The organism is Nostoc sp., assembly GCF_036916655.1.
GTDB lineage: Bacteria > Cyanobacteriota > Cyanobacteriia > Cyanobacteriales > Nostocaceae > Nostoc.
Genome location: NZ_JBALFY010000095.1, coordinates 1 through 41,015, shown reverse-complemented (window position 1 = coordinate 41,015; position 41,015 = coordinate 1). Strand labels below are relative to the sequence as shown.

At 40.8% G+C, this 41,015-nt stretch carries 34 protein-coding genes; 18 read left to right on the top strand and 16 right to left on the bottom strand.

Translation table 11 applies throughout. From position 1 onward, the window contains the following. Positions 1 to 947: 947 nt before the first annotated feature. On the bottom strand, positions 948 to 1,241 hold the full coding sequence (locus V7L31_RS25915) for a hypothetical protein (RefSeq protein ID WP_334698927.1): 294 nt from the start codon (positions 1,239 to 1,241) through the stop codon (positions 948 to 950). 299 nt (positions 1,242 to 1,540) lie between these two features. Here V7L31_RS25915 and rpaB point away from each other — a divergent pair, with 299 nt between their 5' ends. Further along, complete coding sequence (gene rpaB, locus V7L31_RS25910; protein WP_334698926.1) at positions 1,541 to 2,311, top strand: response regulator transcription factor RpaB; 771 nt, start codon at positions 1,541 to 1,543, stop codon at positions 2,309 to 2,311. A gap of 235 nt (positions 2,312 to 2,546) precedes the next feature. On the opposite strand, the gene V7L31_RS25905 is transcribed toward rpaB, so the two are convergent. The 6 genes from V7L31_RS25905 to V7L31_RS25880 form a co-directional block, all read right to left on the bottom strand. Beyond that, the gene (locus tag V7L31_RS25905; protein WP_334698925.1) at positions 2,547 to 3,215 is read right to left on the bottom strand and encodes a hypothetical protein; all 669 of its coding nucleotides are present in this window, start codon (positions 3,213 to 3,215) and stop codon (positions 2,547 to 2,549) included. 79 nt (positions 3,216 to 3,294) lie between these two features. Next, the gene (locus V7L31_RS25900) at positions 3,295 to 4,419 is read right to left on the bottom strand and encodes an alkene reductase (RefSeq protein WP_334698924.1); all 1,125 of its coding nucleotides are present in this window, start codon (positions 4,417 to 4,419) and stop codon (positions 3,295 to 3,297) included. Positions 4,420 to 4,548: 129 nt separating this feature from the next. Then, on the bottom strand, positions 4,549 to 5,592 hold the full coding sequence (locus V7L31_RS25895) for a FecCD family ABC transporter permease (RefSeq protein ID WP_442944494.1): 1,044 nt from the start codon (positions 5,590 to 5,592) through the stop codon (positions 4,549 to 4,551). A 221-nt stretch (positions 5,593 to 5,813) separates the two neighbouring features. Next, a complete protein-coding gene (locus tag V7L31_RS25890) occupies positions 5,814 to 6,866 on the bottom strand; it encodes a FecCD family ABC transporter permease (RefSeq protein ID WP_334698923.1) in 1,053 nt (350 codons plus the stop codon). 39 nt (positions 6,867 to 6,905) lie between these two features. After that, positions 6,906 to 7,889: an iron-siderophore ABC transporter substrate-binding protein gene (locus V7L31_RS25885; RefSeq protein ID WP_334698922.1), complete on the bottom strand. Its 984-nt coding sequence runs from the start codon at positions 7,887 to 7,889 to the stop codon at positions 6,906 to 6,908. A gap of 24 nt (positions 7,890 to 7,913) precedes the next feature. Continuing rightward, positions 7,914 to 10,574 (bottom strand): TonB-dependent siderophore receptor, encoded by a 2,661-nt coding sequence (locus V7L31_RS25880; protein ID WP_334698921.1) that lies wholly within the window; start codon positions 10,572 to 10,574, stop codon positions 7,914 to 7,916. Positions 10,575 to 10,625: 51 nt separating this feature from the next. On the opposite strand from V7L31_RS25880, the gene V7L31_RS25875 reads away from it, so the two are divergent. After that, positions 10,626 to 10,763, top strand: a complete 138-nt coding sequence (locus V7L31_RS25875; RefSeq protein ID WP_334698920.1) for a hypothetical protein — start codon at positions 10,626 to 10,628, stop codon at positions 10,761 to 10,763. Positions 10,764 to 10,834: 71 nt separating this feature from the next. Here the strand turns inward: V7L31_RS25875 and V7L31_RS25870 are convergent, their stop codons facing one another. Both V7L31_RS25870 and V7L31_RS25865 read right to left on the bottom strand, forming a co-directional pair. After that, positions 10,835 to 12,484, bottom strand: coding sequence for a TonB family protein (locus V7L31_RS25870; RefSeq protein ID WP_334698919.1), 1,650 nt, complete (start codon positions 12,482 to 12,484; stop codon positions 10,835 to 10,837). Between the two features lie 248 nt (positions 12,485 to 12,732). After that, complete coding sequence (locus tag V7L31_RS25865) at positions 12,733 to 13,542, bottom strand: ABC transporter ATP-binding protein (RefSeq protein ID WP_334698918.1); 810 nt, start codon at positions 13,540 to 13,542, stop codon at positions 12,733 to 12,735. Between the two features lie 497 nt (positions 13,543 to 14,039). On the opposite strand from V7L31_RS25865, the gene V7L31_RS25860 reads away from it, so the two are divergent. The 4 genes from V7L31_RS25860 (at position 14,040) to V7L31_RS25845 (ending at position 18,756) form a co-directional block, all read left to right on the top strand. Further along, positions 14,040 to 14,687 (top strand): AMIN domain-containing protein, encoded by a 648-nt coding sequence (locus V7L31_RS25860; protein WP_334698917.1) that lies wholly within the window; start codon positions 14,040 to 14,042, stop codon positions 14,685 to 14,687. 175 nt (positions 14,688 to 14,862) lie between these two features. Then, positions 14,863 to 15,207: a hypothetical protein gene (locus tag V7L31_RS25855; RefSeq protein WP_334698916.1), complete on the top strand. Its 345-nt coding sequence runs from the start codon at positions 14,863 to 14,865 to the stop codon at positions 15,205 to 15,207. Then, positions 15,161 to 17,368 carry a TonB-dependent siderophore receptor gene (locus V7L31_RS25850; protein WP_334698915.1) on the top strand — a complete coding sequence of 736 codons (2,208 nt, stop codon included), beginning with the start codon at positions 15,161 to 15,163 and terminating at the stop codon, positions 17,366 to 17,368. The genes V7L31_RS25855 and V7L31_RS25850 overlap by 47 nt, the downstream gene beginning before the upstream one ends. Before the next feature lie 551 nt (positions 17,369 to 17,919). Beyond that, entirely contained in the window at positions 17,920 to 18,756 is an 837-nt protein-coding gene (locus V7L31_RS25845) for an iron-siderophore ABC transporter substrate-binding protein (protein ID WP_334698914.1), read from the top strand. Positions 18,757 to 18,802: 46 nt separating this feature from the next. On the opposite strand, the gene V7L31_RS25840 is transcribed toward V7L31_RS25845, so the two are convergent. Together V7L31_RS25840 and V7L31_RS25835 are read right to left on the bottom strand one after the other, a co-directional pair. After that, entirely contained in the window at positions 18,803 to 19,834 is a 1,032-nt protein-coding gene (locus tag V7L31_RS25840) for an iron-siderophore ABC transporter substrate-binding protein (RefSeq protein ID WP_334698913.1), read from the bottom strand. Then, a complete protein-coding gene (locus V7L31_RS25835; RefSeq protein ID WP_334698912.1) occupies positions 19,822 to 22,497 on the bottom strand; it encodes a TonB-dependent siderophore receptor in 2,676 nt (891 codons plus the stop codon). The genes V7L31_RS25840 and V7L31_RS25835 overlap by 13 nt, the downstream gene beginning before the upstream one ends. A 330-nt stretch (positions 22,498 to 22,827) precedes the next feature. Here V7L31_RS25835 and V7L31_RS25830 point away from each other — a divergent pair, with 330 nt between their 5' ends. The 5 genes from V7L31_RS25830 to V7L31_RS25810 all read left to right on the top strand — a co-directional run bounded on the left by V7L31_RS25830 (position 22,828) and on the right by V7L31_RS25810 (position 28,418). Next, the gene (locus V7L31_RS25830; RefSeq protein ID WP_334698911.1) at positions 22,828 to 23,658 is read left to right on the top strand and encodes a phytanoyl-CoA dioxygenase family protein; all 831 of its coding nucleotides are present in this window, start codon (positions 22,828 to 22,830) and stop codon (positions 23,656 to 23,658) included. Positions 23,659 to 24,312: 654 nt separating this feature from the next. Then, complete coding sequence (locus tag V7L31_RS25825; protein ID WP_334698910.1) at positions 24,313 to 26,406, top strand: TonB-dependent siderophore receptor; 2,094 nt, start codon at positions 24,313 to 24,315, stop codon at positions 26,404 to 26,406. Next, positions 26,309 to 26,974, top strand: coding sequence for a TonB-dependent siderophore receptor (locus V7L31_RS25820; RefSeq protein ID WP_334698909.1), 666 nt, complete (start codon positions 26,309 to 26,311; stop codon positions 26,972 to 26,974). Before V7L31_RS25825 ends, V7L31_RS25820 begins: the two co-directional genes overlap by 98 nt. A gap of 47 nt (positions 26,975 to 27,021) precedes the next feature. Next, on the top strand, positions 27,022 to 27,690 hold the full coding sequence (locus V7L31_RS25815; protein ID WP_334698908.1) for a 2OG-Fe(II) oxygenase: 669 nt from the start codon (positions 27,022 to 27,024) through the stop codon (positions 27,688 to 27,690). A 32-nt stretch (positions 27,691 to 27,722) separates the two neighbouring features. Beyond that, on the top strand, positions 27,723 to 28,418 hold the full coding sequence (locus V7L31_RS25810; RefSeq protein WP_334698907.1) for a 2OG-Fe(II) oxygenase family protein: 696 nt from the start codon (positions 27,723 to 27,725) through the stop codon (positions 28,416 to 28,418). 1 nt (position 28,419) lies between these two features. On the opposite strand, the gene V7L31_RS25805 is transcribed toward V7L31_RS25810, so the two are convergent. From V7L31_RS25805 to V7L31_RS25795, 3 genes are read right to left on the bottom strand one after another with little or no spacing between them, the layout of a single operon-like run. Next, positions 28,420 to 29,436, bottom strand: coding sequence for an ABC transporter substrate-binding protein (locus tag V7L31_RS25805; protein ID WP_334698906.1), 1,017 nt, complete (start codon positions 29,434 to 29,436; stop codon positions 28,420 to 28,422). Beyond that, positions 29,433 to 30,473: a FecCD family ABC transporter permease gene (locus V7L31_RS25800; RefSeq protein ID WP_442944492.1), complete on the bottom strand. Its 1,041-nt coding sequence runs from the start codon at positions 30,471 to 30,473 to the stop codon at positions 29,433 to 29,435. The genes V7L31_RS25805 and V7L31_RS25800 overlap by 4 nt, the downstream gene beginning before the upstream one ends. Then, the gene (locus V7L31_RS25795; RefSeq protein ID WP_334698904.1) at positions 30,470 to 31,489 is read right to left on the bottom strand and encodes a FecCD family ABC transporter permease; all 1,020 of its coding nucleotides are present in this window, start codon (positions 31,487 to 31,489) and stop codon (positions 30,470 to 30,472) included. Before V7L31_RS25795 ends, V7L31_RS25800 begins: the two co-directional genes overlap by 4 nt. A 686-nt stretch (positions 31,490 to 32,175) precedes the next feature. Here V7L31_RS25795 and V7L31_RS25790 point away from each other — a divergent pair. Continuing rightward, a complete protein-coding gene (locus V7L31_RS25790) occupies positions 32,176 to 32,565 on the top strand; it encodes an iron uptake porin (protein WP_334698903.1) in 390 nt (129 codons plus the stop codon). Positions 32,566 to 33,114: 549 nt separating this feature from the next. Next, positions 33,115 to 33,324 carry a TOBE domain-containing protein gene (locus tag V7L31_RS25785; protein WP_174709892.1) on the top strand — a complete coding sequence of 70 codons (210 nt, stop codon included), beginning with the start codon at positions 33,115 to 33,117 and terminating at the stop codon, positions 33,322 to 33,324. A gap of 144 nt (positions 33,325 to 33,468) precedes the next feature. Here V7L31_RS25785 and V7L31_RS25780 read toward each other — a convergent pair whose 3' ends face one another. Continuing rightward, on the bottom strand, positions 33,469 to 33,675 hold the full coding sequence (locus tag V7L31_RS25780; RefSeq protein ID WP_442944491.1) for a substrate-binding domain-containing protein: 207 nt from the start codon (positions 33,673 to 33,675) through the stop codon (positions 33,469 to 33,471). A gap of 301 nt (positions 33,676 to 33,976) precedes the next feature. Here V7L31_RS25780 and V7L31_RS25775 point away from each other — a divergent pair, with 301 nt between their 5' ends. The 5 genes from V7L31_RS25775 (at position 33,977) to V7L31_RS25755 (ending at position 40,360) form a co-directional block, all read left to right on the top strand. After that, entirely contained in the window at positions 33,977 to 34,735 is a 759-nt protein-coding gene (locus tag V7L31_RS25775) for a HesA/MoeB/ThiF family protein (RefSeq protein ID WP_334698902.1), read from the top strand. A 400-nt stretch (positions 34,736 to 35,135) separates the two neighbouring features. Beyond that, complete coding sequence (locus tag V7L31_RS25770; protein ID WP_334698901.1) at positions 35,136 to 35,792, top strand: helix-turn-helix transcriptional regulator; 657 nt, start codon at positions 35,136 to 35,138, stop codon at positions 35,790 to 35,792. A 206-nt stretch (positions 35,793 to 35,998) separates the two neighbouring features. Then, a complete protein-coding gene (locus V7L31_RS25765) occupies positions 35,999 to 38,638 on the top strand; it encodes a TonB-dependent siderophore receptor (protein WP_334698900.1) in 2,640 nt (879 codons plus the stop codon). Beyond that, positions 38,638 to 39,672: an iron-siderophore ABC transporter substrate-binding protein gene (locus tag V7L31_RS25760; protein WP_334698899.1), complete on the top strand. Its 1,035-nt coding sequence runs from the start codon at positions 38,638 to 38,640 to the stop codon at positions 39,670 to 39,672. Before V7L31_RS25765 ends, V7L31_RS25760 begins: the two co-directional genes overlap by 1 nt. Before the next feature lie 28 nt (positions 39,673 to 39,700). After that, a complete protein-coding gene (locus V7L31_RS25755; protein ID WP_334698898.1) occupies positions 39,701 to 40,360 on the top strand; it encodes a hypothetical protein in 660 nt (219 codons plus the stop codon). A 219-nt stretch (positions 40,361 to 40,579) separates the two neighbouring features. Here V7L31_RS25755 and V7L31_RS25750 read toward each other — a convergent pair whose 3' ends face one another. Continuing rightward, on the bottom strand, positions 40,580 to 40,789 hold the full coding sequence (locus V7L31_RS25750) for a TOBE domain-containing protein (RefSeq protein WP_334698897.1): 210 nt from the start codon (positions 40,787 to 40,789) through the stop codon (positions 40,580 to 40,582). Positions 40,790 to 41,015: the final 226 nt, after the last annotated feature.

The following is a 41,015-nucleotide window of genomic DNA, read 5'->3' as shown; positions in this document are numbered from 1 at the left end:
GGGCTTAAGTTTGGGGCTTAGAACCATAATTTGTCCTTTTGGCGATTGGAAGCATAAGCCGTCCTTTTCTGCCAAGTTATCGTTCCAGTGACAGCAAATTTCTTCTGCCATAAAACTAATACAGTTGTCACTGTAAGGATAAGATGAGCAACTTTGAAAGCATAAGTTGAGCAATTACGTAGCCCAAAGCCTTTATACTACGTCGGAAATTATTTATCGAAAACAGGTTTTGAAACCATAACATGAGCAAAGGTTTTATTTTGTTACCCTAACGTGAGCAAATATATTCATGCCCAGCATTAAAACTTTGGTTCGGTATAGCTGCTATGAAAACCGAAATCGAGCAACAGAGCTACTTTCTGTTTGAGTTCACTACCTCTACTTTTGTAAGCATAAGATGAGCGACCTGTTTTGAAACCATAAAGTGAGCAAATTGCTCATCTTATGCTTTCAGTGACAACAGTTTTAAGTGACAGCAACCCAAAATAAGAAACCCTTATCTTTTATCCGATATAATCTACGATTAATACCACTTCCCTTGAGACACAACACTTCCACCAACATGCGATCGCGGAGGGTGCATGTTGGCAACGGAATAGGAACTATTGCGCTGCCGATAAATTTTGGTTATCCCTGGTATCGCCTATAATGCGTAAGTCAAGCAATATACAGGTTTGAAGTGCTAACTTCCAGTTATAGTTAGCCGTAACTTATTATAGGCACAATTCAACTATAGCTTTGACTGAGTGCAAAGATAGTTTACAAAAATTGCTCAGGCGGTTGCATATTATCGTTTTAATGAAGTATTGAGGTATTGCTGCACAAGTATGCCTTCGGGAAAACTTTTCTCCCTGATCAGGTGCCTGTCCCTCAATCTCTAAGATTCGGATCATGGATAATTGCAACCGCCTCGACGCAGAACCGTCTGGGAATACAAATTGCCTGCTTTAATTACAAAAATCATCAACGCGGATATCCCGCCAGACATCAGACACTTGCCAGCCGGAATTGCCCACCGATTGTACTGGAGGATTGTCAAGCAATGGAATATAGTCAGGAACTCTAGGCTCTGAAATCGCTACTGGTTTCTCCTCAACCTCAACCACAGGGGCTGGAGAATTGACAGTATTAGCTTGAAGTTGTTGGTCTTCAGCCTCCTCGATTAGCTTCATCTGTCTCAGGGTAAGCTTGTCGGATTTTTTGATGATCTTCTTAATATCTGTATCATTAGAAGTTTTCATTGGCTGTTCCCTTGAAGGCATTGGCTTAAAATTTGGATGGGTAAATTTGGGAGAAGTTAGGTATAAATAATTTGCACAGAATTAATAAGATACACCAAATTCATGGAAAATACGAGTCTCTTGCTGAAGAATTTACCAATTGAGTACAAATTTCTTTTTAGTGCAGATGCCCCAGCATAATCTGTTGCACAGATCCAAGTATTAAGCGTAGGCGTAGCTCGCCGCAGGCATCGCTTCTTTCCTCATGACTGTGGGTCAATATTGTTTTGCGTTTTTGACTCCTAATAAGCAGATAATGAATGGTTGAGAGTTCTCGCTCATTAGGAACAGCGTTGAGAAACTTACCAGGTGATAAAGGCACAATCCTAGTAGTTGATGACGAAGCTAGCATCCGCCGGATTTTACAGACGCGTCTAGAAATGATTGGCTACAGCGTAGTTACAGCTAGTGATGGTGAAGAAGCTTTGTCAGCTTTTCGCCTATTGACCCCTGATTTAATAGTTCTGGATGTAATGATGCCAAAACTAGATGGTTATGGTGTCTGCCAAGAATTACGGAAACAATCAGACGTACCAATTATCATGCTCACAGCTTTGGCAGATGTAGCAGATCGGATCACTGGGCTGGAATTAGGGGCTGATGATTATATGGCAAAACCTTTCTCTCCCAAGGAATTAGAGTCAAGAATTCGCTCGTTGTTGCGACGAAGAAACGATAGAACAACTACTGCTGCTATTTCTAATTTGGGAGTAATGGTTGTAGACAATCTCAAAATTGATACCAATAAACGACAAGTCTACAAAGCTGGTGAGCGGATTCTATTAACAGGTGTAGAGTACAGCTTACTAGAGTTATTGATGAGCTATCCAGGCAAATCTTTTACCCGTGGAGAAATATTGCAGCAAGTGTGGGGTTATAGTGCAGAACAACATGCAGATACTCGTGTGGTGGATGTGCATATCTCACGTTTGCGCTCGAAGTTAGAAGATGATCCGGAAAATCCAGAATATATACTCACAGCAAGAGGAAGTGGTTATTTTTTTCAACGAATTGCTCAACTAGAGCATTAATAGTAGTACTTTCCACCTGGGTGAGTGTTTGGGGAATGTCAAAGGATATTGATGTCAATTACTTGTGTGGTCATCTCTTTTGGGCTAGCAAGTCACCAATGACCATGAAAATTGCAAATCCCTCGAAGCGTGGGCGCTTTGAGGGATTTTTGGGTATTGGGTGTTAGGGAGCGAAATTATCCATCAGAATATACGGAAGCGATTGCTAAAAAATCCCCAATAAAACCGTGATTTTTCAGTAAATGATTTGCCAAGCTTTCACTGTTTCCTTACCAATTTCGCTATCAACTGTTTGGCCACCTTCTAACATTAGTCGTATATTTAAATTCTTATATGGAGCATTTTTCAATGCCACAGCTAACTTATTATTAATTGCAAATGTGTTGTTTGTTCCTTCTAATTGATAAACCTGTTCTCCTACTTTGAGCAAGAATTTGGTAACTTTCTTTGTTGTTAGAAGTTGAAGATAGTCAGGGCGAGGATAAGTTAGTCCGGCACTGTAAAAATGCCTGTGAAAGTCGAAATGTCCGTTATACAGAAAACCGATGTTGTCGAAAGACCCTGCTAGCCCAGAATTGACTGTAACAAGCACTCGCACGTCTTTATGAGTCCACAAGCTAATAATTTGCTTTGACCCCTGATTATATAAATAGCCACCTAAATAATTGCGGTCAAAGACTGCAAGAAATCCCCCTTCAAAAGGATCGCTGACTCTTACAGGTTTTGACCAAGGTACGTCCATATCAGGGGATAGTCCTGCTGATTTGACTATTGGATAATTAATTGATGCCAGCGCGAGGTAAAATTCTTGATGAAGTGAGAAAGCGGCACAAATTTTAGGCAAGAAGACGACCAAGCTAGTACTTAACAGAAAAATTGGAATCGTCTGTGATATCTTATTCATAAGTCAGCGGGTATGCTCTTTAAAGGTAATGGTGGGATACCCGTAAATTAATTATCGCTTGTTTTTGAGTAGTTTTTGCTCAGTCATTCGTAATTGGAGTCAAAAATGGATAGTCTGTGTACCCTTTCTCTCTAGTACCTCCTAATGTCGTAGGATCAACCTGATTTAGTGGTGCATTCAATAGGAACCGCCGTGGCAAATCTGGATTGGCGATAAATAACTTGCCAAATGAAACTAAATCTGCTTGTTGACTTGTTAACACAGCATTAGCTCGTTCTTGATTATAACCACCGTTAACAATTAATGTGCCACGAAAGCGATCGCGGATATAACTGGTTGGCACAGTAGTATGTTCGCGTCCAAAATCTGCCATTTCCTCAGTTAAATGCAGATAAGCTAAACTTATGTCACTGAGTGCAGTGGCGACATAGCCAAATGTTTCCAGAGGATTAGAATCATGCATATCACAAAGTGTGGCATTAGGAGAAAGCCTTACTCCTACACGATTTCTCCCCCAGACACCAACCATAGCATTCATCACCTCTAACAGTAAACGAGCGCGATTCTCAATTGAACCACCATATCTGTCAGTGCGCTGATTGCTGCCAGAACGAAGAAACTGGTCTAGTAAATAGCCATGTGCGCCGTGAACCTCAACTCCATCAAAACCAGCACTAAGAGCGTTTTCTGCTGCTTGACGAAACTGTTCGACTATATCAGGAATTTCAGAAGTATCTATTGCGCGGGGAGTGACATAAAGTTTGGGGCCAGAAGGAGTCATTGCATTGCCTGTAGGAGCGATCGCAGAAGGGGCAACAGGTAATGCACCGTTTGGTTGCAAGTCAGGGTGAGAAATACGTCCTGAATGTCGTAGTTGCAGGAAAATTCTTCCACCTTGTTCATGCACAGCATCGGTTACTAACTTCCAACCAGCCACCTGTTGAGGGGAATGAATGCCTGGTGAGTTAGGATAGTTAGTTTCACCCGATGGGGAAACTTGGGTTGCTTCTGCAATAATTAGTCCAGCACTGGCACGTTGGGCGTAATAGATAGCGTTGAGTGGAACAGGTGCATTGCCCACACCTGCACGACCACGACCGCAGGGAGCCATAATCATGCGGTTAGGTAGTTCCAGCTCGCCAAGATTGTAAGGAGAGAATAAATTGATATCAACAGGTGTAAAAGTATTTTGGTTATCGATCATAGAGTAGTAATTACACAATTTTTCCGTTTTAATTGGTGTTGTCTTTTGTGACTAGAATTGGCAGTATTTCTGGTTCATTTGTCGTTTAATGATTAGGAAATCTATTGCTATTCATTTTTAGATAAAATTTCACTGCTGTTTACGGTTCATCCGCCGACGCACGAGGTAAAGTAAAAAGGGTGTTCCTAACAACGACATAATTATACCGACTGGTATTTCTTGGGGTCGGAGTAGAGAGCGTGCGCCCAAGTCAGCCCAGACTAGCATAGAGGCTCCCAGTAGGGCAGAAAACGGCAAAACAGTGCGATAATCTAAGCCAACAATTCCTCTACTTATGTGTGGCATAACCAGTCCAATAAAACCAATTGGGCCAGCTAATGCAACTGAACTACCTGCAAGTATGACTATAGTGATTGTGATTATGACTTTGACTCTAGCAGTTTGTTGACCCAAGCTTTGAGCGATCGCTTCGCCTAAACTGAGTACGTTGAGTTGTCTGCCTAAAGCAAAAGCGGTCAAAAGCCCGACTATCATCCAAGGCATTACCGTCAAAAATAAATTGAAGTCTCGACCTGCTAGAGAACCAGCTAGCCAAAAACGAATTTCTTCTAAGGCTCGGTCACTGAGAATGAGTACGCCTGCGGTAATTGAGGACAGCATAGCAGTCAGAGCAGCTCCAGCTACGGTAATGTTGAGCGGGGTCGCACCACCAGGCCCTAAAGAACCAAGAAAGTAGACTGTAAGTGCGGCCACTAAAGCTCCAAACAAGGCGACAAAGGTAATTAAGGTTGAGGACGATATACCGAAGCCAAATATAACTATGACTACAGCCAAAGCAGCACCAGATTCAATACCTAAAATCCCTGGCTCGGCTAAGGGGTTTTGGGTTAATCCTTGCATGAGCGCTCCAGCTACAGCTAGACTTGCACCCACCATAGTCGCAGTCAGCAGTCGTGGTAGCCGCATTGTCAAAATAATCAGGTGTTGTGTAGAGCCGTCGAATGTTGTGAAGGCTGTAAGAATACTGCTGAAAGGGATATCTGCGGCCCCATAAATTAAACTAGCGAATGTGCCTAGCAAAAGTACAAGCAATGCCAACGCCATACAAAGCTTCCGATTAGAACGCCATCGGAATCTTTGTTTTGGGGGTAGTCTTTGAGTGGGACTGACCATTCATATTCTCCTAAAAGTTTTTGAGGAAAATTACGTATTTTATGCTTGATATTTAAACGCTCATCCTACTGCTTTAAGCTAATCGTCATTCATTTCTCCAGAATGAGTTTTTTGTAGTAAGGGATTCAGCCTTGGTTTTATCAACTTAAATGCTCATTAACTTATGATATGAACTTGAGCTAAAGCGTAAATCATGCTGCTATTTGAGAAAAACTCAGGATTCATCTTTTTCGATTACGATACATCAAATAGAAAAAGTAAGGGCCGCCAAGAGCGGAAATTAGCAAACCGCAGGGGAATTCTGTCGGAGCGAAAACAGTTCTAGCAATAAAATCTGCCCCAGCCAAAATCAATCCACCCATCAAGGCAGCTACTGGTAGTAGTTTTTCATGCATTGACCCTACTAGTTGCCGTGCAATATGCGGAGCTATTAATCCGATAAAGCTAATCATACCAACTGTAGCGACACTGGCCCCAGTCAAAGCCACACTCAATAGCAGTAATATAGTATGTTGCAACTTCACCCGACTGCCTAAGCCAGTAGCGACGAAAAAACCCATTTGTAGAGTATTCAATTCACGCGCTTGCCGTATTGCTAGTAGTCCAAATACTGTAGTCCAAGGCAGCAAGGGCCAAAAATCCTTCCAGCTTTTACCAGAAATACTGCCAGCTAGCCATATCAAAGCTTGATTAACGTCGTATATCTTACCGAAGGTAAGTAATAAGGTGGTGATTGCTTGTGCAAATAAACCTAGCAATATCCCTACTAAAACCAAACGCAAAGCCGACCTCTCACCAATACCAGTTAATAGGTAAAGAAGTATTGCTATGCCAAGACCTCCACTCAAAGCAGCCAAGTGTAGAGTGTAAGGTGGAGCTTGTGGGAACAGTACAATTACAATCACTGCACCAAGACCTGCACCCATACTCACACCAGTAATACTAGGGTCGGCTAGAGGATTTTGTGTTAGTCCTTGCATGATTGCGCCGGCAATTGCCAGGCTTGCTCCTACTAACCAAGCAATTAAGACTCTGGGTAAACGCAGAGTGACAATTACAAAAGGAGACTGTGGATCTTGGGTTTTTAAACCGAGAATAGCTTTGACAATATCTGCTGGTGAGACAGGATATCTACCCACGGTCAAGCTGATTACTAAAATGGCAAAAGTTAACAGTAGTAATATCAGTATTACTTTGAATATTTGCCCAGAGTTTCGCTTTAACAAAAATCTCTTCAGCGATCGCACTACTATTTGTGATTGACTACTAGTCAAGGCTCATCTCCTACTTAGCCATTAGTTAATTTAGAGACATTAGTTTATGCCTTCGTTTTGGTACAAGACGTATTTTTCCAAATCATCCACCACTTGGTTAGCAGCAATTGGGCCAAAGCCAAACCAATAAAAGTTGACTTGATGAACTTTGTGCTGCTGTACAACCTTTAATTTCGACCATAACGGCTGTGTGCGAATTTGCTCCCAAGCTGTATTTCGTTGCCTAATGTCATCAGAGACCACAAACATCACATCGCCATCGGCATCACTTAACTTTTCCCACGAGATCAGATAAATTGAACCGTAGCCGGGGAACATTTTAGCAATAAATGTTCCATCTACAGTTTGAGAAGGTGGACGTGATAATCCGATTTGCTCAACAATTTTTCCTCCAAAAAATTCTTTATTGAATAGTGAAATTGAACTTTGTTCTTTCGCATAGACGATAGAAACTTGAGTCGAAGCAAGTCGAGTTCCCATCTGCTTTTTAAACTTTTGCAAACGGTTTTGATAATCGCTGAGGATCTCAACAGCTTTATTTTTCTGGTTTAAGGCATCAGCAATTAAATAAAATACAGTTTCCCAGTCCGAATTGCCACTTTTCGGGTCAATCAAGACTGTTGGTGCTATTTTCGACAGCAGAGGATATATTTCTTGGCGGTATTTACTAGTCAAAATCATGTCTGGCTTCATAGCAAGAATATTTTCCAAGTTGACGGGTAACCAAGGTGCACCTGTCTCTTGAATGTTCTGCCAAGTTATTGGTGAAATTCCTTTGATTTCTTGTAAATAGGAGACATACTGCTTGGGAGCGCCAGCAGGTATAATCCCTAATGCCAGTACATCTTCAAAAAAGTTAGAATCCAATACGACCAACCGTTTAGGATTGATAGGAATTGTTTGGGTATGGTTTAAGTTGCTGATTTTGGGGAGACTAGCTTCACAACTACAATTCCCTAACAGTAGTAAAATCAGTAATCCTAAAAATACTACTTTGCCCCTGTTCCTTGTGTTATCTCTCATGAATTTATTGATTATGTCAAATCTTTAAAACTGATACTTCACAGTTGCCTCTACACTAAAGGGTTCGCCTGGAAGAGTGCCTACTTGATAATACACAGTATCAAATATGTTCTTGAAGTTGAGTCCAACCTGTAATTGGTTAGCACGGTAATAAAGAGCAGCATCAGTGGTGACATAACTTGGCACGGTAACATTATTATTTAAATCTGCTTGGCGATCGCCCACATAGTTAATACCTATGCCACCTCCAAATCCTTTGAATGAACCATAAGGAATTATGTACGTTGTCCATAAAGAAGCACTATTCTTGGACACTTCAGGAAGTAGAGTTCCGGTCTTATAGGTGTTGTCTTTAGTAATACTGGCATCGGTATAGTTATAAGAGCCGATGATATTCCATCCAGGAGCTATTTCGCCAGTAACATACAACTCAATACCTCGACTTCGCTGCTCTCCAATTTGGATACTGAAGTTTTCATGATCGGGGTCACCAGTGAGAATGTTAGTTTTGGTTAGATCGTACAAAGAGAGAATTGCAGAAAGTTTATTATTGAGCCAATCAGTTTTTACTCCAACTTCATACTGCGTTCCACGAGTGGGTTTAAATGTATTGTTATTGAAATCAAGACCAGTCTGTTGTTCAAAAGAGCGGCTGTAGCTGGCATAAAAAGAAACAGGTTCAATTGGTTGATAAACAATGCCTACACGGGGGCTAAATGCCGAGTCAGATTGCTCACTTGAAGAAATGAACTGAAAAGCATTAGACACAAAATCTTCACGTCCACCAAGGACTAACTTCAAGTTATTAGCCAATGCCAATTGGTCTTGAAAATAAAATCCTAGATCTGCATTAGTTATTTTTATAAAAGGAGAAGTTCTTGGAGGAGTTGGGCCTGGTATTTGTCCATAAACTGGATTAAAAATGTCAAGTGAACCAATTGTACGACCGTAAGAGCTAAAATTAGAAAGCACATTATGAGCGTAATCAACACCAAAGAGTAATTTATGTTCTATGCTACCTGTGTAAATCTTACCAACTACGTGAGTATCTTGAGCAAAGTTGCTGGAACTATAGGGAGAGAAGGACTGAACTACACGAGTTAAAGTACGATTGTCGCTCTCTAAGGTGTCAGTATCACTGATTGTGGAGTTATAGTAAACATTTTGTAGATACGAAAACCGAAAAGCATTATTTAACGACCAGTTATTACCCAAGCGTTGCTCAAAGTTGTAGCCAATTCGACCTTCAACAATCCTCGATCCATCTACACTCGGCTCTCCAGTATATAAGCTTCGGCGAATTTTGCCGTTTGGATTTGGCAGTAAGGTTCCCACAATCGGTAGACCATTTTCGATGTTAAGTCGTGTGTTTTGATAATCACCTTCAATAGTTAGCTTTGTGCCACTAGATGGTTGCCAACTAATAACAGGTGCTACAAAAATTCGCTCTATGTTTTGAAAATCGACAAAACTGCTGGAATTTTTGTAAGAAGCATTGAGTCGATATAAAAGCTTTCTATCTGCTGTTAGAGGCCCAGAAAAGTCAAGGGAGGGTTCGTATTCACTATAAGAGCCAATTTTGAACCCTACTGAGTAGTAAGGATCACTTAGTGGCTGTTTAGTAACTAAATTAATTGCACCTCCTGGTGGTAGTTGCCCGTAAAGTACAGAAGCTGGGCCTTTGAGAACCTCAACCCGTTCTATGTTATTAAGGTTGCTTCCACGTCCTTGACCTGCTTCCGCATCTCTCAAGCCATTTTTCAGAATTCCGTTATCACCGCGAATTTCAAAACCACGTATCGAAGCATTATCAACTTGTCGGCTTGTATTTATAACATTGCTTATTCCCAGATTTCTCAATACATCACCAAGATTTTGCGATGATTGATCTTCAATCACCTGCCTGGGAACAACATTAATTGTTTGTGGAATATCCCGCAGTGGCGTATTTGTTCTCGTTCCCACATTTGTATCATTGACTCGATATCCAGTCTCAGGATAAGCAGTTACCTCCAATTCGATGGCTGGTTGCTTTTGTGTAGTTGTTAGTCGTGGCAGTGGAGTCGTTTGTTGCTGCGCCGTAGATGCAGTAGTACTCACCCCAAATACCAACCCCTCAGTCTGGCTATCAAACAACTCTACTACTGGCGCATTATTATCTCCCGTTACTGTTAGCCGGAGTGTATTTGCATCCACAGGTGTAACTATTACGGATGCAATACCTGCTACTGGTTTTTCTTGTTTGAAACCTTCCCCACTAGTAAGCTGTAACTTGGCATTTTTGATATCTGCAATGTAGGAATTACCTTCAGTTTTCCCAGAAACGAATAATTTCTCCGAATTGGGTGTAACTAAAATTATCTCTATTCCTTTGTCGGTGGTGTTTACCTTCACATCCATCACTGACACGACATCGGTTGTGGCTTGACTTATTTGAGAAACAGAGTTCTGATTCTTTGGTTTTCTTAATAAATATGCAGCACTGCTTTTGGCAGACTGCACATCACTCAAACTATGAATCTTTGGGGTCGGTTCAACTTGATTGGCTACTGTCTGTTGGGGTAATGGTTGCTTGTCAGTTGCATTTGGTGTCTCCTGACCCCGAACAGGAAGAGTATAGGCTACCATTGATGCAGTAAATAAAAGACTTCGCCAAAATAAGATAGATAATTTTTCCAAAGCCACTATCACTCCTCACAATTCGCTATTTACTTTGAAATCACCACACCACAAAATATGCCAAAGATATGGGCGATCGCAGAACGAATCATCCTTTATCTTTTGGCATTCATATTTTTAAAACAATACCAACAGTTGGTAACAGTTACCAACATTTTTGGTTACAAAACTTTGACAAATAGCACTGCTGTTTAAATCAAGCAAATAAGTAGCAGAAACCTTTCTCTTAACTCACCTCCTTGAAACCCCGATTAAGTCTTAACTTATTAATTGTTCGTAGCATGAGGAGTTGGAACGGGAGGCTGAGATTGAAAGCGCTGTTGATAGCGACGTAAGGAATCGCGCAATCGATTCTGACTTGTAGATTTTATGGAATCAGATTCAGACTGGCGTTGATGCCGTAGTAACTGCCTAACTTGAGACTGGCTTGGACTTGATATATCCGATTCTCCACGCCGACGACGGCGGGGCGTTGCTTGGGGCTGACTAGATGCATCAGATTCCACATTTTGCCGCCGAGGAACCGAAATAGATTCTCTCTGTTTGACAACAGATGGTTTTGGTGTAACAGATTCACGCTGCCTTGTGGGTTCGGGATTCACATCAGCAATAGTTCCTGAAGTTAACCGCCGCCTGCGTCTGGGGGTTTCTGTAGTAGAACTAGAATTATTCGCATTGCTCTGGTTTGTTTGTTGTGCTTGTGTCTGTCTTTTGCGTTCTTGAAGTTCACGGTAATGCTGTGAACCTTCTAGGGCATATTCAGTAGCAATAGACACACCTTGTCTTTTTTTAGATGTCGGTTTTAATTTCCAATCCCGCGCCTGTCTCAATGTTTCTTCATCTAAATCATGATTTCCGCTAGAGTGAGCAATATGCACATTTGTGACATTCCCTCGTTCATCAGTATCAACACTTACCTCTACCCTACCTTCGATTCCTCGCCGTCTTGCTGACTCTGGATATCTGGGACGACAACTGTCTTCACGGCAAGCTGCGCGACCGTTCTCGGAATTGTTGTTATCGCCAGTGCCAGCACTGTTTTCTGAACCAGCGTTTACTCTTGGAGTCAAGGAAGATGTAGCTACTGTAGAACCATTTCGTCCTTCATTGCCATTGCCGATGTCTAAATGACCACTAGTGCCAGTACCATTACTACTACCTCTACCTGAGTTGCTGTTAGTGCCAGTACCACTGCCGCGACCTAAATCTTCATTAATGCCAGTACCATTTCTACTAACATGAACAGAACCAATGCTAGAGCTACCCGTTAAGATAGAGTTAGTGCCTCCAGCAAGTGTTTTAGAATCTCTTATATCTCGCAGCAAATTTTGGAGCTTGCTACTATTGCCTCGCTCATTTTCAGATGAATGGGTTGACGAAGAATTAGTAGCAAATGAGGTAGATTGAGCCGTTGATGATTTTTTAATAGTTTCTTGGTTCGCTACTTTAATTGGTTTTACAAGTGTTGGTGATGTTTGTAGTTGTTTTACTAATTCCTGATTTGGGGTTTTTGAGATAGTTTTTTGAGGTTCTCTACGAGAAAAGTTTTTTGTTGGGATTGTTTCTATCGGAAATTGTTTTTCTGCAACTACTGGTGAATTTTTCAGCTCAGTTACTTTGGTAAGTTTTTGTACTGGAGTCATAGAAGAACTATTTTTTGGTTCCTTTAGCGTTTCTTGTTTTAAATGTATAGGTGTATTTGCTAGCTCTTTAGCAGGTGTTTCTACAATAGTCACTTCAATTGGTTCGTTTTTACTTAATGGGGCTTTTACTAATAAACTGTTAACAGCAAAAATGGCTAAAACTAGTAATCCAATATGTAATGCAAATGAGCCAATCAAACTAAAAGCAATGAAAGATTTTAGTGTCGCGGCTTCTTTTTCTCGGCTCTTTAATACAGTCTCAGAAAGGCTCATAATTTACTGTTTCCAAAATTAATTACTTGAATTAGCTCAGTGAACAGAAAACTTTAAATAACGAACAAAGTGTATATAGCAGTCCTAAATCATTTGTGAAAATTCTATATCTCTTTCTTCTTTCTTCCCTTTGTGTCCTTGGCGTTCTTGGCGGTTTGTTTCCTTATTTATATTTTTCACGACTCATTTAGGATTGCTATATAAGATTTAAATCATTAAATATAATAGTTCCTGAAGCTCTAGAGTAATTACTTTCGGTATTTATGAGATTGTCGTCCCAAAGGTAAACATAAAGGTGTTCCCACTACTGGGTCTGGCACAATTCGACAAGCTAATCCAAACACCTCCTGCACCATTTCTTCTGTCATGACATCTGCTGGATTTCCATAAGCCATAACAGCGCCATCACGTAAAGCTACTAGGTTATGAGCATAACGACACGCCTGATTCAGGTCATGCAACACCATGACAATTGTTCTTCCCTCAAGTTGATTCAAATCCCACAGTAATTCCAGCACCTCCACTTGATGCGCTAAATCTAAGAAAGTAGTCGGTTCATCCAATAATAAAATTCGTGTATCTTGTGCTAAAGTCATGGCTATCCAAGCACGTTGCTTCTGTCCACCAGAGAGGGTATCTACGGCTCTATTCGCTAATTCGTTAAGGTCTGTAGTTGTTAATGCTTTGTTGACTTGATGTTCATCAACAGCCGTCCAAGATTGAAACCAGTTATGTTGATATGGATAACGACCTTGTGCTACTAAATCTCGCACAGTCAATCCTTCTGGGGAGACTGGCCCTTGAGGTAGAATACCAAGTTGTTGTGCAACTGCGGTTGTTGACTGTCGAAAGATATCAGCGCCATTGAGATATACATTACCAATGTGGGGTTTGAGTAATCTAGCCAAACCCATCAGTAAAGTAGATTTCCCGCAGCCATTGGGGCCGACTAGAGCAGTAATTTGTCCTGTGGGAATCAACAGGTTCAGACCAGATATAATTGGCTTGCCGTCGTAACCGAGTCCCAGGTGTTGAGTTTCAAGGACTGTGTTTTCCATAGGACTTTCCAGGGAGCAAGGATAGTTCTCAAGGGTGATCGCCCTTCAAGATAGATATTTAGATTGTATTGTGATGATATTACCAATAATCTTGGCTACTTAATACTGCATTTGGTAAAGATACTCTGACAAAAGACTTGAGGCAATTTAACAGTAGTTTGCCGAATGATTTTCATTAAAAACGGCTTCAGTACTCAATCATGTCGCCCAATGATTAGTTATGCCTATATTTAGCAGCAATATTTGGGATACTCTTTCTCAGATTTGGAGCAAAAATATATCTAGTATTTTACTCAACTTTGTTGGTAAGATTTGAACTACGTTAAATGACGTACCTGATGCAGCAGTCCCAATTCGAGGAACACGAATCTTGGGGTGAAATTGTTATAGGGTTTTGGATACAGGGTAATAGATTTTCTACTTCCCCTTCATACCTTAACTCTAAAACTAAGCTCGTGGTGAGCGACGGATAAGCAAATGTGTATAAGTGTTTTTCAATGAATCCGCAAAAATCCAACTATTTTTTCTGGCAGGGTCTATTGCTGACTACTTCAATAGTGTTTATAAATAAGCCTGTGCGTGTTGTTGCTCTCCCGATTATAGCATCAAAAATATCAGCTAGTAACCAGCAAATATTATCTCAATTAACAATCACAAAGTCAGTTGCACCGATTAGAGAGATTCGGAGTCTGGCTCAGATAGAACATCTGCTTACCGATGCCCAAAAGTTAGTACAGTCGCCGACACCAACTGGTGAACCAGAAACCATATCAGTGACGGGAGTGAAAGTCAATAGCAATGATAAGGGTTTAGAGGTAATTTTAGAGAGGGGAGTCAAGAGCGTAGACGCACAGAGGCTTGTCGATAGACATCGCTTGCAAGTAACTCCGAAAACTGAAGGCAACTCATATATTGCAGACATACCTAACGCTCAGTTGCGCTTGAGTAGTGGAGAGAGTTTTCGTCAAGAGAAACGACGATCAGGGATAGCTGAAGTAACCGTTACCAATATTGATGCTAATAATGTTCGGTTGACAGTGACGGGTGAAGCGTGTGTCCCAACAGTGGAGTTGTTTGATAGTTTTGACAATGCCATAAGTAATCAGCTAGCTATAATCCTTTTGATACAAAGGATTCTTGGCTAAATTTTATTGGATAAGTCCCAGCACCACAAAATCAAATTCCATTTTTTAATATGCTTTTCTAATTTTTATCGAGCATATATTAAGCAATATTACATTACTATTTTTCTATTTACTACCTGGGAATTTAATTAACTCATTGAGTTGGAAATTAAAAATTTAGTAAGTTAACTTTATTATGACACTAATCCTTTCATTAGCAGATTACGCTAAACAACTTTATCAAGCAGAGCCGATTCAACAGAATAACTGCACTGATGACTTTGATATCACCCGTCGGCATCCATTTGGGTCAGGATATCGTCGAGAAATTTGGCTACGAGATTGTATATCCTTAGAAATCTACAACTATCAGTTAAAAAAATCAATAGCTGTAGAATATATAGACAGACAACATTGGATAGAATTTCAATTTTTTATTTTAATAGATTCGCCATCTAAAAATCTTAACTTTAGCACTGGAGAATACTTCTTGAGTGGCAGTGGTATGGCTCCAGAGCATCTTTATTCACCAGAGAATTAATGTTAATACCATACGGGTGACAGTGACGGGTGAGGTGGGTGTACCAGCAGTGGAGTTGTTTGACAGTCCTGAAGGATTAGTGATTGGGGTGACAAGTACCACATCCACAGCACAGCAACCAGCACCGCCACAGCAAAAACTGCCAACTAGTGAAAATCAAGCAACGATTGAACTAGAGGTGACAGCACCGCCTGAAACAGGCTATAAAGTCAATAATACAACTACAGCAACAAAGACACCAACAGGTCTACTTGAGATTCCTCAATCAATTCAAGTGTTCCCTCGCCAGCTAATCGATGATTTGGGCGCGCAAAACCAGGGAGAGGTACTGCGAACAGCAGGCATTATTACAACTGGATTTCCATCGACCCTATTTGATTCTTTTTCCATTCGAGGCTTTGGTAGTACTTTATTTCGTAACGGTTTGAAAGATTTATCAGGAATAAATACTGTTGACACTGCTAATACAGAGCGAATTGAACTCCTACGCGGCCCTGCTTCGGTGTTATACGGACAACTATCCCCAGGTGGTGTTATCAACCGTGTTACTAAACAGCCACTATCAGAACCGTATTACTTTGGTCAGATACGTGTTGGAACTGAGGAAACTGTTGAACCCTCAATTGACATCTCTGGTCCGTTAAATCAAGATCGGACTTTGTTGTATCGCTTGAATGCCAACTACGAGAGTGCAAACAGCTTTGTAGATTTCGTAAACCGACAGCGTTATTTTGTAGCACCAGCCTTGACTTGGCTAATTGGTAAAAACACCAACTTAACACTAGAAGGTGAATATCAGGATGTTGAGTATCCAAATGGTGATCCAGAGGCGGGGTTAATAGCTAATGGTACTGTTTTTTCAAATCCCAACGGCAAGATTCCACGCAGTCGTAATTTAGCCGAGCCTTCAGATAGTAACCGTTTTCAAGAGAGTCGAATTGCCTACCATCTTGAGCATCGCTTCAGTGATAATTGGGTTTTACGTAATGGTTTCCAATATGGAAACAAAAACACTAACCCTGCGCGGGGTTTGGCCACATTCTCAGATAGTCTAGAAGCTGATAATCGCACGCTAGACCGCATCGCTTCCGATTACAGTGAAATAGATAACGAATACTTCACAGATACCAATTTGACGGGTCAATTTCAAACTGGTAGCATCGAGCATAAACTATTAATTGGTTTTGATTTGTTTTGGTTAGATACTAAATCTAAGGAAAATATTTATACACGCAGTCCAATCGACCTGTTCAATCCGGTGTATGGCACGCCTGTAGGCTCGGTTACGGGTAGTAGTGATAACTCTAGTACCAATAATGCTCAAGGGATTTATCTTCAAGACCAAATCTCACTAATTGACAACCTCAAGTTCCTTTTAGGAGGACGCTTCGACTGGCTAAATAGAAGCTCTTTCAACAACTTGAATGGGCGGAGTACTAGTCAAGATAATAATGCTTTTAGTCCACGTTTAGGCGTAGTTTATCAACCGATTAAATCCCTAAGCTTCTATGCCAGCTACAGCCAATCTTTTCAGCAGGTCATCGGTACTGATGCGCGGGGGAATTCTTTTCAACCGAGCCGTGGCACTCAGTATGAGGTTGGAGTAAAAACAGACTTACTCAATAATAAATTATCTAGCACTTTAGCTTTCTATGACTTGACTCAGACTAACCTGACAACAGTCGATCCGAATAATTCTCGCTTTAGAATCCAAACTGGGGAACAAAGAAGTCAAGGGATTGAACTTTATACTACTGGAGAAATCACACCGAGTTGGAACATGATTTTCTCCTACAACTACATAGATCCGCGCGTTACTAAAGACAACAGCATCAAAGTGGGGAATTTTCTTAACGTTCCTCAAAACACTGCTTCTTTGTGGACGACATACATTGTTCCCACCGGTTCTTGGAAAGGATTTGGTGGTGGATTGGGTCTTTCTTATGTGGATTCGCGCTATGGAGATTTAGCAAACACCTTTACATTGCCCTCTTACTTCCGCACTGATGCTGCTCTTTACTACCGCCGCAACAACTTGCGAGTACAACTCAATCTCCAGAATTTGTTTGACACTCTTTACTATGTCGGGGCTAACGGTCAAACGCAAATTTTTCCGGGTGCGCCCTTTGAGGCATATTTCAGCGTGGGCTATGAATTTTAAGCTGTATGTAGTACAGGAGCAACTGCTATTAGTTAGACTGCTGATGTTAGGAGTGGTATTAGATTGGAGCTATGAGTAATAACAGGTTTATAGTCGAATGGCACTAAGTTAAGCTGAAGGGTATGCAGTGTAAGGATTGCAGAGGAGCAAGGGGGCAGGGGCGCAGAGGGGAATTTCTAAATATCCGAACCCAAGCTTAAAACTTCTTCTTTCTCCCCTGCACCTCCGCTCCTCTGCACCCCTGCTGCCTCAACGATTTTCTCTTTTCTTAGTGCCATTCGTTTATAGTCTAATACCATGCCTCTTCACTGCAATAAATATTGATAGTTCATTTACTGCAACTGTGACATTGGAATGGAAATTTTGATTGAGCATTGAATATTGGCAATTATCAATTATATAGTTAGTGACTACTACCAATAGTTATGCTTATCCGCACTCTTTCTGTTTTTTGCCTTTTATCATTGTGTGCTTGCAGTTTATTTTCATATTCATATAGCCCGTTACCTAAATCACCATCTCAAGCAGATGTTCACATAGTCAAACATACAATGGGTGAAACAGCTGTTCCCCTACACCCCCAAAAGATTATTTCTTTAGATCCCCAATCTACGGAAGTAGCTATTAGCTTGGGAGTAAAACTGTTCGGCTATCCTCAAAAAGAAATACCAGCATCATGGCAGCGTTCTGATGCTGTAGACATTGGCTTACCACCTAATTTTGAGAAGGTTCTTTCTGTGAAGCCTGATTTGATAATAAGCATTGATTTCGGTTTTTTAGAAAGCTACAATTTATGGTCGCACATTGCACCGACTGTTGTATACCAAATTACAAAAGACGTAGCAGGCTGGAAAAGATCATTCATGCAACTAGCCCAAGCATTAAATCAAACACAAAAAGCAAAACGAATAGCAGCGCTCTACAATGCACGAATAGCCCAATTCAAAGCAAGCATGGGCGAAAAACTCAAACACACTCAGGTATCCGTTGTACATATTTTTCCAGGTAGGATAATTATCCGCACTGAAAACTCGTTTTCTGGTTCAATCTTACAGGAGCTTGGTTTAGACCGTCCACTCTCCCAAAAACCGAGTGCTGTACCAGATTTTACTAAGATATTTGGTAATACTAGTTGGTACTTTATATCCCCTGAACTTCTGAGTTTGATAGATGCAGATGTTTTATTTGTTGTAACTTCTAACTTTTCTCAACCCGACGATGCAAAACTGGCAATTCAACAGTTGACAGCACAACCTTTATGGTCAAAACTCAATGTAGTCAAGCAAGGTAAAGTTCATGTAGTGGGGCAATATTGGCTGATTGGTCATTATTTATCTGCGAATCTTGTGCTAGATGATGTGTTTAAGTATTTAGTGGAGAACAATTGATTAAGTTTTTGTTAATTTAAACAAATTAACATTGACTACAGTACAGTTATTGTGTGGTAGTTTGTTTAATTGATTTTGTCAAATATTGGACTAAATCATCTATGATTCGGTTTGCGGAGATTGGGCCCATACCACGCCAGTAAGAGCCAACTCCATACACCTTTGAGCGTTGCACAACTTTTAACTTATGCCATAGTGGAGATACTAGTAAATGCTGTTGTATTGAGTTAAGATTTGGACTTGCTGCTGGCCAATCTTTAACTAGAAATAGGATATCTCCATCAACTTCGTGCAAAAGTTCCTCAGATATGGGAAGAAAAGCGTAACGTCCTCCTAAGCGCAAGCGGATACTCGTTTCAAAACTTAGTAATTGATTTGGCGGACGTTTAATACCAGCATCGCGAAAAACCTCTCCTTCAAAACTTGCAGCTTCAGGTAGGATAAGCCCATCACTACGCAATTCAACCACTGACACAACTGTAGTTAACCGAGACTGACTCATAGAAGCTCTCAACTGTGCTAAACGTGCATAATAGTTAGCCATTAACTGCTGTGCTAAATCAGTTTTTCCCAAAGCATCAGCAGTAAAAGCTAAGAACCCTTTCCACGGTGCATCTGGGTCAAAAGTACCTAAAACTGTAGGTGCAATGTGAGACAACAGATTGTAAATGTCTTGATGGGAACTTAAGCCTAAAATTAAGTCTGGCTTGATTCGCAAAAGTTTTTCCAGATTAGGTGATTCAAAACCAATATCTTCAATACCTTTAAGCTTGCCTACTAATTGCTGCAAGTTATCTACAGCATCTTTTGGGGCAGCAATAGGCTTGACTCCCAAGGCAAAAGTAGGTTCTACTAAAGCGGGAACCAAAACTGCAACCCGTTGTGGATGGGCAGGAACCATAGTTTCACCCATGACGTGTTTAACCACGCGCATACTTGTTTTATCAGGTGATTTAGTTAACAGATAACCTTTGTTAACTGGTAACGTCCACAAGTTACAACTATACAAAAATAAAAGTAGTAACAATGCCATTAAAGATAGCCACTTTTGCATGATAGTTACTTTTACAATTGCCACTTTAAAGTTGCCTCTACCTCAAACGGTTCGCCGCGAAAAACACGATTAATATTGTACGCGCCTTGGTAATAAAGAACATCAAACAAATTTTGGAAATTGAGGGAAGCCTGGAATTTGTTGTGGCGGTAGTATAAAGCAGCATCGGTGCGAACATAACTCGGCAACGTGTAGGTGTTAGTCAAATCACCTTCTCTGTCACCAAAATAGAACACACCCAAGCCGCCTCCCAACCCTTGCAGTTTGCCTTTGGGGATAATATAAGTTGTCCATAAAGAAGCGCTATTTACTGGAGTATTAGTAAGTAAATTTCCGACTTTAAAAGTGTTGTCACGAATCACACGACCATCAATATAGTTGTAAGCGGCAATAATATTCCATCCTGGGGCAAGTTCCCCTGTGAAAAATAGCTCAACACCTCTACTTCTCTGCTCACCAACTTGGATACCATAGGTGGGATCGTTTGGATCTGTTGTTACAATGTTGCTTTGGGTGAGTTGGTACAAAGCAAGTGTTGCGGAAAGTTTATTATTGAGCAAGTCGGTTTTGACTCCAACTTCATACTGAGTACCGCGTGTAGGTTCAAAGGAATTGTTATTAACATCTGTACCTAAAACTTGATCGAAAGAGCGACTGTAGCTAGCGTAGAGTGAAACAGGTGGAATCGGTTGATAGACAATGCCCAATCGAGGGCTAAACGCTGAATTTGATTGGGCTATTACACTTGCGGGGTCAAATGTAAGGATCTTTTGATCTTCAAAGTCACCACGTCCACCCAAGATCAACTTCAAATTAGGTGCGATCGCTAATTGGTCTTGAAAATAAATTCCTAAGTCATCGAGTCTCTCCTTATCTTTGCGACCGCCTATAATATTTCCTGGTGTCTGTCCATAAACTGGATTGTAAATATCAAGCGACGGAAAAGTTCGGATTATAAAACTGTAGGGTGAAACTATCCGTTGATACCAATCAACGCCAACGAGCAATTGGTGTTCTAGACCAAAAGTGTTGAATTTACCTACCACATGGGTATCTTGAGAAAGGTTGCTGACGCTAGTCGGACCCCAAATCTGCTCAAAGCGATCGACAGTACGGTTATCTGCCTCTAAACTTGTTGGTGTGACGTTAGTAGTATAAGGTCGCTCTACAAACGCATAGCTCAAGCTATTGTACAAAGACCACTGATCGCTAAAATTATGCTCAAATTTATAGCCAGCTCGTCCTACTGTCACCTTCTCTCTGTCTTGCGTCGGATCTCCCACATAGGTGTTAGGAGAAAACTTGCCATTGGGATTTGGTAGTATTGTTCCAATTGCGGGTAAACCCAGAGGGGAGAGTTCCGCTTGTCGTGAACTGAGATACTCCCCGGATACAGTCAACTTTGTGTCACGACTCGGCTGCCAAGTAATCACGGGTGCAAAAAAAGTCCGCTCTGCGTATACATGATTAATATAGCTGCCGGAATTTTCGTAGTCAGCATTGAAGCGATACAACAGCTTTTTATCAGTCGTTAGAGGACCTGTAAAGTCTATGGAGGATTTATATAAGCTATAACTACCGACATTACCCTCTATTGAGTAGTAAGGTGTACTGAGTGGCTGTTTAGTTATGAGATTATACACACCTCCCGGTGAGCCATTTCCGTAAAGTACCGAAGCTGGCCCTTTTAATACCTCTACACGTTCTATGTTGGCAAGGTCATTTTGAAATGGAGTACCAATAAAACTAGTGAGGTTATCTCTCAAGCCATCTCTAAGACTACTTGAAGCCTCAACATCAAAACCACGAATAATCACACTCTCGCCAATGCGGCTTGGTTCCGAGTTCTGACCGATACCAAGATTTCTCAGGACATCGCCAACACGTTTGTCTGCTTGATCTTCAATCACTGCCCTTGGGACAACTTGAACCGTTTGGGGAATATCTCGGTTCGGCGTAGGAGTTCTCGTTCCTGTAGTAGAATCAGGCACGCGATAACCTGTGTCTGATGGAGCAGTCACCTCTAGTTCTATGTCTGGTTGCTTCTCTGGTGTCTGCTGTGGCGGCGTTGGTTGTTGTGCAGTTGTAGCAGTAGGAGTTACTCCAAATACCAACCCCTCAGTCTGACTATCAAACAGCTCAACTACTGGTACTGCTGTTTCTCCAGTCACTGTTAACCGCAATGTATTGCTATCCACAGGTGCAACTATTACATTGGCAATACCTACTGCTGGTTTCTCTTGTCGGAAACTCTTCCCACTAGCCAATTGCAACTGGGCATTCTTGATCTCTGCAACGTAGGAATTACCTTCAGTTTTTCCAGAAACAGACAATTTCTCAGAACTGGGCGTGACTAAAATTACCTCTATTCCTTTATTTGTGGTATTTAGTTTTACATCTGTTACCGACACCACGAGAGTTACTGCTTGGCTAAGTTCGGGGACAGAGTTTTGCTGACGGGGTGTCCTTAATAAGGATGTAGCGCTGGTAAGAGCAAATTGTACATCGCTGAGGTTCAAAATCTGATGACTGAGTTCAACTTGATTAGCTGCTGTCTGTTGGAGTGACGGTTGCTTAGAGGTTGCATTTGCTGTCTCCTGGCCTAGAACAGGATGAGTATACGTTACTATTGAGGCAGTTAATAAAAGACACTGCCAAAACAAGATAGAAAGTTTTTCCAAAGCCACTATCACTCCTCAAAATTTGCTATTTTCTTTGAAGTCAGCACACCACAAAATATGCTAAAGATATGGCGATCGCATCAGCAATCAGCTTTTATCTTTTAGCAACAGGAATGCTAATACAATACCAACTATCATGTGCAATACCAACATTTTTGGTGATAAAACTTTGACAAATTACAACTAGATGCGATCACCACTTTTAACCAACTATATTGGTAAATCTTTGTGAACTGGTATTATCTTTGACGATTTTCATTCAAGTTAAGGTGATAAATTTAACTATCTCTCAATCTCAATCAAACTTTTAAACTAATCTTTGCTAAATGTATAGTCATGAACAGTGAACAAGCTAATAGCTCCTGGATCGACCACTACCGTAAGCACGGTTACGTCGTACTCGAAAAGATTCTGCCTTTAGAACTAGTAGATGCTCATGTAGCAGCTTGTGAGGAAATTCAACGCCGACATGGCATTTATCAGAAATTTCCTTGGAGAAAAGAGCCATTGGAAAACGAAAAAGCCTTTTGTGAGGAATTATTAGCCCTCGATGATAACCATGAACCCACAAAGAGTCTTAGAAACGACCCAACACTTCGTTGGTATTTAAATACCCTTTTCCAAGAAGAGGCGGTACTCAAATACGGTTCTACAAGTTTATGGGAGAGAGGCCGCGAACCGCACTCGGACACAGTGATGTTGTTCCGCGACCCACCTGATAAAGTCTGTCGTGCATGGTGTGCGCTCGAAGATATCCATCCAGACTGCGGAATGTTTTATGTGATACCTGGAACGCACAACAATGAGCGGATTCGTATTTATGACGAGGTTCTCAACAGCCATCCTGAGATTTTTGAGATACTTCGCTCACCGTCACCGAATGATTCAGAGAGTGCGTTTCTCGAAAACCGAGCTATTTGGAAAGTGGTTTGTCAGAAGACAGCCTCTCTCACAAAAGGTCTACCAAGAATTCCGTTCTCGATTAACAAGGGTGATGTGGTGCTGTTCGATCCAAACGTAATTCATGGCACTATGCCTGCGCCCAATCCCTCACTCACCCGCAAAGCTATTGTCACCGAGTGGCACACGCGCTCGGTTCGTAGCTATTCCTACTCTGAGTATTTTGGTTTGCAGCATGACAGAAGGCAGTTATCATCAGCTAACTAGCTGACAAAAGAGTGAACTAACGGTATTTACAGCAATTTTCAGGTAATTGAACCACAAGCTAAGTTAGATTGAAGAAATAATATTGTATGAATAGATGGCAGTATCTTACTCAAAGGATTTGCGTGAGCGTGTGATTATGGCGTGGGGTCTATTTTGGTTATTTGTATGGCGTAAATCCTGTTAGTTTTAATTAGAGTTGCATAATTGAAGTATGAATTCGAGCGATGATTCCTCTGCCTAGAGTGACAAAACAGAGTTAATACTGCATTTGGTAAAGATACTCTGACAAAAGACTTGGAGCAACTTAACATTAGTTTGCCGAATGATTTTCATTAAAAACGGCTTCAGTACTCAATCATAGTCGGCCAATGATGAATTATGCTCATTAGAGCAGCAACCCAAAGAATACTCTTTCTCAGATTTGGATCAAAAATATATCTAGTATTTTACTCAACTTTGTTGGTAAGATTCAGACTACGTTAAATGACGTACCTGATGCAGCAGTCCCAATTCGAGGAACACGAATCTTTGGGTGAAATTGTTATGGAGTTTTGGATAGAGGGTAATAGATTTTCCACTTCCTCTTCATACCTTAACTCCTTAACTAAGCTTGTGGTGAGTGACTCTTGAGCAAATGTGTGTGAGTATTTTTCAATGAATCCGCAAAAATTAAACTATTTTTCCTGGCAGAGTCTATTATTCACTACTTCAATGCTGGTGTCTATAAATAAGCCTCTACGTGTTGTCGCTGTCCCCATTATACCAACACAAATACCAGCAAATAAAGGGCAACTATTACTTCAAACAACAATTATAAAGTCAGTTGTACCGATTAGAGAGATTCGGAGTTTAAACCAAGTAGAGCATTCGCTTACCAATGCCCAAAAGTTAGTACAGTCGCCAATACCCACTGGCAAAGTAGAAACAATATCAGTGACAGGGGTGAAGGTGAATAGCACTGATAAGGGTTTGGAGGTGATTTTAGAGACGGGAGTCAAAAGCGATCGCTTGCAAGTAACTCCCAAAACTGAGAGAAACTCTTATGTTGCAGACATTTCTAATGCTCAGTTGCGCTTGACTAGTGGCAATACATTTCGGCAATCAAAGCCAGTAGCGGGGATTACTGAAGTAAGTATTACTAATATCGATGGTAGTACCCTGCGGTTAACAGTCACAGGTGAATCGAGTGCGCCAGCAGTGGAGTTGTTTGATAGTAATGAAGGGTTAGTATTTGGAGTGACTAATAGTGCAATCACCGCACAGCAAAAACCACAATCTGGCGAAAACCAAGCACCGATAGAACTAGAGGTGACTGCTCCCCCGGAAACAGGCTACAACCCTACTGATACCGCTGTTGGAACTAGAACAAATACACCACTACGCGACATTCCTCAGACAGTTAATGTCATCCCTCAACAGGTGATTAAAGACCAACATATTCTTTACATTGGAGATGCATTGAAAAATGTTGGTGTAGCAGCAGAGCGCGAGCCAGGTTCGCAAGATAGATTTATAATTAGAGGCTTTAATTCTTCCTTTGGCAATATCTTAATCGACGGACTCAGAGGTTTCTCTTTGGGAGGATCTGCTGCTCTCAATCTCAACAATATCGAGCGAGTAGAAGTTCTGCGAGGTCCAGCCTCTGTGCTTTACGGACGAGCTGGGCTTGGCGGTGTTGTCAATTTAGTTACTAAACCACCTTTAAAAGACTCTTACTATTCTGCGGACTTCTCTATTGGCAATTTCAACTCTTACCGAGGTTCACTTGACTTTTCTGGGCCTTTAACAACAAATAAAAATGTCTCCTATCGCTTCAATGCTTCTTACCTCAACTCTGATAGCTTTATTGATTTTTACAACGAGGAACGCTATCAGTTTGCTGGGGCACTCTCGTGGGATATAGATCGTAATACAAAACTGACATTTAATTCTAGTTATGGTGATTACAATAGCAGTCTAACCAACGAAGGGTTGCCCGCGATCGGCACTCTGTATCCAAATCCCAATGGCAAAGTGCCTATTAGTCGTTATGTGGGAGAAGTAGGGACTACAGATATTATTACTACTCGCTTGAGCTACAAAATAGAACATCACTTCAATGATAATTGGTCAATTGAGAATGCTTTTGGATTACTGAATGTTAAAATAGACAACTCCCCAATAGGCAGAGGAGTTCCAATTGCCCTACAGCCAGATAATGAGACTTTGACTCGACGCAGATTTGTTCAGGTTGGTGAGAGTTTCCAGAATGGAACTGATTTAAATACTCTGGTTACGGGACAGTTTAAAACTGGAAGCCTGGAACACCAACTTATTGTAGGAACGGAGTATGCTTGGAGTTTTGTTAATGGGTATAATCAGAATTTTACTGCTTCCTCAATCAACATTTTCAATCCAGTTTATGGGTTTGGAGGAGGTGGTACACTTTCTAACCAATCCAGCAGTTCAACCAATGCTTATAATCTGGGTGTGTATGCTCAAGATTTAATCACCTTATCTCAAAACTTCAAGCTAGTTTTGGGTAGTCGCTATGACTGGACATGGCAGACAAATGATAACAAACTCGCTTCAACCTCAACCAACTTTTCAAGTGAAGCATTTAGTCCCCGTGTGGGTATTGTCTATCAACCCATTAAACCCCTAAGCCTTTATGCTAGCTACGCTCGCGTTCGTTCCCCAGGCTGGACTAACCGCAACTGGGCAGGCATTTCAACCACAGCACGGAACTCAATACGAAATTGGTGCTAAAGCAGATTTGCTCGGTGATAAACTTTCGGTAGATTTAGCTTTGTTTGACCTTACCCAATCTAATATCCTCACTAATGACCCCAATAATTCTGGCTTTTCTATTCCTGTAGGTGAGGCAAATAGCAAAGGTGTTGAGTTGTTTGTTACAGGTGAAATATCCCCAGGCTGGAATGTGATTGCTTCTTATGCCTATGCCGATCCCCGCGTTACCGAAGATAACTCCATTCCTGTTGGCAAAGAACTCCCTGGAGCAGCGCAAAATATAGCCAGTCTTTGGACGACTTACATTATTCCTAAAGGAAACCTCAAAGGATTTGGTGCAGGTTTGGGTTTGTACTATGTGGGCGATCGCTTTGTGGATTCAGCTAACACTCTTAAGTTACCTAATTATGTCCGCACTGATGCTGCCCTCTTCTACCGCCAGGGAAAATTCGATGCAGCACTCAACTTCCAGAATTTGTTTGACGTAAATTACTTTGAGGGTGCTTTCGGTAGTACACCAATAAATACCACAGTCTATTATGGATACCCATTTACGGTTAACTTTACACTAGGGTGGAAGTTTTGAAAACTATCTTGTTTCTACAAAAATGATGTTTGACAAAAATGAAGTAGATGATGCTGAATTTAGATGCAATTAGTAATGGGATAATGCAAAAATATCCTTATGAATGGATTTTCTTTGACAATCTCATACCTAAAACCCAACTAATTGAGTTAAGAAACTCTTTTCCCCCAATAGAAGTTTCCCCAAAAAGGGAGCAACCCCACCACAGATCTGCAATCTTAGTTTACGACGAATTCCAAGAGTTTGTTGGCGATCGTAGAACAAAAAATTTTTATCCAAGCACAGGTTTGAGCAGTGTTTGGCAAGTATTAGTTGAGGAATTACATAGCAGTGCTTATCGAGAAAGCATTGCAAAACTAACCCGGTTAAACCTGGAGGAGCAATTTATAAGTATTTTTCTAAGTCGATTAGACCCAATTGTAAATGGTTCTCATTCGGATTCTGAAGGAATTATCCTCTCACACCTGCTCTATTTTGGTCGTGAAGATTGGAAAACCGAATGGGGAGGATGTCTTCAAATTCTCTTAAACGAACAACTCGAATCTATATTTCAAGAAATTCCTCCTCGTAATGGTACGAGCGTAATTATAGTGCGTTCGGAAAATTCTTGGCACAACGTCTCTCCAGTTTCATCACAAGAGGCATCGCAAGATAGACTTAATGTTCTAGTTAGATTTTATGACCGAATGACTTTATTAGAAAGAGCGAGAGCCTAACTAGTAATAAATAATCAACCAAAATAACTTTGATGTTGAATTTAGACGCTATTCGTAATGGTGTAATACAAGAATATCCTTATCGCTGGATTTTCTTTGACAATCTCATACCCAAACAAGAGCTAATTGAGTTGTTCAACAGTTTTCCATATGAGAAATTTCCAGAAAGACCTGGAGGATTGATTTTGGATCAAGGGGCAGAAGTGGTGACAAATGCAGAAAAGTTTTACGATGCTACCAAAAACAAGTGTTATATTCCTCCTAGCCCAAAGCTGAATAGTGTTTGGCAAACTTTGGTTGACGAATTGATTAGCCCTGCTTATCGAGAAGCTGTTACCAAATTGACTGGATTAAATCTCGATCGCTATCTAATCCGTATTTCTTTATCTCAAATAGATAGCACTGCAAACAAAAGTTTAGCACCTCATAAAGACTCATGGTTTGTGAACAATAGGGACTCAGGAATGGCTCTCTCTCACCTGTTTTATTTCAGTGAAGACTGGAACAGCGAGTGGGGAGGGAGTCTCCAGATTTTAGAAAATGAGCAACGCGAATCTGTTTTTCAAGAGATTCCACCACAATTAGGTAACTCCGTTCTTTTTATATGTGAGCATAACGCTTGGCACGTAGTCGCACCAATTTCACCTCTTGCACTTTGCGAGAGACAGCATCTGATGGTGAGATTTTACGATCAGCAGATTTATTTTAAGTATCTTAAAGGAGAATGATTTACTTCAAGTAGGATGTTTCAACTAAATACTTAGACAGGTCATCGAGAACTCGATTAGCCGCCAACGGACCACAACAGACCCAGTAACTTCCAACTATATAAACCTTGCCCTGCTGAACAGCCTTTAACTTCGACCAAAGAGGCTGGACTTGTAGTTGCTCTCTGGCTTTTTGGGCAGATGCCAGACCAAAGCTGGTGTCGGAAATCAGAAATAAAGCATCCCCATCGGCCTCGTTCAATAGTTCTGGAGAGAGGACATAAACATATCCGTTCGTAAATATGCTCCGACGAGATGTAAGAGCATCCAGATTCTGTGAAAGAGAATTTAACAGACCGATATCGTTCAAGATGTTTCCAAAGAAAGAACCTTTAATAAACATAGTATACCCAGCAATCCGTAAGACAGATATATGAGTCAAAGCTAATCGGTTGCTCATAGAAGCTTTAAATTCAGATATGCGCTTGTAGTATTGAGACATCCATTGCTTTGCGACCGTGGTCTCACCCAAGGCTTGAGCAACTGACCAAAACATTTCTTTCCATGTGGAGTAGCTGTAGTTAATTAAGACTGTGGGTGCTATATGCGATAATAAACCATACATTTCCTGATTATCGGAAAGCCCCAAAATTAGATCGGGCTTGAGAGCTAAAATCTTTTCTAAGTTCGGGGTTCGCGCCCCTATATCCTCTATACCTGCTTGTTGCTTTTGGGATAGGGGATAGCTTAAGAATTTAAGAGGAGCGCCTACTGGTTTGACACCTAAAGCCAAGACAGCTTCGGTTGAAGCCCCATCTAGAACAACCACTCTTTTGGGAGAGATGGGGAGTTTTGTTTCACCCATTTGATGTTTAACTATACGGAAGTTGGCAAGTGTTGATTCCTGGCTGGAAGTAAATTTCTGATGATGGGTTGCTGTTTGGCTACAAGCACACAGTAAAAGCACCATGAACAGACCAATAGTTAACAGTGGCTGAATTTTATGCTTCCAAAGAATTGGAACTCTGCTCTTACTCATCGCCGCCTTTTTTGATACATTAAATAGATAAAATAAGGCGCTCCCAAAGCAGCAGTCAACAAACCACAGGGTAATTCTGTTGGAGAAAACATTGTTCTACCAAGAAAATCTGCTGCTGCGACCAATAATCCCCCAATTAAAGCGGCGACTGGCAATAAATTTTGATGTATTGACCCAACAAGTCTACGTGCCACATGGGGAGCCATTAACCCAACGAAGCCAATTGTACCGGCAATCGCCACACTCGATCCTGCCAGCGCCACGCTTACCAACAATAATTTGCTCCTCTGCCATGTGACTCGGCTACCAAGTCCTTTAGCTATTGCATCACCTAGTTGCAGAGTATCAAGTTCACGCGCCAACAGTAACGCCAAGGGAACGAAGATAACTATCCAAGGTAGCAGTTGCCAGACTTGTTCCCAACTTTTCCCGGCAACGCTACCCGCAAGCCAGACCAGCGCTCTACTAACGTCATTGATTTGACCGAAAGTCAACATCAAAGTCGTGAAAGCTCCCATAATTGCCGCGAGTGCTACTCCCACCAATACTAAGCGCAGAGGTGATTTTTCTCCTGTACCACCTAGCAAATAAATCAGACACGCCATAGCAAAAGCACCACCAAAGGCAGCAAAAGGCAAATACATAGTGGGTACAGTCGGAAATAATACAATTAAGGTAACGGCTGCAAAGGCTGCACCTGCATTTACCCCAACGATGCCAGGGTCAGCTAAAGGATTACGTGTCAATCCTTGTAAAATTGCACCAGAAACTGCCAAGCCCACTCCTACCAACCACGAGATTAATACTCTCGGTAAACGCAAAGTAATAACAACAAAGGGAGATTCTGGGTCAAGTGTAGGTAAACTCAGAACAGCTTTCACTATGTCTACTGGTAAGACAGGATAATCTCCCAAACTGAGACTCATCCCCAAAACAGCGAGGGTTATTAATAGCACTACTAACAATACTCTGGTTACAGACTCTTTGCCGAGTATTAAATTTTGAATTTTGAATTTTGAATTTTGAATTGTTATCATCCTCTTTTTACCCGCCAACGCACTAGGTACAACAAAAATGGCGCTCCCAAAAGTGCTGTCATAACGCCAACAGGCAATTCTTGGGGTCTAATTAACCAACGGGCTGCTAAATCTGCCCATACTAGTAAATTTGCACCAAACACAGCCGCACAAGGTAATACCCAACGATAATCAACACCCATCACTCCCCGCGCTAGATGGGGAATTACCAGACCGACAAAGCCGATAGGCCCTGCTAGTGCTACACCACTTCCCGCTAATATGACAACGCTTGATGCTGTTGCCAACTTGATCCAACCTGTTTGCTGACCTAAGCCTGTGGCTACTGATTCTCCTAAACTGAGAACATTAATCTGTCTACTCAAGGCAAAAGCTGTTAATAACCCCACTACCATCCAGGGCAGCACGGTCAGGAATAGATTGAAGTCTCGTCCGGCTAGAGAACCTGCTAGCCAGAAGCGGACTTCTTCAAGAGTGCGCTCACTCAAAATCAGTACACCTGTGGTAATTGAAGATAGCAAGGCAGTAAGGGCTGCACCAGCAACAGTCAAGTTTAATGGTGTTGCACCCCCTTGTCCAAGAGAACCGAGGAAATAAACTGCCAAGGCTGCTAAAAACGCTCCTAGAAATGCTACAAGGGTAATCAGGGCGGGTGTTGATGTACCTAAGCCAAAGACTATTACTACCACTGCTAAAGCTGCACCTGCATTAATCCCTAATATTCCTGGTGCGGCTAGGGGGTTTTGAGTCAGTCCTTGCATTAAGGCTCCGGCTATAGCTAAACTAGCACCAACCATACTTGCAATTAGTGTGCGTGGTAAGCGCATTGAACGAATGATTATATGTTCATTGGAGTCATCATAATTAGTGAATGCAGTCAGTATTTTGGCAATGGAAATGTCAGCAGCACCATAGGCAATGCTGGCAAATATGCCTAACAATACTCCTAATATCCCAATACCTAAACTGAAAATACGAATGTAGTGTTTTTGTGGACGAAAAATATGTATGTTCATGGATAATTTAAATGCTTAGGTAAATTTGAGTTTGAATTTCATGGCAATATTTCAAACCTTGTAGCCTTGTTACTGAAAATTTTGACTATTGTGTTTTTTATCAACGATACGTAGCTCAAGTTAATATGTAGCAGATATAGCAAATTGTCATTAATTGTATAGTTTCCAGAAAGTATACCAGTTAAATTGGTAAAAATGACAGCCTAAAAAGGTAAAATGCGGGCACAGTATTACTGCTAATGGCAGTAATACTGGAAATGGAAAATTTCATCTTATGTGCAAACCCACAAGTAACTTCCTACTTAAATGTATGTTTTAGCGATCGCTCGGTTTTTGTCCAACTTCAGAAAATCGCGTTCCTCCCCCAAAACTTAACTCTTGCTTTGAGCTATGCACACTCTTATACCAATTTAATGTGAAGTTGCAGATATCTTGATCCCCCTAAATCCCCCTTAAAAAGGGGGACTTTGATAGACATTTTCCGGTTCCCCCCCTTTTCTAAGGGGGGCTAGGGGGGATCGAATTCTATGCAGCTTCATAAAGAATTGGTATTACTTTAGTGGTAGTAATAATGATGTTTCCGTTTCAGGGGCTTATGGTAGCGCTTTCGCTAATACCCCATTTGGTGCTGGTGTTACCCAGCCAATCATTATGGGATAGAAACTAGCTATCGTTTCAACCCCAAATTGGTACTTTCTGGTTGGGTTGGATATAGTCAAGCGATCGCAGAGGTTAGTTCTGGTGCAAATGTTAATAGAGGTGATAAGGCAGACATCTGGAACTGGGCGGTCACTTTAGCTCTCCCTGATTTAGGCAAAAAGGGTAACTTGGGAGGTTTAATCTTTGGTCAACCACCCAAGGTGACGAGTAATGACTTTGGCCCTGCTGTTCTTACTGCTACTAGTAATCTTCGTGAAGATAGCGATACATCTTTCCATTTAGAAGGACTATATCGCTACCAAGTGAATAACAATATCTCAATTACACCAGGCTTGATTGTGATATTTAACCCAGAACAGAACAGCAATAATGACACTATCTATACAGGAGTTGTTCGTACTACATTCCGATTCTAGATAATTTTGCATTAAAAGGACGGCAGTCGTTACAACAGGGAAATAGTCTGCTAGGTCGCTTTGCCGACTTGTTAATAGAACGCTTTTCCGAATTCTGGAGACTGCCGTTGTAGAAGGAAATACGAATTTTTACCCAAATATTGTTCTGAAATGTAGTAAGATCCCATACCGCTTCCCTACAGGACGCTACGCGAACGTGGAAGCAAGCTACGCATAGCGTCTCCGACAGGAGAAGGATACTCGATGGAATGCTCGAATTGGAGTGCGAAGACCTCAAAAAATATGAACTAGCACCGAAAACTTATCTTACATATGTCAAATAACAGTCTGATAAATGGTTGATTGAACTAACTACTTTATATTATTTTTATTACCAAATAAGTTGGTTGAAAAAGATGTAGTTATCAAATTATTTAGTAAATTATTCGCGTATATTTTCTATATTAATGGATAGTAAAAATTCATATATTTTCTATCTGTAACTATACAGATTAATTTAATTGCTTGTTATTATCTATGTGTAAAAAAAAAACCAGTAGGGGTCATCAAATGCAAGTTAGCGCTCGTAATGCTCTCAAAGGAACTGTAAAAAACGTTATCGTTGGCTCTGTAAATAGTGAAGTAACGATAGAAGTAGCACCAGGGGTAGAGGTGACTGCAATTATTACCAAATCATCAGCAGAAAATCTCAAACTTACTGAAGGAAAAGAAGTCCACGCCATAATTAAATCATCAGACGTAATTATTGCCGTAGGCTAAAGTAATTGTTGAGATTCTATTAAGGGGGGGCAGTTTGATTGCCCCCTCTAAAGCGATGTCTACGACGGGCTACGCCTACGGGTAGGTAACTCGTTACTACAACTTTCCTATCAATAATATGTAGATAAGCTAAACCAAAGATATTTAGTCTATTAGCCACATCAGCAAATGTCTGCATAGGATTGCGATCGCACGCTTCTGATGTCCAAATATTTTGATAAACTGCTGTACTGGTGATTGTTCCAAGTATTCTTTAAGAATTATCAAGTCGTATCGCGCACTATGAAGGGGGATAAATCTCAACCCAAAGCCAGCAGTTATAGATGCCGTACTGATTCTTGCATCAGCCATTTCTGTATACCCCACTAGAAAGCAATAATACTTAAAAGACCCCATGTCCTTGCTGCGGGGTTTATTCATTGGGCATTCAATCCAGGGCAAAGAGCAAACTGGCAGTAATAGATCGGTGCTGGTCAAAGAGCAGGGATGATCGAATAAAGGACTATCACGACATTTCCGCACTTAGCTCCCTTAATAGTGCCTGAAATTAATACCAACTTTGCAGGTAAAACTTAGAAAAGTGTATAGACAACTACAATACTTCCTACCAACTAAGTGATAAATTTTACGACTGATAAAGAATTAAAAAGCGATGAACTTAACACCCAGTGAGTTAGAACGCTATCACCGCCAAATGATGCTTCCCAATTTTGGAGAAGCAGCACAAAAGCGCTTGAAGTCTGCAACGGTTTTGGTTACAGGTGTAGGGGGATTAGGCGGTACATCAGCACTTTATTTGGCAGTAGCAGGTGTTGGGCGGCTAATTTTAGTTCGGGGTGGTGACTTACGGCTAGATGATCTGAATCGTCAGGTTCTGATGACAAATGATTGGGTAGGTAAGCCAAGAGTAATTAAAGCCAAAGAAACTCTGCAAGCTATTAATCCTGATATTCAGGTGGAAGCAGTTCATGATTACGTTACGAAAGAGAATGTAGATTCTTTAGTGCAATCTGCTGATGTAGCTATTGATTGCGCCCACAATTTCACAGAGCGGAACTTGCTCAACCAAGCTTGCGTGCGCTGGCAAAAACCAATGGTGGAAGCTGCAATGGACGGAATGGAAGCTTACCTGACGACGATTATTCCTGGCGTCACTCCTTGTCTATCATGCTTATTTCCAGAAAAGCCGGATTGGGATCAGCGTGGATTCGCGGTTCTCGGTGCTGTTTCTGGGACACTAGCTTGTCTTAGTGCATTAGAGGTAATAAAGCTGATTACTAAGTTTAGTCAACCCCTATTGTCACAACTGCTGACAATCGATTTGATGCGAATGGAATTTGCCAAACGACATTCTTATCGCGATCCTTCTTGTCTGGTGTGTGGTAATAGTTCTTGTTCGGAAAATTCGTAAACAACATCTTTATAAACAACCGAATCTACTAGATGAGCCAAGTCTCTGTTATTTGGACTCTTTAAATACTTCATAGTAGCTTACCATTACAATGACATTAATACTCCCGTATCCAGATTACGTAAAACTATTATACCAAGCAGAAATAATTCAGAATAATGATAGGTTAGATAATTTTGAGATCACTAGAAAGTATCAATTTGGGCAAGGGTATTGGCGACAGATTAAGCTACGAGATAGCATATTTTTAGAAATTTCCAATTATCAGCAGCCCAAATCATTCATTTTAAAACTTCATGAGCGAAAGCATCCATTAGAATTTCGATTCCTTATTTTGTTAGAGAGCGAATTTAAAAACCTTGAGTTCAAGACAGGAGAATACTTTTTAAGTGGTAGTGGTATGGCATCTAAGTGCGCTGTATTAGAGCCATCAGCGCGGATAGTAGAAGTAGCTATTCACCTACATCCAAATGTGTTTCATAGCTTTACAGAAAATACATCTGGTAAACTCCCAAAAGAATTACAACATCTAATTAGATGTTGGGATCAACCAACTTATGAACGCTATGGAACTCAAACTCTTGCAATGCAAATAGCAGTACAGCAAATTCTTCAATGTCCATACCAAGGCTTTACTAAACAAATTTATCTTGAAGGTAAGGTTTGGGAACTGGTAGCAATGCTAGTAGAGCAAGAAGTAGAAATCAACCAAGGTTGCTTCCAAATCAATAAACTCAAGCCATCAGATATTGACTGCATCTACAATGTTAAGGAAATTCTGTTGAAACATCTAGACAAACCACCATCTCTTATTGAACTAGCAAGACAAGTAGGTTTAAATGATTGCACAATGAAGCAAGGCTTTAAGCAGGTTTTTGGGACTACGGTGTTTGGCTATCTGCATCACTGCCGAATGGAACTAGCTTATAAGCTGCTTATTGAAAGAAATATGAATGTCACAGAAGTAGCCAGAACAGTAGGTTATGCTAGCTTACCTTCATTTAGTAATGCTTTCCGTAAGAAGTTTGGGGTAAGTCCTAAGTCCTGTCAGAGATAAAAATTCCGTCTCGAATAAAAAAAATTCCGGCTCGAATAAGACGCAAACACTCAAAAGTTATATATTTTTACAATAATTGGGTTGGTATAAATATATTTTTTTACCAATTTAGTTAGTAATAGTAATTGGGAGCTACGGACTGAAAGGAAAATTATACTTAATTCTCAATTTAAATACTTACTATTCACTAAGTGATGTGTGTAAAAATGTTTATCAGACTACCATATCCTGCTGTTTGCTGGTTAATATCTGTTGTTTATCTAACTTTAGCCAATCCAGCATATTCTGAACAACCGTTAGTCAAAAAAACTTTAGTACGCTCAGGTGAAGTTTTTAAAGAAATTCAAACATTGAATCAGCTAGAGTTTCCTAAAACTGATACTTCATATTTATGGAGAGTACCCAGACAGAATAAATTTCCCGAACTTAGTCAAGTAACTACAGATATGGTATTAGTTACGGATGTTCAGGTTAACTCTACTGATAAAGGGATAGAGTTAATTTTAGTCACAGCTAATTCTCTTAAATTACAAGTTTTACCGAAAACTGAGGGTAATTCTTATATTGCAGATATCCCTAATGCCAAGTTGCAACTAAGAAGTGGGGATTTTAGACAATCAAAGCCAGTAGCTGGAATTGCATTAATTACAGTTGCAAATTTAGATGCGAACACATTGCGAGTAACGGTGACTGGGGAAATGAGTGCGCCTGCGGTGGAGTTGTTTGATAGTACAAAAGAAGGTTTAGTTTTTGCAGTGACCCCTAGTACTTCTACTGCTCAACAGCCAACAACAACACCAGAACAAAAACCATCTACAACAGAGCCAGAAAAGCCCATTGAGTTAAATGTGACTGCTCCACCAGATACAAATTATCGGATACCAGATGCAACCACTGCAACGAAAACAGATACACCATTGCGTGATATTCCTGTTTCAGTTCAGGTAATTCCTCAGCAAGTTATCGAAGACCAACAACCGCGTAACTTAATTGGGATACTCAGAAATGCTGGCGTTGTCCAAAATAATTTTTCATCTCGAGTTGCAGACACTTTTTCTATTCGAGGTTTTAGAGCTAGAAACGTTTATAGGAACGGCATCAAAGACCGCTTTGCAGATGGTGCTGCTTTCTCAAGTTCGCTGACAAATATAGATAGAGTAGAAGTTGTTAGAGGGCCAAACTCTGTAATTTATGGTCAAGTCAATCCAGGTGGAATCATTAATGTAGTTACTAAAAAGCCTTTGAGTCAGCCTTACTATGCTTTAGAGGTAAGGCGTGGTGCTTATGAACTTTTTGAACCTTCACTTGACCTTTCTGGCCCTGTAACAAAAGATGGCAGTCTGTCGTATCGTTTAAACACTTCTTACAGAACCGCAGAAGACTTTACTGATTTTTATAATGAAAAGCGTTTTTTCGTTTCGCCTGTTGTTAATTGGCGTATAGGGAAAAATACAAATCTAACTTTTGATTCAGAATATGAAGACATACAACAGTCGCTAGGTACTGGTTTGGAGCAGATTGCTAGTGCAACTATACTTCCTAACCCAAATGGCAAAATCCCTATTAACCGTTATCTAGGGGAACCGACTGATTTCTTTAACCGCCAGCTTAATAGATATAATTACAATCTAGAACATCGCTTTAACGATAACTGGTCTATTAGTAATTCATTTCAAGCTGCATTTTTAACCCTTGATTTACGTGAAACAGCTGTTACCAGTCTACTGGAAGCAGACAACCGCACTGTCGAAAGAAGACAGACTATTTTTCCAAAGCCAACAGAGTATGAAGCTTATACAATAGATACTCATGTTATTGGTGATTTTAACACTGGTAGTATAAAACATAAACTTTTGGCGGGGTTTGACTTATTTAGACAAACCCAAAGTATTAATATACTTAGAAGAGCTGTGGCCCCTCTTGATGTTTTTAACCCAGTGTATGGTCAACCACTAGGTGATACTTTTGGAAGACTTGATCTCTACTTTAGAGATGATGCTTTAGGCTTTTATCTTCAAGACCAAGTGACACTTGCCAATAACCTCAAACTGCTTGTGGGCGGACGTTATGACCTGATAGAGAATGAGTTTGCCAATCGGATTGCTTCAACGGCGAGTGTCCAGTCTGATTCTGCCTTTAGTCCAAGGGTAGGCATAGTTTATCAACCCATAGCGCCTGTCTCACTCTACGTCAGCTACAGCCGCTCTTTTGAACAAGAAACGGGTGCAGATAAAAATGACAATCTTTTTAAACCACGGCTGGGTACTCAGTATGAAGTGGGCGTTAAGACTGATTTATTCGATAACAAACTCTCAGCAACACTTGCTTTATATGATCTGACACTAACTAACGTTTTGACTACCGATCCTACCGATCCTGATTATAGTGTGCAAACAGGAGAACAAAGAAGTCGGGGAGTAGAACTGAGTGTCACCGGAGAGATTCTTCCCGGTTGGAATGTGATTGGCTTCTACGGTTATACAGATGCACGCGTTATCAAAGACAATGATATTCCAGTCGGGAATCGAGTAGAAGGAGTACCAGCTCATGTCGCTAGTTTGTGGACAACTTACACCTTTGGTACTGGCTCTCTCAAAGGTTTTGGAGGTGGAATTGGCTTTAACTACGTTGGAGATAATAAACCAGATAATTTCGATACATATACGATCCCAAGCTACTTTCTTACTGATGCAGCTCTGTACTATCGGAATAATAACTTTAGCATTGGACTCAACTTGAATAACATATTTAATGTTCGATATTATGAAGCAAGCTTTGACTATCTCCAAAGAATTATTCCTGGTCGTCCGTATACAGCACAGTTGACAGTGAAGTGGGAATTTTAATGAGAACAACTCATTGGTTAGCCAAGTGTTTTGTCATATCCCTGCCCCTTTTAGGATTGCTTGCTGTGGTAGTGTGGCTAAACGGTTGTTTCTTTTTTAATTACCCAAAAGTTAGCCATTCTAAGAGTGTTTCTTCTTTAAGTCAGGTTCGAGTAGTTCAGCACTTAATGGGTAAGACAATAGTTCCTGCTCATCCTCAACGAGTTGTTGTGCTTAGTGGTAGTTGTTTAGAAAATGCTTTGGCGTTGGGGATCAAACCTATAGCTGCCCCAAAGTTATTTGTCTCACAATTGCAGCGGTTAGTAGGCCCTTTATCAGGCATTGAGAATGTGGATTGGCTGTCTCCTAGTATAGAAAAGATATTGGCTCTCAAGCCAGACCTAATTCTTGGCATGCATTTTCATCAAGATATTTATCCACTGTTATCACACATTGCACCCACAGTTTTGGCTCCTCCTGGAGCCAGTGGAGCTTGGAAAGAATCTTTTGCTTTCACAGCCACTGTTCTGGGTAAAACTAAAATAGCCCAACAGGTAATGGATAATTATTATGCACGTTTGACACAGTTAAAAGCAAAAATGGGCGATGCCTACGGCAACCCGAAGCGGGAACGCCTGAACACAACTTTAGTCTCGGTTGCCGAATTGCGTACTGATGCACTTTGGCTGTGGGCGAAGGCAAGTTTTTCAGGAGTTATTCTTAAAGATGCGGGTGTTGCACGTCCTTACTCTCAAACTTTGGATAGTCAAGCAACCCTAAGTCTAGGGGGTGGCCCTGCTGCCTATGCTTTATCAAACGAACTCCTGAGTGAGTTAGACGGGGATATTTTATTTCTAGTATCAGAAGACGCACTGGGCACAAGGGATTTACACCCAATACTTGAGCAACTGAAAGCAGAACCGTTGTGGTCAAAGTTGAAAGTTGTCCAACAGGAAAAAGTTCATGAGGTGGGGTTTTACTGGGTTCAGTTTGGCCCCCTTGCAGCCAATCGGATGATAGACGATTTGGAGCTATATTTAGTTAAACAGCAATAAACTATTTAAAAGTTTTTTAAGAGGGATTATGTTGAACTTGAGTGCAATTAGTAATGCAACTATGCAGTCAATTCCCTATAAATGGATTGTATTTGAAAACTTGCTTGACACTTCAGTACAATCTGAACTAGCAAATAGTTTTCCGACTACAAACTATAAAGAATATCATGCTAGAGACTTTGAGCCAGATGAATACCCGGAATATACATATAATGACTACAGGTTTTTTGCACGCTGCATTCTGGATGAAAGTAAGTACAAAGGTCTACAAGATATCAAGGATCTGAGTCTTAGTTGGCAAAAATTGATTGAACAACTTCTCACTCCTGATTATCGAGAGGCGATGGAGCATCTTACTAATTTGGATTTGAAAAACCATTCACTAACAATTTATTTAACACGACATGATTTAGGATTCTGGAACCGTCCTCATACAGATATCCCGCGTAAACATGTTACTCAACTTTTCTATCTCAATGAGGGATGGAACCCAGGGTGGGGAGGGTATTTTCAAGTTCTTAAAGATAATCAGACTACATCTGTAGTTAAAGAAGTTCCACCCTTGCCGCAATATTCAGTTGCTATTGTACGTTGCGATCGCTCTTGGCACATGGTTTCTCCTATTTCCTTGAATGCAACTCAACACCGTCTGCATCTACAGACTTGCTTTTGGCTACCAGAGTCTTAAACCATTTGATTATCAAATTATTAAGATTTCAAGAATCTCAGCAAATCAGAGCATTTTATATCTTACCAGAGACACAAAAGAGCGTTAAACAGTCAGGGATTAGCAGATACCAAAGAGTCCTTTATTTTCGTAGTCTGCTACAACTTTTACCAAAATAGTTAGATAATTGTAGCGATCCGCTTATAGAGCGATCGCCACAACTTATCTACTCATTTCGAGCTATTCTGTAGCAATTATGACATCTGATGCTTTAATCACAGCGATCACTTGTTTTCCCTCTTGAAGTTGGAGATGCTCTACCGACTCCTTGGTAATAATTGCAGTTACCTCCACCCCAGGCACAATTTCTAATATGACCTCAGAGTTGACTGCTCCTGGATGAATTTTATTAATAGTTCCTTTTAAGGAATTACGAGCGCTAACTTCCATACTTTAATACTCCTTAGTCATAAGATAATTCTGAACTAGATAATAGTAACAATTATCAGATTGTTGGATTATCCTCATTTAGTGAGATGTTATCTTCTGCCTTACAGAAGAACTTAGATATCAGACTGGTATTATATAGCGGTTCTCAGTTGGGTGCAATATAGTAACAGCAGTGAGTGAACCAGCCAATAATGTCTTTTTTAGTTACTGCATTGAGAGCATTTGT

Bases quoted from the DNA above. Each gene is read 5' to 3' on its own strand.
- V7L31_RS25915 (WP_334698927.1), bottom strand. From the start codon at position 1,241: ATGAAAACTTCTAATGATACAGATATTAAGAAGATCATCAAAAAATCC.
- rpaB (WP_334698926.1), top strand. From the start codon at position 1,541: ATGGTTGAGAGTTCTCGCTCATTAGGAACAGCGTTGAGAAACTTACCA.
- V7L31_RS25905 (WP_334698925.1), bottom strand. From the start codon at position 3,215: ATGAATAAGATATCACAGACGATTCCAATTTTTCTGTTAAGTACTAGC.
- V7L31_RS25900 (WP_334698924.1), bottom strand. From the start codon at position 4,419: ATGATCGATAACCAAAATACTTTTACACCTGTTGATATCAATTTATTC.
- V7L31_RS25895 (WP_442944494.1), bottom strand. From the start codon at position 5,592: ATGGTCAGTCCCACTCAAAGACTACCCCCAAAACAAAGATTCCGATGG.
- V7L31_RS25885 (WP_334698922.1), bottom strand. From the start codon at position 7,889: ATGAGAGATAACACAAGGAACAGGGGCAAAGTAGTATTTTTAGGATTA.
- V7L31_RS25875 (WP_334698920.1), top strand. From the start codon at position 10,626: ATGCCAAAGATATGGGCGATCGCAGAACGAATCATCCTTTATCTTTTG.
- V7L31_RS25870 (WP_334698919.1), bottom strand. From the start codon at position 12,484: ATGAGCCTTTCTGAGACTGTATTAAAGAGCCGAGAAAAAGAAGCCGCG.
- V7L31_RS25865 (WP_334698918.1), bottom strand. From the start codon at position 13,542: ATGGAAAACACAGTCCTTGAAACTCAACACCTGGGACTCGGTTACGAC.
- V7L31_RS25860 (WP_334698917.1), top strand. From the start codon at position 14,040: ATGAATCCGCAAAAATCCAACTATTTTTTCTGGCAGGGTCTATTGCTG.
- V7L31_RS25855 (WP_334698916.1), top strand. From the start codon at position 14,863: ATGACACTAATCCTTTCATTAGCAGATTACGCTAAACAACTTTATCAA.
- V7L31_RS25845 (WP_334698914.1), top strand. From the start codon at position 17,920: ATGGGTGAAACAGCTGTTCCCCTACACCCCCAAAAGATTATTTCTTTA.
- V7L31_RS25830 (WP_334698911.1), top strand. From the start codon at position 22,828: ATGAACAGTGAACAAGCTAATAGCTCCTGGATCGACCACTACCGTAAG.
- V7L31_RS25825 (WP_334698910.1), top strand. From the start codon at position 24,313: ATGAATCCGCAAAAATTAAACTATTTTTCCTGGCAGAGTCTATTATTC.
- V7L31_RS25820 (WP_334698909.1), top strand. From the start codon at position 26,309: ATGCTAGCTACGCTCGCGTTCGTTCCCCAGGCTGGACTAACCGCAACT.
- V7L31_RS25815 (WP_334698908.1), top strand. From the start codon at position 27,022: ATGATGCTGAATTTAGATGCAATTAGTAATGGGATAATGCAAAAATAT.
- V7L31_RS25810 (WP_334698907.1), top strand. From the start codon at position 27,723: ATGTTGAATTTAGACGCTATTCGTAATGGTGTAATACAAGAATATCCT.
- V7L31_RS25805 (WP_334698906.1), bottom strand. From the start codon at position 29,436: ATGAGTAAGAGCAGAGTTCCAATTCTTTGGAAGCATAAAATTCAGCCA.
- V7L31_RS25800 (WP_442944492.1), bottom strand. From the start codon at position 30,473: ATGATAACAATTCAAAATTCAAAATTCAAAATTCAAAATTTAATACTC.
- V7L31_RS25795 (WP_334698904.1), bottom strand. From the start codon at position 31,489: ATGAACATACATATTTTTCGTCCACAAAAACACTACATTCGTATTTTC.
- V7L31_RS25785 (WP_174709892.1), top strand. From the start codon at position 33,115: ATGCAAGTTAGCGCTCGTAATGCTCTCAAAGGAACTGTAAAAAACGTT.
- V7L31_RS25780 (WP_442944491.1), bottom strand. From the start codon at position 33,675: ATGGCTGATGCAAGAATCAGTACGGCATCTATAACTGCTGGCTTTGGG.
- V7L31_RS25775 (WP_334698902.1), top strand. From the start codon at position 33,977: ATGAACTTAACACCCAGTGAGTTAGAACGCTATCACCGCCAAATGATG.
- V7L31_RS25770 (WP_334698901.1), top strand. From the start codon at position 35,136: ATGGCATCTAAGTGCGCTGTATTAGAGCCATCAGCGCGGATAGTAGAA.
- V7L31_RS25765 (WP_334698900.1), top strand. From the start codon at position 35,999: ATGTTTATCAGACTACCATATCCTGCTGTTTGCTGGTTAATATCTGTT.
- V7L31_RS25760 (WP_334698899.1), top strand. From the start codon at position 38,638: ATGAGAACAACTCATTGGTTAGCCAAGTGTTTTGTCATATCCCTGCCC.
- V7L31_RS25755 (WP_334698898.1), top strand. From the start codon at position 39,701: ATGTTGAACTTGAGTGCAATTAGTAATGCAACTATGCAGTCAATTCCC.
- V7L31_RS25750 (WP_334698897.1), bottom strand. From the start codon at position 40,789: ATGGAAGTTAGCGCTCGTAATTCCTTAAAAGGAACTATTAATAAAATT.